Annotated in this window: 57 protein-coding genes and 1 tRNA gene (1 of these 58 only partly in view); 24 read left to right on the forward strand and 34 right to left on the reverse strand. The window is 61.1% G+C overall.

All coding sequences use genetic code 11. The features are described from left to right. A protein-coding gene (locus tag KIH45_RS03415; RefSeq protein WP_225899598.1) for a ribonuclease R family protein crosses the window boundary here: on the forward strand, positions 1–1600 show its 3' portion. It extends 701 nt beyond the left edge of the window; the window shows 1600 of its 2301 coding nt (coding positions 702–2301); its start codon lies beyond the left edge, outside the window; its stop codon occupies positions 1598–1600. A 4-nt stretch (positions 1601–1604) separates the two neighbouring features. Here KIH45_RS03415 and KIH45_RS03420 read toward each other — a convergent pair whose 3' ends face one another. Continuing rightward, complete coding sequence (locus KIH45_RS03420; protein WP_213174555.1) at positions 1605–2060, reverse strand: universal stress protein; 456 nt, start codon at positions 2058–2060, stop codon at positions 1605–1607. 162 nt (positions 2061–2222) lie between these two features. On the opposite strand from KIH45_RS03420, the gene KIH45_RS03425 reads away from it, so the two are divergent. The 5 genes from KIH45_RS03425 (at position 2223) to KIH45_RS03445 (ending at position 6415) form a co-directional block, all read left to right on the forward strand. Then, positions 2223–3620 (forward strand): 2-oxo acid dehydrogenase subunit E2, encoded by a 1398-nt coding sequence (locus tag KIH45_RS03425; RefSeq protein WP_213174556.1) that lies wholly within the window; start codon positions 2223–2225, stop codon positions 3618–3620. An 11-nt stretch (positions 3621–3631) separates the two neighbouring features. After that, positions 3632–4024, forward strand: a complete 393-nt coding sequence (locus KIH45_RS03430; RefSeq protein WP_225899599.1) for an acyl-CoA thioesterase — start codon at positions 3632–3634, stop codon at positions 4022–4024. A gap of 3 nt (positions 4025–4027) precedes the next feature. Further along, on the forward strand, positions 4028–5443 hold the full coding sequence (gene lpdA / locus KIH45_RS03435) for a dihydrolipoyl dehydrogenase (RefSeq protein WP_213174557.1): 1416 nt from the start codon (positions 4028–4030) through the stop codon (positions 5441–5443). Positions 5444–5550: 107 nt separating this feature from the next. Beyond that, positions 5551–5718 (forward strand): hypothetical protein, encoded by a 168-nt coding sequence (locus KIH45_RS03440; RefSeq protein WP_213174558.1) that lies wholly within the window; start codon positions 5551–5553, stop codon positions 5716–5718. Between the two features lie 142 nt (positions 5719–5860). After that, complete coding sequence (locus KIH45_RS03445; RefSeq protein WP_213174559.1) at positions 5861–6415, forward strand: YitT family protein; 555 nt, start codon at positions 5861–5863, stop codon at positions 6413–6415. Positions 6416–6433: 18 nt separating this feature from the next. Here KIH45_RS03445 and KIH45_RS03450 read toward each other — a convergent pair whose 3' ends face one another. Next, the gene (locus KIH45_RS03450; RefSeq protein ID WP_213174560.1) at positions 6434–7072 is read right to left on the reverse strand and encodes a hypothetical protein; all 639 of its coding nucleotides are present in this window, start codon (positions 7070–7072) and stop codon (positions 6434–6436) included. Between the two features lie 187 nt (positions 7073–7259). Here KIH45_RS03450 and KIH45_RS03455 point away from each other — a divergent pair, with 187 nt between their 5' ends. Next, positions 7260–7622 carry a PilZ domain-containing protein gene (locus tag KIH45_RS03455; protein ID WP_213174561.1) on the forward strand — a complete coding sequence of 121 codons (363 nt, stop codon included), beginning with the start codon at positions 7260–7262 and terminating at the stop codon, positions 7620–7622. A 117-nt stretch (positions 7623–7739) separates the two neighbouring features. Here KIH45_RS03455 and KIH45_RS03460 read toward each other — a convergent pair whose 3' ends face one another. The 7 genes from KIH45_RS03460 to KIH45_RS03500 all read right to left on the reverse strand — a co-directional run bounded on the left by KIH45_RS03460 (position 7740) and on the right by KIH45_RS03500 (position 13775). After that, positions 7740–8501, reverse strand: coding sequence for a phosphatase PAP2 family protein (locus KIH45_RS03460; RefSeq protein WP_225899601.1), 762 nt, complete (start codon positions 8499–8501; stop codon positions 7740–7742). Between the two features lie 166 nt (positions 8502–8667). Then, positions 8668–9525, reverse strand: a complete 858-nt coding sequence (locus tag KIH45_RS03465) for an aldo/keto reductase (protein WP_213174562.1) — start codon at positions 9523–9525, stop codon at positions 8668–8670. Between the two features lie 142 nt (positions 9526–9667). Then, entirely contained in the window at positions 9668–11059 is a 1392-nt protein-coding gene (locus tag KIH45_RS03470; RefSeq protein WP_213174563.1) for an MFS transporter, read from the reverse strand. Between the two features lie 10 nt (positions 11060–11069). Beyond that, positions 11070–11897 (reverse strand): carboxymuconolactone decarboxylase family protein, encoded by an 828-nt coding sequence (locus KIH45_RS19065; protein ID WP_337925395.1) that lies wholly within the window; start codon positions 11895–11897, stop codon positions 11070–11072. 36 nt (positions 11898–11933) lie between these two features. Then, positions 11934–12167 carry a tautomerase family protein gene (locus KIH45_RS03490; protein ID WP_213174564.1) on the reverse strand — a complete coding sequence of 78 codons (234 nt, stop codon included), beginning with the start codon at positions 12165–12167 and terminating at the stop codon, positions 11934–11936. A 166-nt stretch (positions 12168–12333) separates the two neighbouring features. Beyond that, complete coding sequence (locus tag KIH45_RS03495; protein ID WP_213174565.1) at positions 12334–13239, reverse strand: LysR family transcriptional regulator; 906 nt, start codon at positions 13237–13239, stop codon at positions 12334–12336. Between the two features lie 56 nt (positions 13240–13295). After that, the gene (locus KIH45_RS03500; protein WP_213174566.1) at positions 13296–13775 is read right to left on the reverse strand and encodes a (R)-mandelonitrile lyase; all 480 of its coding nucleotides are present in this window, start codon (positions 13773–13775) and stop codon (positions 13296–13298) included. 194 nt (positions 13776–13969) lie between these two features. Between KIH45_RS03500 and KIH45_RS03505 the strand changes: the two genes are divergently transcribed. Continuing rightward, a complete protein-coding gene (locus KIH45_RS03505) occupies positions 13970–14413 on the forward strand; it encodes a (R)-mandelonitrile lyase (RefSeq protein WP_225899603.1) in 444 nt (147 codons plus the stop codon). Positions 14414–14499: 86 nt separating this feature from the next. On the opposite strand, the gene KIH45_RS03510 is transcribed toward KIH45_RS03505, so the two are convergent. The 3 genes from KIH45_RS03510 to KIH45_RS03520 are packed head-to-tail and all read right to left on the reverse strand — an operon-like array spanning position 14500 to position 17789. Further along, on the reverse strand, positions 14500–15267 hold the full coding sequence (locus KIH45_RS03510) for a glucose 1-dehydrogenase (protein WP_213174567.1): 768 nt from the start codon (positions 15265–15267) through the stop codon (positions 14500–14502). Between the two features lie 39 nt (positions 15268–15306). Continuing rightward, the gene (locus KIH45_RS03515) at positions 15307–16983 is read right to left on the reverse strand and encodes a carboxylesterase/lipase family protein (RefSeq protein WP_213174568.1); all 1677 of its coding nucleotides are present in this window, start codon (positions 16981–16983) and stop codon (positions 15307–15309) included. Positions 16984–17021: 38 nt separating this feature from the next. Beyond that, positions 17022–17789, reverse strand: a complete 768-nt coding sequence (locus KIH45_RS03520) for an SDR family NAD(P)-dependent oxidoreductase (protein WP_213174569.1) — start codon at positions 17787–17789, stop codon at positions 17022–17024. Positions 17790–18192: 403 nt separating this feature from the next. Between KIH45_RS03520 and KIH45_RS03525 the strand changes: the two genes are divergently transcribed. Next, positions 18193–18939, forward strand: coding sequence for a hypothetical protein (locus KIH45_RS03525; RefSeq protein ID WP_213174570.1), 747 nt, complete (start codon positions 18193–18195; stop codon positions 18937–18939). Further along, entirely contained in the window at positions 18936–19448 is a 513-nt protein-coding gene (locus KIH45_RS03530) for a PIN domain-containing protein (RefSeq protein WP_213174571.1), read from the forward strand. The genes KIH45_RS03525 and KIH45_RS03530 overlap by 4 nt, the downstream gene beginning before the upstream one ends. A 110-nt stretch (positions 19449–19558) precedes the next feature. Here KIH45_RS03530 and KIH45_RS03535 read toward each other — a convergent pair whose 3' ends face one another. From KIH45_RS03535 to KIH45_RS03585, 11 genes are all read right to left on the reverse strand, one after another. Next, a complete protein-coding gene (locus KIH45_RS03535; RefSeq protein ID WP_213174572.1) occupies positions 19559–20236 on the reverse strand; it encodes a LamG-like jellyroll fold domain-containing protein in 678 nt (225 codons plus the stop codon). 128 nt (positions 20237–20364) lie between these two features. Next, positions 20365–21045: a hypothetical protein gene (locus tag KIH45_RS03540; RefSeq protein WP_213174573.1), complete on the reverse strand. Its 681-nt coding sequence runs from the start codon at positions 21043–21045 to the stop codon at positions 20365–20367. 13 nt (positions 21046–21058) lie between these two features. Next, positions 21059–21484: a hypothetical protein gene (locus KIH45_RS03545; protein WP_213174574.1), complete on the reverse strand. Its 426-nt coding sequence runs from the start codon at positions 21482–21484 to the stop codon at positions 21059–21061. Between the two features lie 15 nt (positions 21485–21499). Further along, entirely contained in the window at positions 21500–25165 is a 3666-nt protein-coding gene (locus KIH45_RS03550; RefSeq protein ID WP_213174575.1) for a hypothetical protein, read from the reverse strand. A gap of 2 nt (positions 25166–25167) precedes the next feature. Beyond that, positions 25168–26181 (reverse strand): helix-turn-helix domain-containing protein, encoded by a 1014-nt coding sequence (locus KIH45_RS03555; protein ID WP_213174576.1) that lies wholly within the window; start codon positions 26179–26181, stop codon positions 25168–25170. Further along, positions 26178–26423 carry a hypothetical protein gene (locus tag KIH45_RS03560; protein ID WP_213174577.1) on the reverse strand — a complete coding sequence of 82 codons (246 nt, stop codon included), beginning with the start codon at positions 26421–26423 and terminating at the stop codon, positions 26178–26180. Before KIH45_RS03560 ends, KIH45_RS03555 begins: the two co-directional genes overlap by 4 nt. Positions 26424–26610: 187 nt before the next feature. Beyond that, positions 26611–26790: a helix-turn-helix domain-containing protein gene (locus KIH45_RS03565; protein ID WP_213174578.1), complete on the reverse strand. Its 180-nt coding sequence runs from the start codon at positions 26788–26790 to the stop codon at positions 26611–26613. A 77-nt stretch (positions 26791–26867) separates the two neighbouring features. Next, positions 26868–27506 carry a hypothetical protein gene (locus KIH45_RS03570; protein ID WP_213174579.1) on the reverse strand — a complete coding sequence of 213 codons (639 nt, stop codon included), beginning with the start codon at positions 27504–27506 and terminating at the stop codon, positions 26868–26870. Positions 27507–27711: 205 nt separating this feature from the next. After that, the gene (locus KIH45_RS03575; RefSeq protein ID WP_213174580.1) at positions 27712–28005 is read right to left on the reverse strand and encodes a hypothetical protein; all 294 of its coding nucleotides are present in this window, start codon (positions 28003–28005) and stop codon (positions 27712–27714) included. Between the two features lie 61 nt (positions 28006–28066). Next, positions 28067–29269 (reverse strand): tyrosine-type recombinase/integrase, encoded by a 1203-nt coding sequence (locus KIH45_RS03580; RefSeq protein WP_213174581.1) that lies wholly within the window; start codon positions 29267–29269, stop codon positions 28067–28069. 166 nt (positions 29270–29435) lie between these two features. Further along, positions 29436–29525 (reverse strand) — tRNA-Ser (locus tag KIH45_RS03585). A 172-nt stretch (positions 29526–29697) separates the two neighbouring features. Between KIH45_RS03585 and KIH45_RS03590 the strand changes: the two genes are divergently transcribed. The 9 genes from KIH45_RS03590 (at position 29698) to mazG (ending at position 37729) form a co-directional block, all read left to right on the forward strand. Continuing rightward, the gene (locus KIH45_RS03590) at positions 29698–30672 is read left to right on the forward strand and encodes a lytic murein transglycosylase (protein ID WP_225899604.1); all 975 of its coding nucleotides are present in this window, start codon (positions 29698–29700) and stop codon (positions 30670–30672) included. A gap of 36 nt (positions 30673–30708) precedes the next feature. After that, positions 30709–31914, forward strand: coding sequence for a D-alanyl-D-alanine carboxypeptidase family protein (locus KIH45_RS03595; RefSeq protein WP_213174583.1), 1206 nt, complete (start codon positions 30709–30711; stop codon positions 31912–31914). A 1-nt stretch (position 31915) separates the two neighbouring features. Next, positions 31916–32548: a dTMP kinase gene (tmk, locus tag KIH45_RS03600; RefSeq protein ID WP_213174584.1), complete on the forward strand. Its 633-nt coding sequence runs from the start codon at positions 31916–31918 to the stop codon at positions 32546–32548. After that, complete coding sequence (locus tag KIH45_RS03605) at positions 32545–33507, forward strand: DNA polymerase III subunit delta' (protein ID WP_213174585.1); 963 nt, start codon at positions 32545–32547, stop codon at positions 33505–33507. The genes tmk and KIH45_RS03605 overlap by 4 nt, the downstream gene beginning before the upstream one ends. Before the next feature lie 55 nt (positions 33508–33562). Next, complete coding sequence (gene metG / locus KIH45_RS03610) at positions 33563–35125, forward strand: methionine--tRNA ligase (RefSeq protein WP_213174586.1); 1563 nt, start codon at positions 33563–33565, stop codon at positions 35123–35125. Then, positions 35125–35901: a TatD family hydrolase gene (locus tag KIH45_RS03615; protein ID WP_213174587.1), complete on the forward strand. Its 777-nt coding sequence runs from the start codon at positions 35125–35127 to the stop codon at positions 35899–35901. Before metG ends, KIH45_RS03615 begins: the two co-directional genes overlap by 1 nt. Continuing rightward, positions 35898–36665, forward strand: a complete 768-nt coding sequence (locus tag KIH45_RS03620) for an MBL fold metallo-hydrolase (RefSeq protein ID WP_213174588.1) — start codon at positions 35898–35900, stop codon at positions 36663–36665. The genes KIH45_RS03615 and KIH45_RS03620 overlap by 4 nt, the downstream gene beginning before the upstream one ends. Continuing rightward, the gene (locus KIH45_RS03625; protein WP_213174589.1) at positions 36662–36832 is read left to right on the forward strand and encodes a hypothetical protein; all 171 of its coding nucleotides are present in this window, start codon (positions 36662–36664) and stop codon (positions 36830–36832) included. The genes KIH45_RS03620 and KIH45_RS03625 overlap by 4 nt, the downstream gene beginning before the upstream one ends. 123 nt (positions 36833–36955) lie before the next feature. Then, positions 36956–37729, forward strand: a complete 774-nt coding sequence (gene mazG, locus KIH45_RS03630) for a nucleoside triphosphate pyrophosphohydrolase (protein ID WP_213174590.1) — start codon at positions 36956–36958, stop codon at positions 37727–37729. Between the two features lie 12 nt (positions 37730–37741). Here mazG and hflX read toward each other — a convergent pair whose 3' ends face one another. The 7 genes from hflX to dusB all read right to left on the reverse strand — a co-directional run bounded on the left by hflX (position 37742) and on the right by dusB (position 47100). Further along, positions 37742–39058, reverse strand: a complete 1317-nt coding sequence (hflX, locus tag KIH45_RS03635; protein WP_213174696.1) for a GTPase HflX — start codon at positions 39056–39058, stop codon at positions 37742–37744. Positions 39059–39071: 13 nt separating this feature from the next. Further along, entirely contained in the window at positions 39072–39626 is a 555-nt protein-coding gene (hfq, locus tag KIH45_RS03640; RefSeq protein WP_213174591.1) for an RNA chaperone Hfq, read from the reverse strand. Between the two features lie 140 nt (positions 39627–39766). Beyond that, positions 39767–41146, reverse strand: a complete 1380-nt coding sequence (gene ntrX, locus KIH45_RS03645) for a nitrogen assimilation response regulator NtrX (RefSeq protein ID WP_213174592.1) — start codon at positions 41144–41146, stop codon at positions 39767–39769. Positions 41147–41168: 22 nt separating this feature from the next. Further along, positions 41169–43334, reverse strand: coding sequence for a sensor histidine kinase (locus KIH45_RS03650; protein ID WP_213174697.1), 2166 nt, complete (start codon positions 43332–43334; stop codon positions 41169–41171). 177 nt (positions 43335–43511) lie between these two features. Beyond that, a complete protein-coding gene (locus tag KIH45_RS03655) occupies positions 43512–44960 on the reverse strand; it encodes a sigma 54-interacting transcriptional regulator (protein WP_213174593.1) in 1449 nt (482 codons plus the stop codon). Next, a complete protein-coding gene (locus KIH45_RS03660; protein WP_213174594.1) occupies positions 44957–46078 on the reverse strand; it encodes a two-component system sensor histidine kinase NtrB in 1122 nt (373 codons plus the stop codon). The genes KIH45_RS03655 and KIH45_RS03660 overlap by 4 nt, the downstream gene beginning before the upstream one ends. Continuing rightward, positions 46075–47100 (reverse strand): tRNA dihydrouridine synthase DusB, encoded by a 1026-nt coding sequence (dusB, locus tag KIH45_RS03665; protein ID WP_213174595.1) that lies wholly within the window; start codon positions 47098–47100, stop codon positions 46075–46077. The genes KIH45_RS03660 and dusB overlap by 4 nt, the downstream gene beginning before the upstream one ends. Positions 47101–47210: 110 nt before the next feature. Between dusB and KIH45_RS03670 the strand changes: the two genes are divergently transcribed. Further along, a complete protein-coding gene (locus KIH45_RS03670) occupies positions 47211–48380 on the forward strand; it encodes a bifunctional 2-C-methyl-D-erythritol 4-phosphate cytidylyltransferase/2-C-methyl-D-erythritol 2,4-cyclodiphosphate synthase (RefSeq protein ID WP_225899606.1) in 1170 nt (389 codons plus the stop codon). A 45-nt stretch (positions 48381–48425) separates the two neighbouring features. After that, on the forward strand, positions 48426–48950 hold the full coding sequence (locus KIH45_RS03675; RefSeq protein ID WP_213174596.1) for a CinA family protein: 525 nt from the start codon (positions 48426–48428) through the stop codon (positions 48948–48950). Here the strand turns inward: KIH45_RS03675 and KIH45_RS03680 are convergent, their stop codons facing one another. Further along, positions 48951–49394, reverse strand: coding sequence for a type II toxin-antitoxin system RatA family toxin (locus KIH45_RS03680; RefSeq protein WP_213174597.1), 444 nt, complete (start codon positions 49392–49394; stop codon positions 48951–48953). A gap of 12 nt (positions 49395–49406) precedes the next feature. Then, positions 49407–50357, reverse strand: coding sequence for a lipoyl synthase (lipA, locus tag KIH45_RS03685; protein ID WP_213174598.1), 951 nt, complete (start codon positions 50355–50357; stop codon positions 49407–49409). 58 nt (positions 50358–50415) lie between these two features. On the opposite strand from lipA, the gene KIH45_RS03690 reads away from it, so the two are divergent. The 3 genes from KIH45_RS03690 to cysK are packed head-to-tail and all read left to right on the forward strand — an operon-like array spanning position 50416 to position 53302. Then, positions 50416–51066 carry a carbonic anhydrase gene (locus KIH45_RS03690; RefSeq protein ID WP_213174599.1) on the forward strand — a complete coding sequence of 217 codons (651 nt, stop codon included), beginning with the start codon at positions 50416–50418 and terminating at the stop codon, positions 51064–51066. Between the two features lies 1 nt (position 51067). Continuing rightward, positions 51068–52351, forward strand: coding sequence for an MFS transporter (locus KIH45_RS03695; protein ID WP_420481920.1), 1284 nt, complete (start codon positions 51068–51070; stop codon positions 52349–52351). A gap of 33 nt (positions 52352–52384) precedes the next feature. Then, positions 52385–53302, forward strand: a complete 918-nt coding sequence (gene cysK, locus KIH45_RS03700; protein ID WP_213174600.1) for a cysteine synthase A — start codon at positions 52385–52387, stop codon at positions 53300–53302. A gap of 20 nt (positions 53303–53322) precedes the next feature. Here the strand turns inward: cysK and KIH45_RS03705 are convergent, their stop codons facing one another. Continuing rightward, positions 53323–55128 (reverse strand): acyl-CoA dehydrogenase C-terminal domain-containing protein, encoded by a 1806-nt coding sequence (locus KIH45_RS03705; protein WP_213174601.1) that lies wholly within the window; start codon positions 55126–55128, stop codon positions 53323–53325. Position 55129: 1 nt separating this feature from the next. After that, on the reverse strand, positions 55130–55540 hold the full coding sequence (locus tag KIH45_RS03710; protein WP_213174602.1) for a MerR family transcriptional regulator: 411 nt from the start codon (positions 55538–55540) through the stop codon (positions 55130–55132). Positions 55541–55545 lie beyond the last annotated feature (5 nt).

Here is a 55545-nt window from a genome sequence, read left to right on the forward strand (position 1 = left end):
CTTTGAATTCTCGTCCGACACGCTGGAAGAGGCGGAGATCGCGGCGAAACTGCCGCTGAGCGAGGACAAGCGTGAGGATCTGCGCGCCCTGCCGATCGTCGCGATCGATCCGGCCGACGCGCGAGACCACGATGACGCGATCTGGGCCGCGCCCGATGACGACCCGCAGAACGCCGGTGGCTGGAAGGCGCTTGTCGCGATCGCCGACGTGTCGTTCTACGTACGTCCGGGCAGTGCCATCGACCGCGAGGCGAGGAAGCGCGGCAATTCGGTCTATTTCCCTGACCGCGTCGTGCCGATGCTGCCCGAAATCCTGTCCGCCGACGTCTGTTCTCTGGGCGAGGGCGAGGCGAGGGCGGCAATGGCTTGCCATCTCGTCATCGACAAGACGGGGCGGATCAAGGACTGGCGCTTCACCCGCGCGATCGTCCAGATCAGCGAAGTCATCGCCTATGAGGATGCGCAGGCGCGCATCGACGCGGGTGAGGCTGGCGATAACCTGAAACACCTCTGGGCCTGCTGGAAGGCGCTGAATTCGGCGCGCGACGATCGCGATCCGCTCGATCTCGACCTTCCCGAACGCCGCGTCGTTCTGGACGAGCAGGGACGCATTGCCGAAGTCGCGGTTCGCGAACGGCTCGACGCGCACCGCGTGGTCGAGGATTTCATGATCGCGGCCAACGTCGCGGCGGCCAAAGCGCTGGAGGCCAAGGCCGCGCCCGTCGTCTACCGCATCCACGAGCCGCCGAGCCGCGAGAAGCTGATCGCGCTCAAGGACTATCTCGCGACGATGGATCGCAAGCTGTCGATGGGTCAGGTCATCACGCCCGGCCTTTTCAACCGCCTGCTGAAGGACGTCGCCGACGATACCGAGAAGGCGCTGGTGATGGAGCAGGTCCTGCGAACCCAGACGCAGGCTTATTACGGACCGAAGAATGCAGGCCACTTCGGCCTCGCGCTCGGATCATACGCGCACTTTACGTCGCCGATCCGCCGTTATTCCGACCTTCTGGTCCACCGTGCGCTGGTCGAAGCATATGGTCTGGAGCAGCCGCGCCCCAAAGACCACTCGATCCCACCGACATCCGGCCTGTCGGACCGCGACCGCGCCTCGCTCGACCGCGTGACCGAGGCAATCAGCCGCACCGAACGCCGCGCGATGGAGGCAGAGCGAGACACTATCGACCGCTATGTCGCGGCGTGGCTTTCGGGACGTGTCGGCGAAGTGTTCGAGACCCGCGTCACTGGCGTCCAAAAATTCGGCCTCTTCGCCACGATCATCGGTTTCGGCGGTGACGGGCTGGTCCCGGTCTCCGTCCTTGGTGACGAGCGGTTTTTCTACGACGAAAAGGCGCAGGTATTGCGTGGGGACCGGACCGGAACCGAGTACCGTTCCGGCGACCGGCTCGAGCTGCGACTTGCAGAAGCGAACCCGCTGACAGGCGCCTTGAAGTTCGAGCCGCCTGAATTCGAAGGGCGTATCGAACCGCGGGGCGGAAGGCCCGAACGGCGAGGCCCCAAGCGGCAGAACAAGACGGGCTACATGAAAGGCAAGCGCGGCAGGCCCGGCAATATCCGGCACCAGAACCGCAAACGCTGACGGCTCAACTCAGCGCGTCGACTTCCTCTTCGGTAAGGCTGCCTGGCACGATCATCAGCGGGCAGGGCAGTTGCCCTGCTCTCGATCCGGCGAAGTGGGCGACGAGCGGGCCCGGTGCCCCCTCTGCCGCTGCGCCGAGGACAAGTGCGGCGATGTTGCCGTGTTCGACAAGGTATTCCTGCACGACTTTCGCGCCGTCGCCGACCTTTACCGAAATCGTCGGCATGCGCCCGCTTTCCTGTAGCAGACTGCCGGCAGCGGCCATGACCAGAACTTCGGCCCGGCTTTTCGCCTCCGATTCGATGGTCGCCTGAACGCCGCCAAAGGCCACGAACTGCTGCTTGGGGACGAGGGCGATGATGTGCACAGTACCGCCGGTCTTCGCTGCGCGCCGAGAGGCGAAGCGAAGCGCAACGCGCGCTTCGGGTGTTTCGTCCATGATCACCAGGTAGACGCGCATCGTGATGGCGGTGGCTCCTCGATTGCCAATGCTGCAGCGATGGATGGTCGAAAGGTTCGCTTTTCGCAAGAAAAAGGCGCGCTGCCTGTCTTGACCGAAAGACCCATGGTGGCTCAGAAGACCAACAAAAGCTCCCTCGCTAAAAAGACAATAAGGAAATCGATGGCAATCCAGCTCAAGATGCCGGCTCTCTCCCCGACGATGGAGGAGGGCACCCTTGCCAAGTGGCTTGTAAAAAAGGGTGACAAGATCGAGCCGGGCGACATCATCGCCGAGATCGAGACCGACAAGGCAACGATGGAATTCGAATCCATCGATGAAGGCGTCGTGGCCGACATCGCGGTCGAGGCTGGCACCGAAGGCGTGAAGGTCGGGACCGTGATTGCCACGCTGGCCGAGGAAGGCGAGGATCCCGATAGCATCGATGCATCGGCTGCTGCACCCGCCCCGGCCCCTGCTCCCGCAGCGTCGGAAGGCTCTGAAAAGATCGCCGCTTCGCCGAGCGCGCGCAAGCTTGCGGAAGAAAAGGGCGTCGACCTTTCATCGGTCACCGGAAGCGGCCCGAACGGCCGGATCGTGAAAGCCGATGTTGAAAATGCCGAAGGTGGCTCGGCAGCACCCGCTCCGGCGGCAACGCCCGCTCCGGCCGCATCAAATGACGGTGATCGTATCGTCGCCTCGCCGTTGGCCAAGCGTATTGCCCAGTCCAAGGGTATCGACCTGTCGACCCTGAAGGGCAGTGGCCCGAACGGCCGTATCGTGAAGGCCGACGTTGAAAACGCGAAGTCCGGCGCGGCCCCTGCCGCCGCCGCACCGCAGGCATCTGCGCCGGCTCCGGCATCGGCGCCTGCTGCTGCACAGGACTTCGGCATCCCGCACACGGCGGAAAAGCTGTCGAGCATGCGCAAGACCATCGCGCGCCGCCTGACGGAATCGAAGCAGCAGGTTCCGCACATCTACCTGACGGTCGATATCCGCCTCGACGCGCTGCTCAAGCTGCGCGCGGAGTTGAACGACAGCCTCGCCAGCAGCGGCGTGAAGCTTTCGGTAAACGATCTGCTGATCAAGGCGCTGGCCAAATCGTTGATGGCGGTCCCGTCTTGCAATGTGCAGTTCGCGGGCGATCAGCTTCTCAGCTTCAGCCGCGCGGACATTTCCGTCGCCGTTTCGATCCCGGCAGGTCTTATCACTCCGATCATCGTCGATGCGGGTGACAAGACTGTCTCGAAGATTTCGACCGAGATGAAGGACCTTGCCGGTCGCGCCCGCGACGGCAAGCTGCAGCCGCACGAATTCCAGGGCGGCACGGCCAGCCTGTCGAACATGGGCATGTACGGCATCAAGCAGTTCGAGGCGGTCATCAATCCGCCGCAGGGCATGATCATGGCCATCGGCGCGGGCGAGAAGCGCCCTTATGTCGTCGACGACAGCCTGCAGATTGCCTCGGTCATGTCGGCCACCGGCAGCTTTGATCACCGCGCCATCGATGGCGCTGACGGTGCGCAGCTGATGCAGGTGTTCAAGGACCTGATCGAAAAGCCGATGGGGCTGCTGGCCTGATGAGCGGCGGGATGGGGGAACCCGTCATCCGCGTCACTGCGATGCCTGCCGACACGAACCCCTATGGCGGGGTGTTCGGAGGCTGGCTGATGAGCCAGATGGCGTTGGGGGCAGGCTCTACAGCCTCGCGCTATGCCAATGGCACGGCGGTGGTCATCGGGGCGACGGATTTTCGCTTTCCCGGCGCGATGGACGTTGGCGACGAGCTTTCGATCTACACGACCATCGCGAAGGAGGGGAATACCTCCCTTAATATCGAGGTGCGCGGCATCGCGCGCGAACGTAACACGGAAGCGACGAAGGAAGTGTGCAGCGGCACCTTCACATTCGTGGTGATTGACGAAACAGGGCGCCCGCGCGCGGTCAAGGACCGTCCGGCGCTAATGACTGGGCAGGAGCTTTGAAAGATGTCGGCAAGCTATGACGTGATCGTCCTTGGTTCGGGACCCGGCGGCTATGTCGCGGCCATCCGGGCTTCGCAACTGGGCCTCAAGACCGCGATTGTTGAGCGTGAACTGCTCGGCGGGATCTGCCTCAACTGGGGCTGCATCCCGACGAAGACACTGCTGCGTTCGGCAGAGATCAAGCATTTCGCGGAACACGCGGGCGACTACGGCCTGAAGATCGCGGGCAAGATCGAGGCAGACCTCGACGCCGTCGTGAAGCGCAGCCGCGGCGTCGCCTCGCAGCTCAACAAGGGTGTCACGCACCTGATGAAGAAGAACAAGGTCACGGTGCACATGGGTGAGGGGACGCTGAAGTCGCCCACCAGCATCGAGGTCAAGGGCAAGGACGGCACCGAGACGATCAGTGCCAAGCACGTCATCGTCGCCACCGGCGCGCGGGCCCGCGAACTTCCCTTTGCCAAGGCCGACGGGGACAAGATCTGGACTTATCGCCACGCGATGACGCCCAAGGAAATGCCGACCAAGCTGCTCGTCATGGGTTCGGGCGCGATCGGTATCGAGTTCGCCAGCTTCTACAACGACATGGGTGCGGACGTGACCGTGGTCGAAATGCTGGACCGCATCGTTCCGGTCGAGGACAAGGACGTTTCGGCCTTCCTCGAAAAGGCACTGACCAAGCAGGGCATGACGATCATGACCGGCGCGGGCGTCGAGGCGATCGACGCAGGCGCCAAGGGCGTGAAGGCCAAGATCAAGGGCAAGGACGGCAAGGTCGCCGAGCACGAGTTCAGCCATGTGATCTCCGCCGTCGGCATCGTCCCGAACACCGAGAACATCGGCCTTGAAAGCATCGGCGCGAAAATGGACCGTGGTTTCATCCAGATCGACGATCTGGGCCGCACCGGTGTCAAGGGCCTCTGGGCTATCGGCGACTGCACCCCCGGACCGTGGCTGGCCCACAAGGCAAGCCACGAGGGCGTGACCGCTGCCGAAGCCATCGCGCAGGAACTGGGCAACAAGGACGTCCACCCGCACGGTCTTGATCGCAACAACATCCCGGGCTGCACTTACTGCCACCCGCAGATCGCCAGCGTCGGCATGACCGAAGAAAAGGCCAAGGAAGCCGGTTTCGAAGTGAAGGCGGGCACGTTCCCCTTCATCGGCAACGGCAAGGCTATCGCGCTGGGTGAACCCGAAGGCTTCGTGAAGACCGTGTTCGACGCCAAGACCGGCGAACTGCTGGGCGCGCACATGATCGGCGCGGAAGTGACCGAGATGATCCAGGGCTACGTCGTTGGCAAGACGCTTGAAACGACGGAAGCGGAGCTGATGCAGACCGTCTTCCCGCACCCGACTATCAGCGAGTCGATGCACGAAAGTGTGCTCGCCGCATATGGTCGCGCGATCCATATCTGACGTGTAAAATCCGCCTGCCGCATGGCCGGATCGCTCCGGCGCGGCGGGCGGAACCCAAAGGCTCTTTCCGTGGTATAGTCCTCACAAGGGACAGATGGAGAGAGCCGATGGAATTCGAAATTCTCGATCACGAAACGCTCCCCAATCATGGCGAGCGTTCGGCTTTTTCGCAGCTTGAACGAAAGCGGACGACCAGCCAACGCACGCGCGAGGCAAAGCCCGGTCGCAAGATGGGCGTGCCTGCCACCGAGGAACATCCGGTCGCACCGTCCTGAGAGGCTTGTCCGCCCAAGCGTGAGCGGCTAGCGCCGCGCCATGGGACAAGACACGACCGCATCTGAAACCACACAGGCCGCAGCTGACAAGGCATTTCCCGAAGCGATTCCGCACAGCCTTGCGGAGGATGTCTATGGCCTCGTGACGGGTTCGACCCTGTTCGCGATTGGCCTTACGCTGATGAAGGCAAGCGGGATTGTGACGGCAGGGATGGGCGGTCTGGCTCTTTTGGCGTCGTACCTCAGCCCGCTAACCGTCGATCAGGCGTTCTGGCTTTTCAATATGCCGTTCTTTGTTTTGGCGTGGAGTGCGCTGGGAAAGAACTATTTCATCAAGTCGGTCGTTGCCGTGGGTCTCGTATCGATAATCACGGCCATCACTCGATTCTCGATGGAGATCGGTTCAATTCACCCTGCTTTCGGCGCATTGGCGGGCGGGACGGCAGCAGGTGCAGGTATCCTAGCCATTTTGCGACACAAGGCCGGCGTGGGCGGCGTGACGATCTTGTCGATCTGGCTGGAAAAGAAGTTTGGTTGGAGCGTCGGCTGGATGAGCTTCGTGCTCGACGCCATAATCATTCTTTCGGCGATTCTGATGATCCCCTCGGAATTGGCCCTTTACTCGGTGCTCAGCGTTGCGGCGGTCAGCGGCATTCTCATCGCCTATCACAAGCCAGGGCGTTACACCGGCTACTGACCGCACGCATCACGGGGTTTAGCGAACAGGTTCGATCCGCGTAGTCACGGCACCATCATCGGTCCGCACCGGACCGCGCGTGTCGTTGACGTCATCATGGGCACGGGTCGCTCCGCCGACGTCGACATCGGCCACCAGTTTGTCGAACAGCGCCTCGTAATGGATCATCGCCTGGCGCAGGTCTTCGGTAGATGCCTCGCCGCGCGACTGGCGTTCGGCGATTTCGTGGCCCGCGAGATAGTGGCGCGCTTCGTCTGCATGAGTAACAGTCAGATCTTCGTGCCGGCGATCGAAATCGGCCATAGGAAAGCCCTTGGTCTTCATAGTGCGGGCCAGAAGGCGATCGGCGTGAAGCACGGCTTCTGGCGGGCTTTCAACGAAAACAGCCTTCACGTCGTGCCATTCAGCGGCGAACTTGTCGCGCTCTTCCACGGTTAGGGGGCGGATATCGAGTGAATTGACGCGCTTCTCGCGCTCTTCCAGCGCAGCCTCGGCCTTGCCGGTGTTGCCGATGTCGTCGACCGTGCGATCGTATTCGTCGCCGAACTTGTCGCGAAGGTGGGCAGTGCGCTTGCGCGCGGCGAGGTACCAGACCAGCAGGCCTGCGATCACGAAGACCGCCAGCAAGATCCAGACTATCGGGTTTACGGATTCCACGGCATTTCTCCTCAGCAGAGCCCCCACCGCCTGTTGCAAGTTCGAACGGCTGTCCGATCAAGTCGTTCCGAAACTGTCCGATACCGGGACGCCCAACCTCCGGTTATGGTTACCGAAATTGTAACCATCTCGCAGACCCGGCATCAAAGGGGGGTATTCAGCAATCTTGTGACTTCGGGGGAATGTCATGCAGTGTCGCCAGGAACAGCGCCGTAATCTCAATGCACCGTGCCGTATTCGTACTGGCCCGGGTCTCGCTCGCAGTGCCACGATTAAGGATCTGTCTTCGGACGGGTGCTCGCTGGAACCGACGCGCATTCCGCTGCGCCGTGCTGATATCGTTGAGCTGAATATCGGCGAGGGGTCGCCGATCAGGGCCGAAGTGTGCTGGATGCGCTCTGGGGAAGGGATTGGTCTCCGCTTTCTCCGCGCGCTTCAGCCGCAGGTTCTGGACCAACTGACCCGCAAGGCTCGCGACGCCTCAATCATGGGTGTTGCACCGCGCGAACCGATCCGGTTCGAGCAGACGGCCCTTCGCCCGGTCTGTTGAGGGAGAAGGCAGTAGAGCGGCGACTTGGGGAATGCCGCTCGCTGTCTTCATCAAAACTGGGAAGCGTAAAACGGCGTCGGCACATATGTGCCAGCGCCGTTTTTCTGTCGTAGTCGCTTAACCGGGCCTGGCCGGATCAAGGTCGGCAGGTTCGCCATCAGGACCTTCAATCTTTCGGCTGCGCTGGAGCTGCTTTGCGATAAGCGAGCAAAGAGCCGCCCAGATCGCGCCTACGGACCAGCCAGCCAGAACGTCCGTAGGCCAGTGCACGCCCAGATAAACGCGCGTCGTACCGATCAGCAGGGCAAGAGCGATCGCGATCATGATTAGGTAAATCTGGATCAGGCGCTTGTCTTCGGCCCGCGCCAGCAGGACGGCAAGTGTCAGATAGACGATCGAAGAGTTCATCGCATGGCCGCTGGGAAAGCTTGCCGATGTCACATCGACAAGATGCGGCACGATTTCCGGGCGCGAACGGGAAAACAGGCTTTTGATGCCCGCACTCAGGATTGCACCTCCTGCGATCGACAGAACCACGAAACCCGCTGTCGCTCGTTTGCGCGATGCCAGAAGGTATCCCACGGCCAAAACCGTGATCAGGGTGAGGACCGCCACTCCGCCAAGCGCGGTAAAGTCGATCATGGCGGTCTTCAGCGAGGATGGTCCGATCGGCACTGCGGGATCGGCCGCCGTACGTAAGGTTTGCAAGACCTGCTTGTCGAAAGCAGATGTGTCGCCCTCAACGACCTCAGATGCCAGTTGAACGAAACCGAACAGCGCCGCGGCCACTGCCAGAAAGCCTATCAGGATGAAACTGTCCTGACGGTGTGGCTCGAAAAGGGTCGCGATCCATCGATTGTCGAGCAGCCGCTTCATCATGTGAGGGGCCTGGAGGTGCTTTGTATTAAAGGGGTCACTAGACCGGAACACGCTCGATAGCGATCGGTGCCAAGCTTTTTGCGGTTTTGTCGAACCCATCTAGTCAGCATGAAAAAAGGCCAGCCGCATGACACGGCCGGCCCTTTCCGCAGGTTTCAACACGATCTTACTTGGCGAAGACCGGGAAATCGCTCGCGTCCCCATAGTCCTTGATCTTTTCCATGGATTTGAGACTTTCCATGTCGTCCTCGGAGATATCGAAGTCGACTTCCGCGTTCGAACGGATGTGATCGATGTTCCCGGACTTGGGCAGGGGCAACAGGCCAAGCTGGAGGCAATAGCGGATGCAAAGCTGCGGCACCGAAACGCCGTACTTTTCTGCGATCGCGCTGATCTCCTCGTTGTCCAAAACCTTGCCATGGGCCACCGGCGAATAGGCTTCGACGAGAATGCCGTTGGCCTGTGCGTATTCGATCAGATCGAACGGCGTGTTACTGACATGCGCGAGTACCTGATTGACCATCGGCTTGATCTTGGCGTTTTCAATCAGGTTCTCGAGGTCGGGCTTTTCGAAGTTCGATACGCCGATTGCCTTCAGCTTACCGGCTTCGAGCGCTTCTTCCAACGCGCTCCATGCGGCGAGGTTGCCTTCGAAGTAATGCCCGCCATTGCGGAAGTCGGCCCAGGGCTGGGGGCTATGGATGATCAGCATGTCAATGTAGTCGAGGCCCATCGTTTCAAGCGACTCTTCGATCGCCGCTTTCGCGCCGTCGTGGTCCTTGATCTCGGCATGAAGCTTGGTCGTGACGAACAGTTCATCGCGCGCCACGCCAGATGTGCGCACGCCTTCGCCTACACCGCGTTCGTTGCCATAGGCCTGTGCGGTATCGATATGACGATAGCCTGCCTTTATGGCATCGCGCACAACTTCGGCAACGTCGCCGTCGTCGATCATCCAGGTGCCGAGGCCGAGCCGCGGGATCATGGTTCCGTTGGCGAGTGTGTAATTTTCTTCAAGTACCATTGTTTAAATCTCCTGTTTTGGTGTGGCCGTGCGAACTCGCACTATGGCGGCGCACGGCAGTCCACCTTCCTATGCGTTCAATATAAGTTCGAAGGGCGGTTTCGATTAGCCCGGATCTGCTGGATGCGGTGTTGAGCTTGGCTCAATCATGAGTTCGGTCGTCCGACTTGGGACTTCGCGGAAGCAGGAAGATCAGAAAGGCGCCTAAACAGGACAGGCCGGCGGTCGCGATGACGGCGGCATCCCATGCGGCAGATCGTGAAATCCAGCTGTCACCTCCGGAACCTGCCATCAGGAGTGCCGCGATGGTCAGTCCTACGGCCGAGCCGAGGTAGCGGGCGGAATTGTTGGCTCCGCTACCCATCGCCGACCTGTCGTGCGGCACGCTGGCAATCGCCTGTTGGCCAAGCGCCACGTTGAGAAGTCCATTGGCAGCGCCCGCGATCATCATGCCGATAAGGATCCTGATCATTGCCGTGTCCGCGGCAAGCAGGCCGGTCATCAACTGGCCGATCGCACAGACCACAAGACCGCCGATCATCATTGCCTGCGCAGAGGCACTGGCGAGGATGCGGTTCGCCACGAAAGGCGTAATCGCACTCGTGGCTGACCACGCCAGCAGATAAAACGCGCCGGTCACGGGTGGCACGTCGTAAAGGCGTTGCAGCATCGAGGGGGTCAACGACATCAGGGCCAGAACCCCGCAACCGGAGAAGAAAGCGCCAAGAGTGGCCCCTGTGAAATCCGGTCTTCTGAAGAGCGACAGATCCAGCATGGGCCGTTCCTGCCGATGCTCGATCCATATGAAGGCCAGTAGGAAGGCTATCGCAGCAACGAACAGCGCCACGAGAGCCGCGGACAGGCCGCTACTCCGCAAGATGGTCAGGCCAGTGAGCAGGGCCGCCATACCCGCGCCGAGTGTCACCGTTCCGCCTACGTCGATCGGGCGTGGTTGATTAGCTTTCGACTCTTTCAAAACCGCTCTGCCCGCAAAGGCTAGCGCCAGCGCCAAGATCCCCTCAATGACGTAAGCGGCATGCCAGTCGGAAAGGCGTTCGGCAAAGGCGGCAATTATCGGGCCAATCGCGACACCTGTGCCAAGGGCGATGGCCCAGATCGAAGTCGCCCTCGCGCGGCGAGGCCCCTGCGGGAAAGCCTGGGCGATAAGACCGAGCCCGCACGCCATGACGGCTGCACCGCCAAGGCCCTGTACGATGCGCAGAACGATGAGCACAGGCGCGCTGTTCGCGATCATGGAAGCGACAAGTGCAGCTCCCATCACGGCAAGGCCGGCGTTGAAAACGCGCTTGCGACCATGAGCATCAGCCAATGCGCCGCCGGGAAGCAATCCGACGGCGCACCCAAGCGGCATTGCGCTTAAAATCCACGCTTCCCCGCCGATACCGGCACCAATCGCCGCGCTGGTCGAAGCCAGCGTCGTCAGCGGGAGCGTGAAAACGGCCAGGACGAGGCCAGTCGCGATCGCGATGATCGACAGCGTTGCCGTATCATCGGCCTGATCGCGGACTGACATCGCGACTGGCTCAGTCTTCCAGATCGCCGATCGCGTTTGCGCCGGAAAATGCCTTCGGCCAACCTGCGTAGAACGCCATGTGACCCATGACTTCACCCAGCTCGTCACGCGTAAGCCCGTTCTGGATGCCGCGCTGAAGGTGGAAGCCGAGCTGGTCAGCATTGCCGTTCGCGGTCAGGGCGACAACTGTTGCAAGGCTACGGTCGCGTGCGGAAAGGTCGCCTCGGCGCCATAGATCCTGGAAAAGGACGCCATTGGTGTACTTGGCCAGTGCGGGCGAGATGGGGCCCATGCTCTGCTCGACGCCTTGCGCACGTTGATCGTCGTCACTCGGCAGCGCGACGCGCTCGGTCTCGATCGTCTGAAGTTCGGACGCATCGATGCCGCGTTCTGCGAAGACTTCGTCCGCAACCGCGATCGAACCGACCGCGTTGGGCCAGCCGGTATAGAACGCCAGATGCGTAATGATGCCCGCGATTTCTACTGGGGTGACACCATAGTCGAGGCCGCGGTTGATGTGGCTGCGAAGCGGATCGGTTTTGCCGAGAGCCACGAGCGTCGTAATCGTCACAAAGCTACGGTCGCGAAGGGAGAGTTCTTCCCGCTGCCAGACATCGCCGAACAGCGTGTTCTTCGTATAGTCCGCAAGCGCAGGGGCAGAGCGTTGCATCGATTCCGGCGGTGTCACTTCGACGACTTGCGCGCTGGCCGGCGTGGACGTCGCGGCGGCAGCAGCGGCGGCGATCGAGAGGTACTTCATAAAATTTCTCCGTTGGCTTTCATGGATCCAACGTCCGACAGCCGCGAATGGATGCGTTTGTACCGATGAATACTTCACAATGCGAAGATGCGGTCAGCTCATCCACCGGCGGCCTCAGGCAAGAGGGCCGTAACCCGGACGCTTGTAAAGTTCACTTTCGTGGGCGGTAATGTCCTGCTCGTACACATCAGTCATCCAGCGAGACGGGGCGACATCTTGGATCGCGATCGATACGCTTTCCGGGCCATAGCCGAGGACGTCCTGCATGACCTCGCCAATGCGGTCGGCCAGCTCCTGCTTTGCCGCCCGATCGCGGCCAGCATACATTTTCACGGTAACATGGGGCATTGCCTGTCTCCTGATCCATCCGGGGCGGACCTGCGACTGTGACGGACAATACGAGGGAGTCTCGCCACCATTCGCTCGCGCCAATAGCGAGAAGGTAGGCTATGCAACTGGCTGCGGTTAGTGGCTGATCACCGCATGACGTGATGAAGATCATTCACCACGCGCATCACCCCATGGGCTTCATTTCCTTGATCAGATCGATCAGCAGGCGCAGGCCCGTCGGCACCAGGCGGCGGCTTGGATAATAGATCTGGAAACCATTGCTGGTGCAGGAAAAGTCAGACAGCACCTGCTTCAACCGACCGGATTCAAGATGTTCCGCAAAGATGGGTTCGAGGCCGTAGATCAGTCCTCCGCCCAAAAGGGCCGTAGCGATCATCGGGCGGGTTTCGTCCATCGTGATCTGCCCCGGAACGGCGACGTCGAAATTCCCGTCAGGCCCACAGAATTCCCAGCGATAGATCTGGTCGTTGCCCAATCTGACGCCAAGGCAGCGATGATCCTTCAGCTCTGATGGATGATTGGGGGTGCCGAAGCGTTCGAAATAGGATGGCGCACCGGCAACGACCCAGCGCACTCTTGGAGAGAGGTTCTGGGCGATCATGTCTTCCGGCACGGTGCCGCCAAACCTGATACCTGCGTCAAAGCCGGAGGCGACGACATCGACAAGCTTGTTGCTTGAGACGATATCGATCTCGACCTCGGGATAGCGGTCCATGAATTCGGGCATGACCGGCGCGATCAGCAGCGCTGCGGCATCGCCGGCCACGTTGATCCTGATCCGCCCCATCGGACTGTCGCGAAAGCGGTTCAGGGCATCGCGAGCATCGTCAATCCTGGCAAAGGGTTCGGCAATCGCGTCGCAAAGCTCTTGTCCGGCCGCAGTCAGTGTGACGCTGCGATTGGTGCGGTTCAGAAGCCTGACGCCCAGCCGGGATTCAAGACCGCGCAACGAATGGCTTAGCGCCGAGGGGCTGACGCCAAGCTCAGTCGCTGCGCGGCGGAAACTGCCGTGACGGGTGATCGCCAGAAAATAACTGAAATCGGCGATATCTGTGCGGTTGGCGCTCATACCTTGGTAATTGGGCCATTAGCCCCGTCGCGGCAATGCTGACAAAGACCTATTTTTTAGCCGGGGTACTGATCGTCGGTTACCGGTTCGAGCCAATCGACGGCCGTGCCATTCAGCGTTTCCGTGATCGCCAGGTGCGACATCGCAGCCGTGCCGTTGGCGCCGTGCCAATGCTTGATGCCGGGCGCGGCGTAGACGACGTCGCCTGCGCAGATGCGCTGAACCGGTCCACCCTCAACCTGCGTCAGGCCGCAACCATCGGTCACGAAAAGTGTCTGACCGGCGGGATGCGTATGCCAATTGCTGCGGGCACCCGGTTCGAAAGTGACAAGAGCGGTACCTGCCTGTCCGGGCTGTGTTGCCGAAGACAGGCTGCGAACATGGCTGGTGCCGGTAAAATATTCGGCCGGGCCTGTCTTGACTTCGACTTCGGCCTGATTGGTCACCGGCTGGCTCGGACCGTCGTCGTTCGTGGTCTGCGCCGATGCCGAAGTGGCAAGGCCAGCAGCCAGGGCGATATAAAGAAGCTTTCGCATTGGAATTCCCGTTTGAGGACGCGGAGGCGATGCCGGGGGAGGCACCTTTGCGCCGGATTATCCCGATATTAATGCTCGGGATTGGATTTGGTTCGATGAGCTGCGCTCATTACTGCGTGCAGGCACTGTTGGCCTGTCTTCGCCGGGGCGCGGAGCCATATCGGAGGGGTGTAAAAGCCAGAAAGGATAGATCCATGAGTGATCAGGACATCAGCAAGCAGGACATGGTCGTGATGCGCAATGGTAGCGCCGAAGCGATCAAGGGGCCTGCCGAATACTTCACCGGCACCGTGCGCCTCGACCGCAATTTTTCTCCTCCCGAGCCGGGGAGGGCAGGTTTCGCCATCGTCAACTTCGAACCTGGCGCGCGATCGAACTGGCACACCCATCCGCTGGGTCAGATCCTTGTCGTGACGCAGGGAGTTGGCTGGACCCAGTGCGAAGGTGGCCCCAAGACTGAAATTCGCGCGGGGGATGCGGTCTGGTGCAATTGCGGCAGGCGGCATTGGCATGGCGCAACCGACACAACCTACATGCAGCATCTCGCCATTACGGAGGCGCTCGACGGTTCGGTGGTCGAGTGGATGGAGCCCGTGACGGACGAGGTATACCTGGCCGGTCCGGTCAAGAAGGACTGATCCGGAACGAAATCCGCCGCCCGCTCCGGAATGGAGGGGCGGCGGTTCCCCGGCTGGGGGGAGGACCGGGGAAGGGGGAAATCAGGTCAATTGGCGGTAAAGGCACCGTCGACAGCAAGAGCCGCGCCTGTAACGAAACTGGCTCCGTCGCTGCAAAGCCACATCACGGCCTGCGCGATCTCTTCGGGCTGTCCAAGCCGGCCGATCGCCTGCATCTGCATGAACTCGTCCATGGCTTCGGGCTGCTCGTCGAGCATCTTCTGGACCATCGGGGTCTGGATCGTGCCGGGGCAGACGGCGTTCACGCGAATGCCCTGAGCGGCATAGTCCATGGCTGCGCTCTTGGTGAGGCCGAGCACGCCGTGCTTGGTTCCGTAATAGATGCCCAGCGCCTTACCGCCGACCAGTCCGCCCACGGAAGAGCAGTTGACGATTGCGCCCGAACCCTTTTCGCGCATGACCCGCAGTTCGTGGCGCATGCAAGACCACACACCGCGCTGGTTGATGCCGGTGACCCGCTCGAATTCCTCCGGTGTCTGATCGGCCATTTCGGCTGGCACAGGCGGAACACCGGCATTGTTGTAGGCGTAGTCCAGCGTGCCGAAAGTCTGGACGGTACGGTCGATCATTTCGCCAACCGCGGCATCGTCTGCAACGTCGCATACGACAGACAGGACACGCGCGCCGTCAGCTTCCAGTTCCTTGGCGATGGCAGCCAAGCTGTCCTCGTCAACATCGGAAACGACGACAGCGGCACCGGCTTTGGCAAACGCCCTTGCGGCAGAGGCGCCCATGCCCTTGCTGGCTCCTGTCACCAGAGCGACTTTGTCCGAAAAATCATAAGTTACATTCATTCGTGAGATTCCTTCGTCAAATATCTGATATTAATGGAATCAAGCTGCATCTGCGGCTTGCCAAAGCTTGTCGTGGAAGAGCGGGATGGTCGCTTCGGGCATGTAGGAAGAGACGGTGTTGACGGCATCGAAATGCATCGCCCGTCGGTCCGCGCTCGAATAGGCTGGCCATTGCGGCAGTCCCGGGGCAGCCGGGGTGCCAGACTTGGCGAACGCCACCCACGCTTCGGAAACACTCTTGCCAAGAAGAGCCGCTTCGCTTCCGCCCCCGGTCATCACAACACCTGCCGGGGTGGAGACATTGTCGAATACGAAGGGAATCTCGATGGTGTGAGGCGAGAAGAGTTTCCCGCCTTCGATCGGCGTTTCCCATTCGAACCGATAACCATAGGTATCGGCACCGCCGGCTTGCGAATACGTGTCCAGGATCTCGGTGCTGATCGTGCCCATCATGTAATCGGACAGAATTCGGAACCAGACTTTCGATGGGGTCTCGTCTGCGTATTCCGTTCGATAGGTTGCGAGGACGAGGTCGCTATCCTGTTCGAACAGCCCAGCCACGCGCTGCTCCAGTCCGGCCGCGTCGAGGGAATAGGCGGCATCGTCCTGCAGCATGAAAAGGGACATTTCCGTCGCGTTGTGGCCGACCATCAACGGCACGCCGATACTGGTCGCAGCGGCATCCGGCTCGAACACGTGGCGCGGCAGAAAGCCGTCTTCGAGCACTGGCCAGAACCCACTGGGGAAGCCGGGTGTGCCCATCGACATGGGGGAATTGCCCATGACGGCGGCCTCGGCCTCGAGTAGCTGCTCAAAACTGATTTCGTTCAGTTTCTCGGCGTTGGCGGCAGTGATGCCCAAGGCGTCGAGCACCTTTCTTGCGACCTCGTCTGCCTGTTCGTGACTGGCAAAACGGGTCAGGGGGCCACTTTGAACGATGGCGCGATGGAACAGACCCTGCGCGGGTAGCGTGCCCAGCAGCGTGTTCACTTTCCAGCCGCCACCGGACTCTCCGAAGATGGTGACCAGATCGGGATTGCCGCCAAAGGCAGAGATGTTGTCCCGAACCCATTCCAGCGCCGCGACCATGTCGCGGATCGACAGGTTCGCGGAATCCGCGAATGCACCACCAAGGACACGCGAAAAGTCGGTCAGGCCTGAAGCGCCCAGTCGGTGATTTATGGTGACAACGACTACGTCGCCTCGCGAAGCAAGGTTTTGCCCATCGTAAATGGCGCAAGACCCGCTTCCGCTGGTCCATCCGCCACCGTGAAGCCAGACCATGACAGGAAGCGTGTCGTCGGCATTTTCCGGTGCCCAGACATTGAGGGCCAGACAGTCGTCGCCGGGCTCAACATATGCGGGCGGATCGAACGCGGGCGTGACGGGAGAGCCGCCTGTGGGATCGGCAGCCTGCTGGGGCGAGTTGTCGGCATAACGGGTCGCATCGCGGACGCCGCTCCACGCGATGACCGGTTGCGGCGGGGCAAAGCGGTTCCGGCCCGAGATGCTCTGCGCATAGGGAATGCCCAAAAACCGATGGACCCCGCCCAAGCGCTCACCACGCAGGATGCCCTTGGCGGTTGCGACCTCAGGCGAGGAAGACGAAGCGATTGCGCCACCCGTGGTGGTGCAGGCCGCAGTCAACGTTGCGGCACCTGCAGCCAAGAGGGTTCGGCGAGCCATGTCCGGTCCGCCGCTCGAAAGCTTCGCCATCGTCAAAACTCCTTCACCTGGGGTCGTGTGGGCAGCGGTTAGAAGAAAGCGCCGTTGTCGACGGTGATCACCTGGCCCTGAACGGCCTTGCCCATCTCGCTTGCGAGATAGAGCGCGGCGTAAGCCTGATCGCGCGGCTCGGTCATCGGGAGGGTCGTGTTCGTGTACTTGTCAGAGAATTCGAGCATGACGTCTCCGCCTTCCTGCTCACCATTGGCCCAAGCTGCGGCCGCGTCCGTATCCGTAACGCCCGGTGCAATCGCGTTGCAGCGGATATTCGTGCCCGAAAGGCGGATCGCGATATTGCGGGTCATGATGTTCACGCCGCCCTTGGTGGACGTATAGGCGACGCCGCAGATCGGCAGTTCGCCGTTCACCGAGGAGATGTTGATGATGCGTCCATCGCCGCGCGGCATGAAGTGGCGCACTGCTTCACGGCAGTACCGGAAGACGCCGGTGAGGTTCAGTTCCATCACCTTGGCCCAGTGATCGTCCTCGCACTCTTCAACGGCGACCATGTCGCCGGTGCCGGCATTGTTCACCATGATATCGACCTGGCCATAGGCTTCGATGGTTTCCTTGAAGACACGGGCGGGCGCTTCGGGATCGCTGGAGTCCGCGATGACGCCCAACGCCGTTCCGCCGGCGTCGACAATCGCCTTCACCGCCTCGTCCAGCTGGTCCTGGTGACGAGCGGTCAGCACGACATTTGCGCCTTCTTCCGCATAGAGTTCGGCTATGGCCCGGCCGATGCCCTTGCTGGCTCCGGTTACGATTGCGGTCTTGCCCTTGAGCATGTCCTGCATGAGATTTCTCCTCGTGATTGTCTGCGGCTGAAACTGCGCCACGTTCACGAAGAGATGTCGGCTTTCATGCGGTGATCGAAAACCACCGCGGCGCTCAATGGGATGTTGAGAGAACTTCACCCCGTTTCCGGGAACCGCGCCGATCCGGGCCGCGATCAAGCCAGCAGCTCGATTGGGAGGATGTGCGATAAAAGGGGGAGTGTTGGCGGACAGGGTGGCCATATAACCATTTCGTCATAACTGACTGTAAACACGGAATAACCGATCATTAAGACGGGGTTATATTCCTATCGGTCCCTCTCTGTGTCCACCTTTCCGTTCCGGCTTGTGACGCACTCCGGCGAACGATAGAATATTTACACTCTCTCGATGATTTGTCGTTAGAGGGGACCAGAGCGCCGCAATGCGAAAAGAACTGATCTTCAAGATCGACGGCCAATATAGGCCGGACACGATCCCGCTTGAGCGGCTGGGCGATTACCTGTCGGAACTCGGCAAGATGCTCGGCGAGAAAGCGAATGTGCATTTCGAGGCGGTGGCCGCTGGCTCGACTATCGTCCATGCGTTCGTCGACGAGGTCGCGGAACCGAAGGTTCGTAGGCGTGTCAAACTGCTGGCCGCTGGGGAGGCCCCGAGCGCCGCCCAATCGGCATATGCAAGGTTGGACGGAATGCTTCGCGACGATAATTCGACAGGTTATCTCGTCAGCGGAACCGACAACGTCATTCGGGTGGATTTTCCCGGCCGGAATCGGCCGGACGATCTTGTGTATGGCCCGATAAAGCAGATCGGTACCTTGGATGGCGTGGTTTTCCGAGTGGAAGGGCGCGACGCAACGGTGCACGTCGGGGTGATGGATGGCCAATCGACATATGCGCTTGAGGCTCCGGCTGGCCTAGGTCACGATCTCGCGATGCTATTTAGGTCGGGCCCAATTCGCTTTCGTGGCGAGGGAACATGGTACCGTTTGGCGACTGGGGAATGGGACCTGAGGAAATTCAAGATCGAGGGATTCGAGCGATTGGATGACGCGCCGGTGAGTGCGGCCATAGACCGGCTTCGAGAGATTGGCCTTGGCGGTTGGGGGAAATCTATCGATCCCATTGCCGATCTCGCCGCTGAAAGAGATGATCGGGAAAGCGAGCATTGATCGTCACCGTCGACTCGGCAGTCCTTCTGCATTTGATTGATCCTACCATTCCGGCGCGGGCTGGCCCGGATGGCATCGTTCCGGATCGATGCAGCGACCGAATCAACCACTTTATCGATCAACTCTCTAAACAGGGTGGACGTGTCATCGTGCCGACGCCTGTGTTGGCCGAATTGCTTGTCAAAGCGGATCACGCTGGGCCGGACTGGCTCAATACTTTCAAGGGCAGGAAAGCTATTCAGGTTGCAGACTTTGATGAGCGAGCAGCCATTGAATGTGCCGCTTTAGCTCGCGCTCGATCCCAGAGAAGCCGGACAGGTACTAGAGCGAAGGCGAAATTTGACGAACAGATCGTCGCAATTGCGCAAGTTCATCGCTCCGAGATCATTCTGTCCGATGATGGCGACATCGAAAAACTGGCACCGAAGAACATGAAGGTACGAGGTGTCAGCAGTCTCGAATTGCCGCCGCAAGCTGCACAATCAGAACTATTCGACGACGAAGCCTAGGAATTCACGGGTCCTACCCCCTCGATCCGTACCCCCTAAGCGGGGTGGGACCGCTTTTTTTCGGTCACTGTTGCGTCTCTTGCGTCAGGATAGTTCGAAGTATCAGTGCTTTAGACCATCCCGCCCAATACGCGGGGATGAGGCGAGGCCGTGGTTCCAGACACACCGATTAAGCCGATTGTCGTCCTACCTGCCTGATTGCGAACCAGTGGGGCGTAGAAGGTCAAATCGCTAGGCCTAACGTGGATCGGCGCGACTCGCTTGTTCAGCATATCAATTTCGCTTACGTCCAAGTGAACGCCTGACCAATAGCCGATCTCGGCCATGTCACCACGGAAACCATCAGTCCAAAACGATGCGTAGGGATCACCTAACCGGAGGTTCGTCTGCGTTGTCCAGTTTGCCGACGAATTCCCGCTTCCCGCCAAAGACCCGTCAACGTAAATGCGATTTGTTCCACCGCTGGCAACGTCAACTTGTACGACAACGCTATGCCAGTTGCCATCGTCGAAAGTTACGCCGGTGTTGAAGTCAACGCGCAGGGTCGAAGTGCCAGAGTAGGCGATCATCCGCAGCGCATCGGACGCGCCGGGATCCATCATTAGCGCCCACCCGTTGCGGCTGTTGCTGTCCCACTGCTGCGCGATCATTCCCGCCTGCGAATAGGCGTAAGCTGTTGCGCGGATTAGAAGCGCGAACGTAGCTTTCGACGGACCTCCCGATGACAAGGCCGGGAAAACGCTGGTATAGTTGAGGTAGTCGGTTGCTGCGGCAAAATTGGTGGCCATTTATTGCTCCGTCATTCGCGAGTTACGATCGACAATCGGCGCGATTTTCGTCTGAAAATGAGCGACCGAGCGCGAAGCCCGGCCGCTCAAGTGTCTGCGGGCGAAGACGACGAAGCCCGCAGGGAAACTTAGAGTTCAGCCCGCGGCGCGATCTCGAAACTGCGGATCTGACGGACTTTCACCGCCGGGCCCTTGTCGAGTAACGGCCCGAACAACCCGGAAATTTCGGACGGAACTTGCGCGCTGCGGCATTGGGGCAGAAGTGCCCGACTGCCGACGACGCCTTTTGCCGCGATCCGAAGGCATTCCTGTTCCGGCGCTGACTTTCCCAAGCCGTAACTGATGGCATCGATCGCAGCGTACGCATCGACGATCACCTGGGCCGCTTTTGCCGCTTCGGCTGTCAGCGCATTGGTAAGCGGTCCGACGTGCACGGCGAGGCGGGAGCGCGCGGCACCGCGCAGGGCATCGATCTCGGCGTTCTTGTCCTGAATCTTGTGACGCAGTGAGCGAATACCGGCCTGTAGCGCCGCCCGCTCGTCCTGCATCTCGTCGAATGACGGCATCAACCGTGCCGCTTCTGCCACCTCAACATCGGAGAGCAAGGCGTCAGCAACTGCCTGCCCGTCGTGGTGGCGTCGGCCGAATAGGGCTTGCGAAAGCTCCATGCTGCGCGCCTCTGCCTTTGCGATAGCGTCTTCGGCTTTGGCGATGTCCGCTTGCAGGGCTGCAACCTTCGCATTCTCTTCAGAGAAATCGATTTCGGCCCATGCCGCGGCGATCTCGCCGCAAGTCTTTTTCATGTCCATTCTATTCACTCCCTCAATTCATCTTGCCGATGACGCGATCCCAGATTTGCGATGCCGCTTGCTGCTTTTGCGCGGCGTATCCGGCCTGGCGCTCGGCATCCGTCGGGATTGCAGCCAGCCGCGTTGTGATGGTGGCTGCGGACTCTTCGGAGTGCGCCAGCATGTCGGCGGCCATTCGTTCGCGTCCGATCGAGGCCTTGCTCGCGAAGACGTCAGCGACCCTTGACCGCTCGGCGGCGCGTGCGGACTTGCGGGCGCCTTCGACGTCCATCGTCGTCAGTGCATACGTGTCGCTGGATTTCGCCTTGGTGGCCGGCACGGAAACCGTCGGCTTGGCCGTCCCAGCCGCGCCGCGACTATTGGGTGTCGGCGGGTTCTTTTCCTCGCGGAGTGCCGCCAAGCGGTTGCTTAGCGAGAGTCGCAATTCTTCATAGGCCATGATCTGTCCTTTCGTTCAAAAGCTGTATTGGAAATCTCGGTAGTCGAAGGTGCCGTCGCGCGCCGTCCACGCATTCGCTGCAATGTCCCGGCGTAGTCCGATGATGTTGTCGTTCACCGCGCTGAGCCAGTTCGAGAGCGCCTCGGTCTGCGTCTCAACGGCATCCTTCACCCGACCTGCGCTATCGAATGGGCTATCCCGATTGCTGGCGATCGAGGCGACGTTTGCATCACCGTCGATGCGTTCGCGGGTGAGGTTGGTTACCTCTTCGAAGCGGTCGAAATAGGCCTGCGTCGAGCCGAACATTTGCCGCTCGATGTCGAGCAATGAGCGAGCCGCTTCGGCATAAGCGTCGTAGGCCGACGTGTCACCTGCGGCCACGCGCTCGGCAAGGGGCTGGTACTCGGCCAATGCGTTCTGCTGACGCGAACGAAGCGAAAGCCCGTTGTCGCCGATGGTCAGGTCATCCAGGAGCGATTTTAGCGCATCGCTCACTCTTTCGGTGGCTTCCTCGATCGCCTTCGCCCGCTCGATGCCGTAAAGTTCTTCCAACTGCGCGAACTCTTCCGCACTCGCACCGGCCCGGTCAAACAGGTCGATGAGGTCTTCGAATTCCTTGTTCACCTGGTCAAGGGCGTAGCCGACCGGATCTTTGTATTGCTTGAGACGATCGAAGACGCTGCGGAAGTCGAGTACGTCCTGCAATGCGCTGTCGAGATCCTTGCCCTTGCGCAGCAGGCGCTGCTCAGCATCGGAAATTCCTTTGATGGCGCCGTCGGTAATTGCATCGAGAATAGCGAAGCGTGTTGCCGCTTCCTGATCGTCGCCGAAGTTGACCGCACCGTTCTTGATCTTGAGGCTGCTGTCGTCGGTGTTGACGCGATAGTCGCCGCCACGAACGCCGATGCTGGTGTAGAAACTGCCGACGTCGCCGCCGAGTTCGTCCGCGATCCGGTTGAGCGCGTCGAGCACCGTTCCGCCAAGACCCTCGGCGATACCGTATTTGCTCGTCCATGCACCTGCGATGTCCATGTCATCGCCGCCGGTGAGTAGTGCGCGCGCCGTCTTGTTGCTCTTGAACAGGCCGCCGATGAAACCGCCGGCGATAGAGCCGATGATCTGCCCGCCGGGGATGGGCAGGGCCGCCCCGATCGCCCCGCCAATCGCTGCACCGTCATTCGACATGCCGATGCCGAACATATCGGCAAGGCCTGCCAGTTGCGTGCCGAACTGCGCGCCGCCCAGCGCATCGCCGAGCGCGCCCGATACGCCGCTGCCTGCGCCGAATACCTCGTCACTGATCCCTTTCAGGCCGCCGATGACGCCGCCGACCGTACCAGCCTGAATATACCCGGAGAGGGCACCCTTGAGCACACCGGCCATCTGCTGCGTGAAAGCGGTCCCGAAAATGTCGTCCATGCCTTCCAGCAAGGGCGAGACGATCGCGTCGGCCATCTTGTCGGAAATCTGGTTGACCGAGAACTGTTCGATCTCGACCTTATCGCCACGCTCGCCAATCACGACAATTTCGCCATCCGGACCGACACCGGCGCCGTCGGGCATGGGGTTGTCATTTACGGCGGCAAGTGGGTTCGTGGCAGCAAGGATGCGCCCAGCGGCGATCTCAGCCGCCGTTGCCAGGTTGTCGGTTTGCGTCTTCGCGCCGTCGACACCTTCGGCCAGCCGCTTTGTGGCACGGCCGAGCGGCGATCGGTCACGCATCTCGTCTTCGATTGCCTGGAATGCATCGCCGAATAGGCGATCGAACAGCCTCGCGCCTTGCAGGTCCGCCAATGCCTGTTTGATGTCCCCGAAAAAGTCGACGCCCCGGCCCGAAAGCAAATCACGCAGCCCGTCTTTCGCTGTCGTGATGACCGCAAGCTGAGCGTCGAACAGTTCGCGCTGCCGGCGAAGTTCGGCCGTCCGCTGTTCCTCGAACCGGACCATTTCGAGGATTTGTGCGCGCCGGTCATCGGACACGGTGCCGATTTGCTCTTCGAGGCGCAGGACTTCCTGCAGGGCTCGCGCCTCGTCATCCCGTCCGGCCGCGATCAGTTCCTCGATGGCGAGCCTGTCGCGCGATGCCGCTTCGAGATCGCGGAAGGGCCGATCGAGCGCATCCTCGATAGTGTCTTTCGCATCCTGGGCTTGCTCGATCAGGTCTTCGAAACCTGCCGGCCGGCGCTTACCGAGTTCGGCGATGATGCGATCGAGTTCGCGCATCGACTGCGCGGCCTGGTCGATCAGGCGGGGTTGTTCATCAAACCTTTCATTGGTGCGGGCGATGGTTTCGGCCGCGCGTTCGCCGAAGTTTGCCAGCCGCTCCGCCTCACGGGCGGCGCGGTTTGCTGCGGCCGTGCGGGACCTTCCCGAATCCTTGTCCTGTTTTTCGGCTTCCTTTGCGAGGTCGATTTCCCGCTGGCGCTCAGCGTTGAGGCGGGCAAGGGCGCGAGTAAGTTCGACGCCGCTGCGCAATTCGCCGTTGCCGGCCGCATAATCATCTTCGAGCTCGCGTGCCCGTCGGTCGTAGCGGTTATTGATCGCCTTCACCGGATCATTCGCGATTTCGGCACTGCGACGTGCGAGCGGAATCTCCGCCTGTCTCACCACGATATCGGCTTCATCGATACTTTCGCGAAGACGGGCGATGTCCGCCTCGATCGCTTCCCTGCCCGCTAAGAGGTAGGGATCGCGCTGGCCCAGTTCGGGGCTGGCCGAGCGTCGGGTTTGCTCTGCAAGGGCAGCTTCCAGCGCCGCGGCGGCCTGCTGGCGAAGCGAGTTCGCCGTCGCCAATGCCGCGACCTGCCGTTCGCGTTCGGTTTGCAGCGATTCTTCCTGTTCGGCGCGCAGCGTGCGGATTGCTTTTCGCAGGTCTTCGACGGAGCCGATCTGTGCGTCGATCGCGCCGGTTGTTCCGTTCGCGGCGTCTTCGGCATCATTCATGCCAAGAGCGAGGTCGACGAGTGCGCCAGCCGCGAAACCAAGAGCGACGCCCAGTGTGCCGGACAACATCGTCGCAAGGGTGCCGATGCGTGCCGTCGTCGCATTCGAACTGGTAGCGAGACCGGAGAGGGCCCAGCCAAGTTGCGGAATCTGCTGGGCGAATGCCATCGAGGCGCGTTGTCCGGACACAAGCTGCACCGAAATGTCCGCGAACTGCTGGCCGGCCATCGCTGTTGCCTGGCTGACTTGCCGGCTGGATGCGGTCAGGCGGGTGTTGGCACCGATGACGGCGCCTGTCTCGCTTCGGCTGCGGTTTAGCTGCCGTTGGACCTGTTCAACCGCCTCAGCATGGCTGATCGCCGCTGCGGCGGCCTCGCGCTTCTCGCGGGCCAGTGCCTCGGCGGACGCAACGGATTGGCGAGCGCGCTGCGAAAAGTCGCCTTCGGCTTCGGCTGCGGCACGGGTAGCGCGGGCGACTTCCTCGGCGGCGGTGGCAATCGCTTGCTGAGCCGCGGCGGCTTCGCGCAGGTCCTTTGCGCCAAGGTCGAGCGATCCGAACTGGTTGCGCTGAACCGAGAGCGCGCGGCGCACGGTCTGATCGATCTCGCCAAAGGCGCGGTCGAACTGGCGCTGTGCATCTTCGGTTGCGGATCGGACGCCGGACTGGAGCTTGTTGAATACTCCGTTTTCGTCGTAGCGAAGCTGGACGTACGCAGGCAATTGCGTTGGGCCGGGCATGGTCAGGCCTCCCTTTCAGAGAGCTTATGAGAATATCGTTCCAGAGAAGCGGCTAAGCGTTCGACGCGGTGACGCTCAAATTCTTGGAGCCAACCATTCGCCGCCCAGCGCAGCCAGACGACAATATCGTCGCAATCATAGTTGGTGAGGCGCCCCCGCTTGGTCGCCTTCTCGACTGCTTTGAGAACCGTTTCGATCTGCCCGCTTCGGTTACGCTGATCGAACCGCTGACCGAGATAAGCCGAGAGCGCGTCGGGCAGCAGTGGCATTTGCGGGATGCGGTTGCCGGATTCGTGCGCGTCGATCAGACGCCAGCATTCGTCGGCGATATCCTGAGCACTGATTTCTGTCTGTGGCCGGCCTTGAATCGCGAACGTAACATGCTGAGGCCGAACCCCGGCACGACGGGCCAATTCTGATTGCGAGCCAATGATGCGGACGGCGCGTTTAATCAGATGGACGAGCTCGGAGGGAAGAGGCAGGTTGTTCGATGGAAACGGAATAACATTCTCGTCAGCCACGCACGCGCTCGCGTGCGACACTCCTGTGTATTCTTCTTCATTTTCTAGTTCTGTTTCTACTTCGGGGCGCTGTGGAGCGCCCACATGGAGGGGTGGAGAGCGCCCATCATGGGCGCTCACGAGTCCTCGATGCATTGCATGTTCGTCGAGAGGATCGGGCGCTGTGGAGCGCCCATTGACCGTTTCGTTATCGGGCGCTGTGGAGCGCCCATCCTCAATTATCCTGAGCACTTCGCCGCGACGGCCATCCGGTCTCGGTTCGCGGCTAACGTAACCCCATTGAACCAGCTTATCGATCGACCGCCGAATCGAACGCCGATCGGTATTCGCCGTTTCTGCAAGGGTCCTCTGGCCGGCAAAGCAGCCGTCGCGGCCACTAACTCGACTCCGACGATCGAACGAAGCAATTGCGGCCAGGCACCGCCAGTCGAGCGTGCCCAGCCGCTTATCACAGACCGCTAATGCGGGAATTGGTATGAAACTAAGCTCGCTCATTGGTCCGAGGCGTTGGGAATGGCCAAGGCCTGAGCCGCTTCGAAGGTGAGCGCCATTATGCCGCCCGTGGCAGCTTGGTGCGCCAGTGCCTCGCGCGTTGCATCCGGCCCATTCTGAAAATGCTGGATCCGTCCGGTCTGACGCCAGATGCCGGTCGGCGGCGTCAATATCTGCAGCTCGAACTGCACCGCCGGACGGGATACGAAAATCAGCGGAAGGCCGACGTATATCGGGTTAGCCATGATGCCGCCCTCCGAATTCGATCGCAGCAATTGTCGGCGCCATATTCGGGCGCACGTGATGCGACGTTTCAAGGAATTGCGCTTGGTGATTATCGGCGCTATCGAGGGGCTGCGACCGCCGACCAAGCACATCGCACGAAGCCTCGGCGATCATCCCCGCCGAGGCTTTTTTTAAGGGGCCCGTCATTTATGCCGCCTCACGGCTGGCGACGAATTCGCGGATACTGGCGGTAGTGATGAGCGTTCGACGACCGCACTTGATAGCGCGCAGTCCATCGTTCGGCTGGCTTACCAGTTCATAGAGTTTTGTACGGCCAATCCCGAGCGCGGCACATGCCTGATCGACGGTAACGGTGACAGCTTCCATTGTTCGCTCCTGCGTTGTGTTCGCAGAGAGACGTAGTTGATCGGAGTATCACTAATCGACGTCAGAAATTCGGCTGCTCATCCGGATTGTTGACGCTTTTTTCGCCCAGGCTTCGCCGCCGTATCTTTGATCGAGTGGACCGGAGGCAACTCTGGGATGGTAGCCAATGTACGGTTAGGCAGGCGTCCATACTGTTCGTCGACCATCATTACCATTTTCGCGAAACGGCGCTCGCGGCCGCGATGATTGACGGGGGCCCAGTCTTTAGGATTGAAACCCTCAATATCGGAAAAGGCTTTGACGTGGGAGTGCATGTCGTCCTGTGCTGCCCTCAACGCCTCCCGTCTGCTGCCAAGCTCTTTATCCATCTCGAAGACGAGCGATATGAAACGCTCGGCAAGGATCAATGAGACTGCCTTGGCACGCCTCTGAGCAACCTTTGGGGAACGCGGGCGCCGCGCGATCGTGTACGACGGAGAAATGGCCAATGTCGCACGGACGGCTTCAATGCCGATGATTTGTGCCAGCCGCCGCGTGGCACCAAACGGCAGCTGCTGTTGCTCACTGATAGCGCAGTCCAGCAGAAACGAAACGTCGGCAGCGAAAGCCTCGCCTCGCTGTTCCGCAGGCGTTCTAGACGCAGCCAACCGCATCAACTCTTCTTCACGCAAGGCAGAAAAATAGCTCTGCAATTCGCTTTCGGTGGGTTTTGCCATGCCGCCTCCCAAGCGGATCCCAGAAAAAGCGGGGAAGCGCGTGGGACGCGCGCTTGTCGGCTGGCCTGCCTATCCCCGCCCGTTAGCAATATCGCCGCATATCAGTGACGCAAGGCCACTAAACGGCACTTTCGACATTCGATCGAACACTAACTTTCGCACGCGATCGGGACAGTTAGGGCAAGTCTCGTGTCTTGGTCTGGCCCTATTCGGCGGCTGCCAGCAATCGCTGCATGTCGGCCATCGTTTGGTGAAGGTACTCACGGTTCCAGGCCGTTAGAAAGCCCGTACCGTCATCCTTGAAGACAATTTCCAGTTTCTTGAGCAGCGCGGCATGATCGGGGGCTGGAATGCGCAAAAGTGCAGTGCGAGCGGCAATGAGGCGATCGGTGTCGTCATCATCCCAGCTTTCCGAATCTCGCTCGAAGTTTGCCCATTCGGTCGAGAGTGCGCCCGCTGCATCATTCCATTCCGTATTTGCTACTTGGTGCTCAGCCATGATCGAATTCTCCTGATCCTGATTCGGTTAATGGTAAGGGTCGGCTGGGCGCTGCAACCGCCTAGCCGGCCCGCTCAAAGGGCTTACCGCCCGATGATCTCTTGCCCGGTGTGAGCGACACGACGTCCGCGCGTTTTCCGCCAAGATATCGCCCCCAAGCGTCCATCAATTCGCGGCGTTTGTCGAAGAAGTCTGTGCGACGATAAGCCGCCTCAACTGCATTCGGTACGACATGGGCGAGGGCGGCCTCGGCAATCTCGCCGGGAAAGCTCGTCTGCTCAGCCGCCCAATCTCGAAATGTCGACCGAAACCCGTGTGCGGTGGCGCCTTCGCCTAGATCTCGGATCGCTTTGGTAAGCGTCATGTCCGACAGTGCTTTGCCAGTGCTTCCCGGAAATAGGAGAGGCGTGCCGGCTGGCCGAATCGTCTTAAGCGTCACGATAATGGCAAGGGCTTCGTCTGAAAGCGGGACGCGATGCGGCCGCCGAGCTTTCATCCGTTCGGCAGGAATCGTCCAGACTCCGCTTTCAGCATCGATCTCATCCCATGTTGCTCCCCGTACTTCGCCCGAGCGCGTCGCAGTCAGGATGGCAAATCGGAGAGCCAGAGCGCCCATTCCAGCTTTATCGCACAGGCGAGCCATGAAGGACGGTGCATCTTGGTAGGCCATTGCCGCGAAGTTTCCGCGCCGCGGCTGGGTGGGCAGGCGGTCGCTTACTGCCTTAGCAAGTGTGCTCTCAAGCAATGCGCCATCCGGTCGACCGTATCGAAGTGTTCGAATGATCAGATGGCGGACGCGCCGCGCCGTCTCAGGTTTGCTCATCCATATCGGGCGCAGTGCATTCGCGATGGCATCTGCATCGACGCTCTGCAGTTGCAGCTTGCCGATCGATGGGAAGACGAATGTCTTGAGCCGACTGAGGGCCAATCGCCGGTTCGCCTCTGAAAACTTAGCGTCCAAGAATTCGATCGCGGTTTCCCGGAACAGTCGCGTCATGCCCGCGTCCGGCTTGGACAGAGCGAGAGGATCGCGACCCTCCTTGAGCGCCTTACGATATTCTCGAGCTCGCTCTCTAGCTTCCGCTAGCGTGACAAGATCAACGCCACCAAGGCCAAAATCTCTCCGCTTACCATCGTGCTGGATACGAGCGACCCACGAAGCCTGGCCGGGCTTTCGGACGTAAAGCATCAAGCCGCCGCCATCGCGATAGCGCCCCGGCTTGCCGAGTAGAGACTTGACCCCTGCTACCGTGAGTTTGCCCAATTTCGCCTCAGGAAGTGTGAGGTTGGATAATGTCCCTCACTTCGTCCCCCGCAAGATACGCGATTATACGCGATTGGCAACGGGCAATCGTGAACACAAAACATCGCATTTATGGGGGTTTCACGGGCGCTCCGCGATCCATGGCGGACATTCGCGAATGGGTAAATGGCGGACAGGGTGGGATTCGAACCCACGGTACGGTTGCCCGCACGGCGGTTTTCAAGACCGCTGCCTTAAACCACTCGGCCACCTGTCCGCGACGCAACGCCCGCTAGCGGCAAAGATTCGGTTTGTCACGCTCATGCGTGCATGCGTCGCATCTCGGGATTTATAATCGTGCGTCGGTGTGTCATTCTCGATGCATGAAATTTCCCAAACGATTCATTCCGATCCTTCAATCGCTTGCTCTTGTGGTCGGAGGTGTCGGCATGGCCGTCCCTGCCTCTGCACAAGTGTTCACGCAGACCGGTTTTGAAAATTATCTCGAACAGGTGCGATCACGCGCGAGGGCAGAGGGCGTTTCGGAACGTGCGATTGCATCTGGCCTTTCGGGCCTGACTCTCAACCAGCGGGTCATCGAGCTTGATCGCCCGCAGGCATATGATCCCAATTCCGTTCCGCCACCGTTCGAGCCCTATCGTTTGCGGCACGTCGATGCCGCGCGCATCGCAGGCGGTCAGCGGACCTATGCGGCCAATTCGTCGATCATCCCCGCGGTAGAAAGAGAATATGGCGTTCCCGGGCAGATCCTCGTCGCGATCTGGGGGCACGAGACGAACTATGGCTCGTTCATGGGCGGGTTTGATACGATCCGCTCGCTCGCCACGCTTGCCTACGAAGGGCGTCGCCGTGAACTCTTTGAGGACGAACTGATCGCTTCGCTCAAGATGATCGACCGCGGTGTTGCACGCTCCCAACTGGTTGGCAGCTGGGCAGGGGCCATCGGTAATCCGCAGTTCCTGCCCTCTGTCTGGCTTCGGGTCGCGCAGGACGGTGACGGCAACGGTACGCGCGACATCTGGAACAGCCGGGCCGATACGCTGGCGTCGATCGCGGCCTATTTCCGGTCTGCCGGCTGGCGCCCGGGTGAGCCGTGGGGCGTTCCGGCGTACGTACCGTCGAGCTTCAATCGCGACAGCGTGAAGACGCAGCTTTCCTCTCCCCGCTGCCCACGCGTATTCGCGCGGCACAGCCAGTGGCGCACGGTGGCAGAATGGAAAACGATGGGTATCCGCCCGCAAAAGCAGATTGCCGATGACACGATGGCAATCCTGTTCGAGCCAGATGGCGAAGGGCGCACCGCGTACCTGCTGACGGGTAATTACCGGGTGATACTCGACTACAACTGTTCCAACTATTATGCGCTTTCGGTAGGTCTGCTGGCAGATGAAATCCGGCGCTGAAGCCTGTTCGGGCTGCGCCGACACCGGGAAATGACGATGAAATTCGCCCACGGGGCCAGCGTCCGTATTGCCAGCGCGCTTTTGGCGGGGTTGGTCCTTGCCAGCCCGGTTCAGACGGTGGCGGAAGTTGCCGCCATACCTGCTGCCGAAAGCGACGTCCCGACACTGCCAGCGTCGCTCGACGGTGCGCCGATCGCGCTGATGCTCGATCTGGGGTCAGGCCGTGTGCTGTTCAGCCGCGAAGAAGATCGTCGCTTCATGCCGGCATCGCTTACCAAGCTGATGACACTCTACACCGCGTTCGAGATGCTGGACGAAGGCCTGCTTCAGCCCGAACAGCGAATGGCCGTGCGCGACGAAACTTTCCGCGAATGGAGCGGCAAGGGTTCGTCCATGTTCGTCGCCCAGGGGACGACAGTCGGCGTAGATGACTTGCTGCGTGCGATCCCGACGGTTTCGGCCAATGACGGCTGCGTCGTTCTTGCCGAAGGTGCAGCGGGCAGCGTGGCGAAGTTTACAGACATCATGAATGCCAAGGCGAAAGAGCTTGGCATGAATGACAGCCACTTCAACACGCCGAACGGCTGGCCCGATGAAGGGCGGACTTATACCAGCGCCCGCGATCTCGCGACATTGGCCAAGGCGCTGATTACGAAGCATCCGCAAAAGTATCAGCGGTATTTCGGCATTCCCAAGTTCACCTGGAACGAGATTACCCAGAACAACCGTAATCCGATCCTCGGCGTGGTCGATGGCGCGGACGGTTTGAAAACCGGCTTCACGAACGAGGCTGGTTACGGCTTCGTCGGCTCTGCAGAGCGCAACGGCCGCCGCATTGTCATGGTGATTGGTGGAACGCAAAGCGGGCGAGAGCGCAAGGCTATCGCGCGTGACTTTATCGCCTGGGGCTTCGACAGCTGGCGTGCGCACCAGCTCTATGGAATGAACCAGCCTGTTGCCGAAGTCGCACTTCAGGGCGGAGCCGAAAGGCAGGTCGAGTTAAAGGCGCAGCGCCCCGTTTTCGTCACCGTGCCGATGGGCGAGGATCCACAGGCGAAAGTGAGTGTCCGCTATCGCGGCCCTGCCGAAGCCCCGATCGCGGAAGGCGATCAAGTGGCAAGTCTCGTGATCGAAACTGCTGACGGACAGAAAAGCACCGTTCCCCTTATCGCAGCGGAAAATGTTGGCGAGGCTAACTGGTGGCAAAGGCTGCGCAATGGCCTGTTTTCGATGGTGACCTGACATGGCTCTGGGGCGATTCATCACGTTCGAGGGCGGGGAAGGGGTCGGCAAGTCGACCCAGATTGCACTGCTCGCGAAGACGCTTTCCGAACGCGGTATCGAACATGTTGTCACGCGCGAACCGGGCGGGACGGCTGGTGCCGAAGCATTGCGTGCGCTGCTTCTGGCACCTAACCATGATTGGGGCGACAGGGCGGAGGCGTTACTTTTTGCCGCTGCCCGTTCGGATCACGTCGAAAAGTTGATCCGCCCGGCGATGGATGCCGGAAAGTGGGTTCTGTGCGACCGTTACCTCGATTCAAGTCGGGCCTATCAGGGCGGGGCAGGCGGACTTGGCGATAGCGACATCCTCGAACTGCACCGGATCGGTAGCGATGGCCTTCTGCCCGATCTGACGATCCTGCTTGAGCTCGATCCCCAAGAGGCCGCAAACCGTGCCGACGCGCGCGATGCGGGCGCTGCGGACCGGATCGGAGCCAAGACCAGTGCGTATCATGCGGATGTGCGTGCATGCTTCCGGGCTTTGGCTGATGCAGACCCTAGACGCTTTACCATCGTTCTTGCGGATGGCTCTGCGGAAGACGTGCATGGCCGCGTTCTTGCTGCGGTCGATGCAATGGCGGAAACACGATGAGCGAATTTTTCGGGCACGACACCCCATGGCAGGAATGGCGCGCCGCTATGCAGAGCGGGCGGATGCATCACGCCTGGCTACTCACCGGACCGTCCGGCCTTGGCAAGGCGGGCTTTGCCATGTCGGCGGCGGCTGAACTGGTGTCGGAACCGGGTGTGCCCCAACCGCCGGCTGACATCCACCCCGACATCATCGTCCTCTCTCGCCTGCCCGCAAGTACCGACGACGAGAAAAAGCGCGAGGACGGCAAGCCCTACGCGACCAAGCGGAGCATCAGCGTCGATCAGGTCCGCGCGATGCAGCGGCGGCTGACGACCCGTCCGACACTGGGCGCCAAGCGTGCAATCATCTTCGATTCCGCCGACGATCTTGAGAAATCGGCGGTGAATGCGCTTCTGAAAAGCCTTGAAGAACCGCCGGTCGGTAGCTTCTTCCTGCTCGTTTCGCATCGGCCTGGTGGGTTGTTGCCGACAGTGCGCTCACGCTGCCGCACCTTGCGCTTTCAACCTTTGCCGGATGCCGACGTCGAACGCATCGTCGCGATACGCGAACCGCAGGCTAGCGGCGAGGCTCGAACGGCTGCGGTCCGGGCAGCGCATGGCTCCCCCGGGGCAGCGATGAAGTTCATCGAGAACGATCTCGCCGCAATCCGGCGCGAATTGGTGCGAATCGTCGAGGAAGGCGACAGCGATTTTTCCCGCCGCGGTGCGCTTGCCGCTGCGATTGGCGCCAGACCGGATCGTGAACGGCTTCTGGCGAGTGTGGAGCTTGCCCGAACGATTTGCGCGGAAAGCGCAGCGCTCGCCTCGCGCCCGTTCCAGGCCCGGTTGATCGAGGCGCATACGCAACTGACGCGCTTTGGGCGCGAAATTCCCTATGCCAACTTCGATGCCGGACTGGCCGTCGTGGAAATTGGCGGCTTGCTGGCAGCGGCAGCCGCCCCTAAGGATGGCCGCTGACCGGCGTGTTGCAGCGCCGCAAATTTCCCGCAACGCCTGACGAAAGCAGGGCCTGATGGCCGAACCCTATTACATCACGACCGCGATCCACTATCCGAACGGCAAGCCGCATATCGGCCATGCCTATGAAACCATTGCCGCTGACGTCATTGCCCGTTTTCAGACCGCAATGGGGCGCGAAGTCCGGTTCCAGACCGGTACGGACGAGCATGGCCTGAAGATGGCACAGAAGGCGCGCGAGCTCGATGTCGATGTGCGCGATCTCTGCAATGAAATGTCTCAGCATTTCCGTGACTTGTTTGATCTTCTTGATATCGAATATAGCAACTTCATCCGTACGACAGAAGATCGTCACCATTCTGCGAGCCATGCGCTGTGGAACGCGATGGAGGAATCGGGAGACCTTTACCTTGACCGGTATGAAGGTTGGTACTCGATCCGCGACGAAGCCTATTACGATGAAAGCGAGCTGACCGACGGGGAAGGGGGCGAGAAGCTCTCTCCGCAGGGCACGCCGGTAGAATGGACGGTTGAGGAATCGTGGTTCTTCCGGCTCTCGAAGTATCAGGAACCGCTGCTCGCGCTTTACCGTGACAATCCAGACTTCATCCGTCCGGCAAGCCGACGCAACGAAGTGATGCGCTTCGTTGAAGGCGGCCTGCGCGATCTGTCGGTTTCGCGGACCAGTTTCGATTGGGGCGTGAAGGTTCCGGGTGCGGAAGATCATGTGATGTACGTCTGGGTCGATGCCCTGACGAATTACCTGACCGGCCTCGGTTATCCCGAAGAGACCGAGGACATGGCAAAGTTCTGGCCCGCGGACCTGCACCTCATCGGCAAGGACATCGTGCGGTTTCACACGGTCTATTGGCCTGCTTTCCTGATGAGCGCGAAACTGCCTCTGCCGAAACAGGTGTTCGGCCACGGCTTCCTGCTCAATCGCGGGCAGAAGGAATCAAAGTCGCTCGGCAATGTTACCGATCCTGTCGATCTGACGCAGAAGTTCGGTGTTGATCCGCTGCGCTATTTCCTGATGCGCGAGATCGCTTTCGGGCAGGATGGATCCTATTCGCCGGAAGCAATTGTAACCCGTGCAAATGCCGAACTCGCCAACAGTTTCGGAAACTTGGCGCAGCGTACTTTGTCCATGATTTTCAAGAATCTGGATGGCGTTCTTTCGGCGCCGGATAAGGTAGAAGAAGCTGACGCCGGCCTCTTTGCGAGTGTGGCGGAAGGCATCGCAGGCCTGAAATCCTCGTTCGGCGAACTGGCCTTCAGTGAAGGACTCGATGCCTGGATGAAGGCTGTCTTCGCCTGCAATCAATACGTGGACGAAATGGCGCCCTGGGCTCTTCGCAAGACTGATCCCGATCGGATGCAGGACGTGCTGATGACCCTGTTCAAGGTGGTGCGGGATCTCGCCATTGCCGTGAGACCTGTCGTGCCGAGTTCGATCGACAAGCTGCTCGACCAGATGGGCATTGCCGCGGACGCGCGCGATTACGCCGCGTTGCAGGAAGCAGATTGGTTTGAGGCGCTGTGCGCAAGTGGGTTCAGGATCGAAAAACCGGTCGGCGTGTTCCCAAGGTTGGAAATGCCCGAAGAAGCCACCGCCTGATGCTGATCGATTCCCACTGTCACCTTAACTACAAAGGTATTGTCGAGCGGCAGGGCGACGTACTGGCCGCTGCGCGTGAACGGGGTGTGAGAGGGTTTCTGAACATCTCGACCCGCCGCAGCGAGTGGGATGATATCGTCGCAACGGCAGAGCGCGAGCCCGATGTCTGGGCCAGTGTGGGAATCCATCCGCACGAGGCCGATCAGCACGAAGACCTAGGGGCCGAAGCCTTGTTGGCTGCGACTGAGCATCCGAAGGTGATCGCCATCGGCGAGACGGGTCTCGATTACTATTACGAGCATTCTGACCGGGAAGTTCAGAAAGACTTGTTCCGAGTTCACATCGACGTATCGCGTCAAACAGGGTTGCCGCTTATCATCCACACGCGCGATGCCGAGGACGATACGCTGGAAATCCTTCGCGAAGAGATGGGGAAGGGGGCGTTTCCCGCCCTTATCCATTGCTTCACGGCATCGCAGGAATTCGGTGAAGCCGTTCTCGATCTCGGGCTCAGCATATCCTTGTCCGGGATCGTAACATTCAAGAATGCCAAGGACTTGCAGGAAACTGCGAGGATCGTCCCTGATGATCGTATACTGGTTGAAACCGACTCTCCGTTTCTTGCGCCGGTTCCGCATCGCGGAAAAACATGCGAACCGGCATTCGTTGCCGACACGCTGCAGTTCGTGGCGGATCTGCGCGGTGTAACGGCGGATGAGCTTGCGACGACGACTGGTCGCAATTTCGCAGCGCTGTTCAGCAAGGCCAACGCGTGAAGCTTCTTGTACTCGGCTCAGGTACGTCGACCGGCGTTCCAAGGGTTGGTAACGATTGGGGTGCGTGCGATCCGGACAATCCGAAGAACCGCCGATCCAGGGTGTCGATTATCGTCGAGGCCGATGATGGACAGCGGGTTTTGGTCGACACGTCCACCGATCTGCGGCAGCAGTTGCTGGCCAACGATATCGATGCGATCGATGCGGTGTTCTGGACCCACGATCATGCGGATCATTGCCACGGGATCGATGATCTGAGGGTTCTAAGGTACGGCCGCGGTGGGCCGATCCCCGGCTATGCCGCATCGGAAACGGTCCGCAGATTGCGGCAGCGATTCGGCTATGTTTTTGCCGGACAGCACGGGTATCCGACGATCGTAACCGTCGACACCCTGGACCGGCTCCGGCTCGTTGCCGGCATGTCGGTTGAATGGACCCAATGCCCGCACGGACCTGCGCAAAGCACGGCGTTCCGGTTTTCAAGCGGCAACCATTCCATTGGCTATGCGACAGATTTCAGCGAGATCACCACAGATCTCGTCTACATAATGGAAGATGTCGACGTCCTGGTAGTGGATTGCCTGCGGCGTGAGCCACATCCAACCCATGCGCATCTCGGAATGGCGCTCGAACTGGCTGAGCAGTGCGGTGCCCGGAGGGTCATCCTGACACACTTGGACAAGAGCATGGACTACGACGTGCTGGCATCTGAGACGCCGGATCACGTCGAGCCCGCATATGACGGGATGATTGTGGCTCTATGACGATGCTCGCCATCTTGTCCGTCGTCAGTTTGCTGGGATGGCTGGCGTTGGTGATCGCTGGTTATCGGTCGTACAATTTGCCGCGTGCCAAGATGTTTCGGCAAATCGCTATTTGGGTAACGGTTTTTGCGTTGATCGCACTGGTCTTCAAGGGCTTGGGCCTCTGAGACAGCCCAGATACGATTTAACATAATATATATTATCCAATCATTCGAATTGCTGTAACACGGCGGCGTCAACGCCCGCCTCTTCAATTGCATCCCCTTCTACAATCCAATAGCGACTGGCCTATGCAGACCACAGCAATCGGCCGTCTTGTCGCCATCATGGCGCAGCTTCGTAATCCAGACGGAGGTTGTGAATGGGATCTTGCACAAACCTTCCAGACCATCGCGCCCTATACGATCGAGGAAGCGTACGAAGTCGCCGACGCCATTGCTCGTGACGATATCGACGATCTCAAGGATGAACTGGGCGACCTCCTTTTGCAGGTGGTTTTCCATTCACGCATGGCGGAAGAATCCGGTCATTTCGATCTGAGCGACGTCGCAAATGCCATCTCGGAGAAGATGGAACGGCGGCATCCCCACATCTTCGGCGATGAAAGCGACGGCTCTGCCAGCGCGGTCCGGCAGAAATGGGAAGCGATCAAGGCGGCAGAGCGGCAGGACAAAGCGCAGACCGGCGCCCTTGATGGTGTGGCTCTTGGTCTGCCGGGCCTATTGCGAGCGGAGAAGCTCCAAAAGCGCGCGGCGCGCGTCGGTTTCGACTGGCCGGACCAAGGCGGTGCAGCGGACAAGTTGCGTGAGGAAATCGGGGAATTCGAAGAAGCGACGACCGCGGCTGATCAATTGGAAGAAGCCGGTGACATGCTTTTCGCCATGGTAAACTGGCTGCGAAAAAACGATATCTCGGCGGAGGACGCGCTCAGGGCGGCGAACGCCAAATTCGAGCGTCGCTTTGCCGGGATGGAGCGACTGGCGGCCGAAGCCGGAGATGATTTTGCGAAACTCGATCTCGCAGAACAGGACGGACTTTGGAATCAGGTCAAGTCTGAAGAATGAACGGCAAGACATTCATAGACTGAGGAATTTTCCGTATTCCCGTGGGTCGAGCCTGACTTCGATAGCTAGTTCCGGACTGCCATTTTCGCCTTCGACCGTCGCTTCGCTTAGCACCTCGCCGTGCGCATGAAGCCAGGCAATCCGCTGGCCGTCACCAATCGGCAGGTTAAACAAGTGGATGCGTGACGACGCGGTAAGAATGTCGGCAACGCGGCGCTGAAGATCCTCGACGCCGTGGCCCGTAAGTGCGGAGATCGGCACGACCGGGACGTCCGAATGTTCGGCAATGGCGAGCAGTTCTTCCTTGCGATCTTCCGCGACCGCGTCCCACTTGTTCCACGCCTCGACGATCGGAATGCGAAGAGCACCCTCCTCGTCCGTGTTGACGTCGAGGTCGGCAAGCACTTGCTCGACCTCGGTCTTCTGCAGGTCGGTCATCGGACTGGAGATATCGCGGACATGGACGATAACGTCCGCACCGGTCACTTCTTCAAGCGTCGCGCGGAAAGCTGCAACGAGCTGTGTCGGCAAGTCTGAAATGAAGCCCACCGTGTCGGACAGGATTGCCTTTTCGACACCGGGCAGAGTGATGCCGCGCATCGTTGGATCAAGCGTTGCAAAAAGCAAGTCTTCTGCCATTACGCCAGCGCCGGTTATCCGATTGAATAGCGTCGATTTTCCGGCATTAGTGTAGCCGACTAGCGCGATTACCGGCCAAGGCGCCCTTCCCCGACGCGCCCTGTGCAGGGCACGCGTACGGCGAACCTGTTCGAGTTCGCGGCGCAGGCGGGCCATGCGGTCGCGGATCATACGTCTGTCGGCCTCGATCTGCGTTTCGCCGGGACCGCCGAGGAAGCCGAAGCCGCCGCGCTGACGTTCAAGGTGGGTCCAGCTACGCACAAGGCGGCCGGCCTGGTAATCGAGGTGCGCGAGTTCAACCTGAAGCCGGCCTTCCGCCGTCGCCGCGCGTTCACCGAAGATTTCGAGGATCAGGCCAGTCCGGTCGATGACCTTTCGTCCGATCTTCTCCTCAAGATTGCGCTGCTGAATCGCCGACAGCGCGCCATCGACGATGACGAGCTCGGCCTCTTCCATGTCGCAGGCGGTCTTGATGCGGTCGATCTGGCCCGAGCCGAACAAGGTGCCCGGTCGCACGTCGCGGATGGGCACGATGAAGCTTTCCACCACCTCGATACCGATGGCAAGCGCAAGGCCGCAGCCCTCTTCAAGCCGCGCTTCGGGATCCGCGATGTTGGCGGAGCGTATGTCCGGGAGAACCACGACGGCACGTGCGCCGCGTGTGACCTCCCCGGTTATTTCCTCACCCAGAGTGACTTCTCGCTTAATCCTCGTCCCAGTCGCCCGAGAGGTCGACGTGGGTTACCGGTTGCACGGTCGAAACCGCGTGCTTGTAGGCCAACTGAACGTAGCCTTCGCGTTCCAGCAGCATGCAGAACAAATCGTAGGACGCGATGCGGCCCTGAAGCATGACGCCGTTAATCAGGAACATCGTGACCTGGACTTCTGCATCGCGAACCGACGACAGGAACACATCCTGAAGCTGGCGCTTGCCCTTCCCGTCGTCGATGATGTCGAACTGGTCGGCGTCGACAGGGGCGGTCGGCATGATCGTGCTGATCGCGTGTTTGTAGACCAGCTGCGACTGTCCGTCACGGCGCAGCAGGATCGAGAAATTGTCGAACCACGTCACGATGCCCTGCAGCTTGACGCCCTTGACGAGGAACATCGTCACCGGGGTCTTGTTACGGCGTACGTGGTTGAGGAACAGGTCCTGCAGGTTCTTACCCTTGAGCGACGCCTTGGGCGCCGGTGCGGGGGCAGATTCCGCCTTCTCCGACGGAGGGGGCGTCTTGATAGATAACGTCTTGCCAGCCAATTTTGGCCTCCTTTTTTGTTGGCGGCGGGCATTCCCGTCCGCAATCTGGCCTCTCCGACAAAAGCGGATCGACCGAAGAGCAGCGCCTAGTCTATCATTTCAGGCGGCCCTGCAAAGGCTATTTTCGCAAATGCAGCATGTCAGTCGTTATCATCTCGCCTGTCGGCTATTCCAAGCGACTTGAGCTTGCGGTGGAGCGCCGACCTTTCCATCCCGATAAAGCTGGCGGTGCGCGAAATGTTCCCCGAAAAGCGGCGGATCTGGATGCGCAGGTATTCCCGTTCAAACTGTTCGCGGGCCTCGCGCAGCGGAATCCCCATCATTGCCGTGATGCCGCTGCTTTCGCCGCTTTCTTCCTGCGTGATTTCACCGGGCAACATATCGGCCTCGATCCTGCCAAGCCTTTCACGCGGCGCCAGGATGATGGTTCGTTCGATCACATTGCGGAGCTGGCGAACATTGCCGGGCCAATCGTAGCTCTGCAGGACAGCCATGGCATCATCGGTGACTTCGGGCGCGGGAACGCCCTGCCCACTGGCGAAACGCGCGAAGAAATGGTCGACCAACGCCGGAATGTCGCCGCGTCGTTCAGACAGCGACGGGATCGACACTGGGACGACGTTGAGCCGATAGTAGAGATCTTCTCGAAAACGGCGTTCGGCGATTTCTTCTTCAAGATCGCGTGACGTTGCCGAAGCAACGCGTACGTCTACGCGGATCTGGCGATTGCCACCGACGCGCACGAATGCCTGATCGGTCAGGACACGAAGGATGCGGGCCTGCGTCGATTCCGGCATGTCGGCCACTTCGTCGAAGAATAGCGTGCCGCCATCTGCCATCTCGAGCAGTCCCGCCCGAACCAGCTTCCCGTCCTGTTCTTCGCCGAACAGCTCCTGCTCGAAGCGTTCAGGCGTAATGCGGGCCGAATTGACCGTAACGAAGGGCTTGTCCGAACGCGGGCTCCAGTGATGAAGCAGGCGCGCTGCTACTTCCTTGCCCGCACCGGCAGGGCCTGTGATCAGCACGCGGCTACCGGTCCCTGCCACGCGCTTCAGTGTTGCGCGGACCTGATTGATGGCGGTCGAGGCGCCGTTAAACTCGTCAAATGTGCTTTCGCCTTGGCGCAGTTGCTGGTTTTCGCGGCGCAGGCGCTCGGTCTCCGTCGCGCGTTCAACCATGTGGAGCAGGCGTTCGGATTCGAACGGCTTTTCGATGAAGTCCACGGCCCCGCGGCTGACTGCTGCGACGGCGGTGTCGATATTGCCGTGGCCGGAGAAGATGATGACCGGCAGGTCCGGCTCGCGCTGCTTGATCGCGTCCAGCACTTCCAGGCCGTCCATCGGCGACCCGTGTAGCCATACGTCTAGCAGGACGAGGCTTGGCCGCGTTTCGTCGATCGCGGCGAGTGCGGCGACGCTATCGCCTGCCGTGCGGCAGTCGTAGCCCTCGTCCGACAAGACGCCGGCGACCAGTTCGCGAATGTCGCGTTCGTCGTCGACGATCAGGATATCGAGTGCCATGGGGCGCCTTCCGTTGCTGTGATCATTGTGCGGCCTCTGTTTCGGGGGCCAGTTCGCTCAGCGGATCGCGAGCGAAACGCAGGCGGACGATCGTGCCGCCCTCCTCCGCCGGTTCGAACGAGATATTGCCGCCGTGTTCGCCCAGGATCTTCTGGACGATGGCGAGGCCGAGGCCCGTGCCCTTCTCCCGCGTGGTCATGTAAGGTTCGACGATCCGGTCGCCTTCCTTGGGCAGTCCGATGCCGTTATCCGTGACGGTAACGGTCACACCTTCACGGTCAGGCACGAGGCGGACCTTGATCGTGCCGCGATAATCGGAGCCATCCTGCGATTTGCGCGTTTCGATCGCCTCTGACGCATTCTTCAGCACGTTGGTCATGGCCTGACCGACCTGGTGGCGATCGCAGGCGATCATCGTGTCACCGTCGATTGCCTCAAAGCGGTAGCCGATTTCGGGATTGCCGACTTCTTGCAGGAACATGGCCTGCCTCACGAGGTCCGAGATGTCCTCGCTGCGGAAGCTGGGCTTGGGCATGCGGGCGAAGCTGGAGAACTCGTCCACCATCTTTCTGAGGTCACCGACCTGCCGGATGATCGTCTGCGTCAGTTCATCGAACAGTTCTGTGTCTGTCTCGATCTGGCGGCGATAGCGGCGTCCCAAGCGCTCGGTCGCAAGCTGGATCGGGGTCAGAGGGTTCTTGATCTCGTGCGCGATGCGGCGGGCAACATCGGACCATGCGGCGCGGCGCTGATCGAGAAGCTGGCGCGTGATGTCCTCGAACGTCAGAACCGTACCGTGACGCGTACGGGCGACCTTGACGGCCAGAGTGCGCGTATCACCGCCACGGGCGTGCTGAACGACACCGCTGCTGCGCCCGCTTTCGAGATGATCGGCGAGCGAGGGGGCAATCTCGCCAAGGGGACGACCGATGGCCTCCCCTTCCCCGTTCTCGAACAGCATCGCGACAGCGGAGCCATTGATCAGTAGGATCGAGCCATCGTCATCGACCGACACGATGCCAGACGTCGCTGAATCGAGAACCGCCTCTGTAAAGGCGCGACGTTCGACAAGCAGCTCGTTCGCCTCGACCAAGGCGCGGGTCTGGCCGGAGATCTGCTCTGTCATCCGGTTGAAAGCGCGGTTCAGCAGGCCGATTTCATCGCTTCCCGTTCGTCCTTCGACACGTTTACTGAAATCGCCGGCGCCAACATGTCGCGCCGCCGTGACCAGCGCCGCCAGCGGTTCGACCTGCCTGTCGGCAAAGCGCAAGGCGAACCAGACCGCCAAGGCGACAAGAGCGAGCGAGATGCCGATCAGCGCGATATTGAATTGAAGCTGGAGCGAGCGCGCATTGCGCGTCAGGCTGTCGTAATTGGCCAAAACGCTTTGCGCGCGCTGCCACTGGTCCTGCGCTTCGCGATCGGACTTTCGCGCGGTGTAAAGGTAGATGCTACGGTCGCGGTCGAGCGGCGTGACCGCTTCGATCCTTTCAGCCGTAGCGGTGACCACGACGGACTCGCCCTGTATCAAACGGTCGAACGTATTCGCCTCGATCCGTTGAGGGCCTGCTTCCTGATCAGGATCGACAATAGCCGCTGTGCGGACAGTGCCGTCCTCCCCGCGTTCGATAATCGCCGACTCATTGAGCTTTCGAATCACCACCTGCCGCGTGAAAGCCTCGGCAAATTCGGGCGATGCGATTGAAACCTGGCTAAGGTAAAAACGCACGTCGCCTGCCATGGCGACGGTCTCATCACCGATGTCGCGCTGGCTCTGTTCGTAATACCCGCGCGCAAGCTGGTTCGCATCTTCCAGCAGGCCGCGCGAACGTTCCGAAAACCAGAATTCGACGCCCGACTGAAATAGGTACGAAGCGAATGCCACGACCAGCAGGGTCGGCACTGCAGCGATGAGCGAGAAGAAGAACACGAGCCGGACGTGAAGCTGCCCGGTGCTACCGATGCGCTTTCGTGCGCGTCTGAGCGCAAGGCGTCGTCCCGCCAGCATGAGCAGCGCCATTGCCGGCACCAGCGTGCCGACCAGGAGCGAAGTCGTGGTTGCAAGGGGAAGAAGCTGCCCGCGCGTATCGCCCTTGCCCAGCGTCAGCCAGCCGCCAAACAGGACCAGCAGCAGCGTCAGGACCAGCAGAACCTCAAGGATGAGGTACCCGTTGGCCTTGTGCCACATGATCCCGAGCCTGCGCGTCAAGCGAGACCAATCCACACCTTCAGAGCCGAAATTCGGCTTGCGCTCAGGCGCATCGAGGGTCTGTCCGGGGGTGTCCGCCGTCATCGTTGCGAAGATACAACAGCCCTGTTGCGCGATTGCAAGGGCATTCTCGCACTTGTCAGACGCTTCGCCGCATCAGCTGACCCGGTTGGCGTAGACCTCGGGGTCGATTTCCAGCTCGACCAATCGCTTGCGCAAGGTGTTGCGATTGATGCCGAGCATCTGGGCGGCGCGAAGCTGGTTTCCGTTGGTTGCGAACAGCATATGTTCGAACAGCGGACGTTCGAACGCAGCGATTGCCTTGGCGTAGATCTCGCCCTGCTCGGGTGCATTGGCGGTCAGCCAGCGGCCAAGCGCGGTCGCAAGATCGTCCTTTCCAGCCGGCCCCGCCTCGACATCGGGCGCAGCCTGCCCGCTGGCGACGGGCGTCGTATCGTTCATCGCGGCGTGGATCGCCTGTTCGTCGATCACGTCTTCCCGCGCCAGGAGCGCGAGGCGGTAGATGAAGTTCTTCAGTTCACGGACGTTCCCGCGCCACGGCTGCTTGCAAAGCAGGTCGGCGGCACCATCGCCAAGAGCGTGTGCCGGTAGACCATCTTTCGCGGCCTGCGACAGGAAATGACGGGCCAGCGCCTTGATGTCGTCGCCGCGTTCGCGCAGCGGCGGAAGCTGGATCGGCACGACGTTGAGTCGGTAGAACAGGTCCTCGCGGAAGCGGCCTTCCTCGATCATCGGGGCAAGGTCCTTGTTCGTCGCGGCGATGATACGCGCATCGAACGGCACTTCCTCGCGCCCGCCGACGCGCAGGATCATGCCGGACTGGAGCGCGCGCAACAGGCGGGTCTGGGCCTGCATCGGCATGTCGCCGATTTCATCGAGGAACAGCGTTCCGCCTTGTGCTTGCTCGAACTTGCCGATGTGACGGCTGACCGCGCCAGTGAACGCGCCCTTTTCGTGACCGAACAACTCGGATTCGATCAATTCGGCAGGGATCGCGGCGGTGTTTACGGCGACAAACGGCCCGCGGTTGCGATCGCCAAGCTGGTGGATCGCCTCAGCAACCAGTTCCTTGCCGGTTCCGGATTCGCCAAGGATCAGCACCGTCAGGTCATTGCGGATGACGCGCGTGATCATGCGATAGACCGCCTGCATCGCAGGCGAACGCCCGACGAGCGGTAGGCCAATGGTGTCTTCGCTGACGTTGGCGACCTGCGGCGATGCACCGCTGCCGATGGCCTGTTTTACCGCGCGGACCAGTTCGTCGAGGTCGAAGGGCTTGGGAAAGTATTCGAAGGCCCCGCTCTCGGTTGCGCGGATCGCGGTGTCGAGCGTGTTCTGCGCGGACAGAATGATGATCGGCATCTGCGGGTGCGCTTCGGTGACCGTTCCGATGGTCTCGATCCCGTCGCCGTCCTTCAGCACCACGTCGGTCAGCATCGCGGCGTAGCCCTGCTCTTGCAGCAGGCGATCGCGATCCTTGATGGACTCGCAGCGCACAACCTCCAGGCCCTCGTCCTCAAGGGCGGCAGTGATTACGATGGCGATGGAAGCGTCGTCTTCGACGAGGAGAACCGGCTGGCTCATATCTCAATCTCTTCGGTTGTAATGGCAGTAGGTACGGAAACTTCGGCAACCGGAAGATGGATCCGGAAGTTCGTGATTCCCGCAGCTTCGTCACGATCGTGGCTGATGCGTCCGTCCATGTCGCGGACGAGCTTGCGAACCAGCGCGAGGCCGAGGCCCTGACCGGTTTTCTTCGATGTGACGAAAGGTTCGAAAATATGTTCGCGCACCGCAGGATCGATGCCGGGCCCGTTGTCGGACACGGTAATCTCGATCGGCAGGCGCAGGGGCGCCAGGCGGCTGTGCGAATGCAGCGCGATACCGCTGGCAAAGCGAGTGCGAACCGTGACGATCGGTTTGTCGGCAGCGGAGCAAGCCTCGCTCGCGTTGGTTAGCAGGTTGATCAGCACCTGCATCAGCGCATCATTGTTCGCCATGACTTCGGGCAGCGAGGGGTCAAATTCCTCGACGATGCGGATGCCATCAGGCGCACTGGCCTGAACGACCTGCAATGCCCGGCGGACGGCAACGTGGAGGTTGAGCGAACGCGAAGGTTCACGCGTACGGCGGCTCAACGACTGCATCTGGTCGATCAGTTGCGCGATGCGATCAACCTCGTCCGCGATCAGCTCGGCGAGCGACCGGTCCTTGGCGCGAAGCTTCCGCGCTAGCAGCTGCGCAGCACCACGAATGCCGGCAAGCGGGTTCTTGATCTCGTGCGCAAGGATCTCGGGCGCGCGCAGGGTGTTGTTGTCCTGCTCGCCTTCTGCGCCGTCCAGGCCTTCCAGTTCGGTCGGCGCCATGAGGGTCATGATCTGCCAGCCGGGGTGTCCGATGATCGGTGCAATGGCGAGATTAACGCGGGCAGCGTCTGTTTTGCCGATCTTGGCGGCTATGTCGCGCGCGCTGATCTGTACGTCGCTATCGGCCATCATGTCGATCAGGCGGCTTTCGCCAAACTCGATCACGGCGGACAACGGCTTGCCCGAAAGGCGGCGCGCACCCTGCCCCAGCATCTGCTCTGCCGCAGCATTGACCGAGGCGATGCGCAAACCGGGCCGCAAAAGGATTACCGCTTGCGGAAGGCTGGCGATCTGGCGGGCAGCGTCAGGAAGGTCGTTGCCTCCTGAAAGGATCAAGCGGCCCTCCGTTCCGGCTCGCCTTCGATCAAGGGGGCATAGAAATCGCGCAGCATGGCAACGACTTCGCCCGCGTCGTCCACGAAGTTCACCTTGTTGCGGAACTCGGCCGAGCCGGGGAGACCCTTCGTGTACCAGCCCAGATGCTTGCGGGCCATGCGCACACCAGTCATCTCGCCGTAGTGGTCGAGCATCATGCGGTAGTGCTCGACAATCAGGTCGTATTGTTCGGCCAAAGTCGGATCGGGCCTTACGTCGGCGCCGTCCAACCAGTCCATCACCTGGCCCAGGAGCCACGGCTTGCCATAGGCGCCGCGTCCGATCATCACGCCATCCGCGCCGCTCTGTTCAAGCGCCTTCGAAGTATCGTCGATGCCGCAGATGTCGCCGTTGACGATGACCGGAAGCGAGACCGCGTCCTTCACGCTGCGCACGAAAGCCCAATCCGCGCTGCCCTTGTACATTTGGTTGCGCGTGCGGCCATGCACGGTGATCAGCTTTGCGCCCAAATCCTCGGCGATATGCGCGAGTTCGGGGGCGTTGAGGCTGGCATGGTCCCAGCCCATGCGCATCTTCACGGTAACGGGCACCGTTACAGCCTTCACGGTCGCCTCGATCAGGCTGGCGGCCAGCGGCAGGTCGCGCATCAGGGCGCTGCCAGCGTCGCCGTTGACGACCTTCTTCACGGGGCAGCCCATGTTGATGTCGATGATCGCCGCACCGCGATCTTCGTTGAGCTTGGCTGCCTCGGCCATCTCGGTCGGGTTGCAACCGGCGAGCTGAAGCGAGACCGGTTCCTCGCACGGGTCCCAGTCTGCCTTCTGCATCGACTGGCGCGTCTCGCGGATCATCGCGGGGCTCGCGATCATCTCGGTGACGTTGAGGCCCGAGCCGAAGCGCCGCACGAGCGTGCGGAACGGCCGATCGGTCACGCCGGTCATGGGCGCGAGGATAACGGGAGAATCAATTTTGACCGGACCGATGTTGATCGCATCCAGCTTGGGGGGCTTTGAATGTTGCATCTGCGAATGTGCCTAAATTTTGGGCACCCATTACAGAAATGCTTGGGACAGGACAACCCCCTCGCACGGTCGGTAAGCACGCCCACTGGATTGGTGCTGCACCTGCCGCTATGGCCGCGCCGATGCATTCGGAAAGCCAGACAGTAGCGGTCATCGTCGCAGCCGGTCGCGGAGAGCGTGCCGGCGGTTCGACGCCCAAGCAGTATCGAAAAGTAGCGGGCAGAAGCCTCGTTGCCCATGCCTTGCAAGCCTTTGCAACGCATGACGCGATCGACCACGTGATCGTTGTGATTGGCGCGGGGCAGGAACAGGCGCTGGCAGAAGCAGTCGCTCCCCTCCCCTTACCGCAAACCGTCATCGGTGGGGCAAGCCGCCGAGAGTCAGTTCTCAATGCGCTTTCGGCCATTGGGAGCAAGGGCGGCGCGGTCCGCGTGCTGATTCACGATGCCGCGAGGCCGTTTCTGCCGGCACGGGTGATCGATGATTTGCTGTCCTCGCTCGATACCGATCCCGGCGCGATCCCGGTCCTTCCAGTGGTCGATACGCTTGCGCGGGGCGACGGCGCCCTTGGCGATACGGTATCACGGGATGGACTGTGGCGCGTGCAGACCCCGCAGGCCTTCCGCTTCAAGGATATTCTTGCGGCGCACAGGGCATGGCCAGCCGACCGCGAAGCGACCGATGATGCGCAGATGCTGCGCCATGCCGGCGGCAGTGTCGCGCTCGTCGATGGAGATACTATGCTCGAGAAGGTGACCCATCCGGCCGACTTTGCACTGGCAGAGGCGCGGCATGGCAAGCCCGCATTCCGCATCGGCAGCGGCTATGACGTTCATCGCCTGGTCGATGGCGACGGTGTCTGGCTTTGCGGCGTACACATACCGCACAACCAGACGCTATCGGGACACAGTGACGCAGACGTGGCACTCCATGCTCTCACCGATGCCATTCTTGGTGCAGCGGCGATGGGCGATATCGGCCAGCATTTCCCGCCGTCGGACCCTCAGTGGAAGGGCGCTGAATCCCACATTTTCCTGAGCCACGCGGTGAATCTGGTTGCCGAAGCGGGCTATTCCATCGCCAATGCGGACATCACGATCATTTGCGAAAAACCCAAGGTCGGCCCCCATCGTCAGGCCATGCAGGTGCGGGTCGCGGAACTTATGGGCGTTGACATTGGTTCCGTATCGGTGAAGGCCACGACCACTGAACGACTTGGCTTTACCGGCCGCGGCGAAGGCATCGCGGCCCAGGCGCAAGTCCTGCTACAATCGGCGTGACGTAATGGCGCACGCGTTCTGCCAACCCGCAGACTGACGGATTTCATGAACGGACTACTCCCTCCCGATATTATCGAACTGGCGCAGACTGTCGTCGATGCTCACCGCGAAATGGGAACGACCATCGCAGTCGCAGAAAGCTGCACCGGCGGTCTCGTCGCCGCCGCGCTCACCGAGATTCCTGGTTCCTCGGCTGTGCTCGACCGCGCTTTCATCTCCTATTCGAACGACGCGAAGATGGAGATGCTCGACGTCCCGTCCGACCTGATCGAAACGTTCGGCGCGGTTTCCGTCGCCGTCGCGTGGTCGATGGCGCAGGGCGCGATCGCGAACTCCAGCGCTGATCTTGCCGTGGCGATTACCGGTATTGCCGGACCCGATGGTGGTTCGGACCTGAAGCCTGTTGGCACCGTCGTCTTCGCGCGTGCGCGCAAGAAGGACGCGGAAGATACCGAGCCGCATGCAGAGCTGAAAAAGTTCGAATGCACGACGCGCCCCGAAGTGCGGCACCAGGCCGCGATCTGCGCGCTCGAACTTCTGCTGCCGCGTAGCTACACGCAGCAGGCCTGATCAGGCGGCGGGCGGGCCGTAAAGCTCGCGCGCCCGTTCCTCGAACGCGCCGACCATCTTGCGGAAGGCGCGGTCGAGATATTGGCCGGCCAGCGCCTCGAACACCGAATTGCGGAACGTGAAGTCGACGCAAAAGTCGATGCGGCAGCTCGTCTCGGTCAGCGGTTCGAAATGCCACGAATTCTCGAGATGGTTGAGCGGACCGTCGACGTACTCGACGACGATCCTTGTCGGCCGTTCCTTGTGAACCTTCGATGTGAACTTCTCGCGCAGCGCCTTGAAGCCGACCATCATGTCGGCGACCATCTCGGTATCGCTGTCTGACCGAACGCGGGTCGCCACGACCCAAGGCAGGAACTCGGCATAGCGACCGACATCCGCCACGAGGGCGAACATCTGTTCGGCACTATAGGGTAGCTCGCGGCTCTCGCGAATGGACGGCATTGCTTGGGGTTCTCAGCTGCGAGCGGCGGCCTTGGCGAGCTTCGCCTCACGCGCGGCGCGCATCTCGGCGAAATCGTCGCCCGCGTGATAGCTGGAACGCGTCAGCGGGCTGGAGGCGACCTGCAGGAAGCCCTTGGCGCGGGCGATGGAGCCCAGCGCGTCGAACTGCTGCGGGGTCACGAAGTCGATGACCTTGTGATGCTTGGGCGTGGGCTGCAGGTACTGGCCCATCGTCAGGAAGTCGATGTCGGCGCTGCGCATGTCGTCCATCACCTGGTGGATTTCGAGACGCTGTTCGCCAAGGCCGAGCATGATGCCGCTCTTCGTGAAGATCGAAGGATCGATGTTCTTCACTTCTTCGAGCAGGCGCAGCGACGCATAGTAACGCGCACCCGGGCGCACCGTCGGGTAGAGGCGCGGCACCGTTTCGAGGTTGTGGTTGAAGACATCGGGACGCGCCTCGACGATGGCGGCGATCGCCTTCTTCATCTTGCCGCGGAAGTCGGGCGTCAGGATCTCGATCGTCGTGTTCGGAGTGCGCGCGCGCAGCTCCTGGATCACTTTGACGAAGTGGCCTGCGCCGCCATCGGGAAGATCGTCACGGTCGACCGACGTGATGACGATGTGTTCCAGACCCATTTCGGCAGCCGCGGTCGCGACGTTCACCGGCTCCATCGGATCGACCATGCGCGGCATGCCGGTCTTCACGTTACAGAAGCGGCAGGCACGGGTGCAGACATCGCCAAGGATCATCACGGTGGCGTGCTTCTTGGTCCAGCATTCCCCGATGTTCGGGCAAGCGGCCTCTTCACACACGGTGTTGAGCTTGAGGTCGCGCATCAGGCGGCGCGTCTCTGCGTAACCCTTGCTGGTCGGCGCTTTCACACGGATCCAGTCGGGCTTGCGACGGCGTTCTGCCTGCTGTTCGGCCTTGAGGTCGGCTGCTGCGGGTATCTCGTTCATGGGCCCCACATAGGCCCGTCGCTTGCAAGCCGCAATGCTTGGCGGCAAAGGGTAGGCTATGACCGATTCTCCTTCTGCCTTCGAGGCCCTCAACGCCGGCTACATGCGCTTTCGCGAAAAGCTGTGGCATCCCCAGCATGAGCGCTGGACGCGCCTCAAAGAAGGGCAGTCGCCCAAGGTGATGGTGATTTCCTGCTCCGACAGCCGCGTCGATCCGGCGCAGGTGTTCGACGTGGACCCGGGCGAGATTTTCGTGGTGCGCAACGTTGCCGCCATGGTCCCCCCGTTTGAAACCACGCCCGGCCATCACGGCGTGTCTGCCGCGCTCGAATTCGCGGTGCAGGTGCTTGAGGTCGAGGAAATCGTGGTGCTGGGCCACGGCATGTGCGGCGGCTGCCAGGCGGCACTGTCGCAGAAGATGCTGGGTGCGGAACCCGGCAAGGGCGGCTTCATTGCCGACTGGATCGACCTTCTGGACGAAGCACGCGTGTCGGTAGCTGCCGAACACGGCACCGAAGGCCGGAAGGCAGAACGTGCGATGGAACAGGCTGCGGTCAAGGTCTCGATCGACAACTTGCGCTCTTTCCCATGCATCCAGGTCAAGGAAGGCAAGGGCAAGTTGAGGCTGCGCGGCGCGTTCTTCGCGATTTCAGACGGCGTGCTGCACTGGCTCGACGAGGACAGCGGAAACTTCCAGCCGGTCACCTGACTTGGAAGAAACAACCGAATCCGCGATCGGCGTGCCGATGCCGCGGCACCCGCTACAGATCCGCGACTACCGGATATTCTGGCTGACCCGCTTCGCGGGCGTCATCGCGACGCTCTCGATGGTCGTCGTGCTGGGCTGGCAGGTCTATGACGTGGCGCGCTCAGACTACGGGATGAGCAGGAGCGCGGCTGCGTTTCAGCTCGGTATCCTGGGGCTGGTCCAGTTCATCCCGCTCTTCGTGCTGACCCCGATCTCGGGCGTCGTTGCCGACCGGTATGACCGGCGCAAGGTCGCGGCGCTGTCGATGGGCATCGACTCGTTCGTGGCTGCTGCGCTGGGGTATGCGACGTGGAGCGACAATCTCAGCCTGCCGCTGCTTTTCTCGCTTGCGGCACTGCACGGCGTGGCGCGTATCTTTTTCGGGCCTGCGATGAATTCGCTCGCTCCCAACCTCGTGCCAGCGCCGATGATCCCGCGCGCGATCGCAACCAATGCCATCGCGTGGCAGTTCGCCAGCGTACTTGGTCCGGCGGCGGGCGGGATGCTCTATGCCGTGTTCCCGACGCTGCCCTACATCGTGTCTGTGGTGCTGCTCGGCCTTGGCGCGGTGATGGTCTTGCTGATCAAGCCGCTTAGAAAGCCAGAGGTCGATCGCAAGAAACATCCGGTCAAACAGATTACCGAAGGCTTCCGCTTCGTCTGGCATGATCGCTTCTTGCTTGGGGCGATCTCGCTCGACCTGTTCGCGGTGCTGCTTGGCGGTGTGACCGCGCTGCTGCCGGTCTTTGCGCGCGACATCCTCGAGGTTGGGCCGGAGGGTCTCGGCTGGATGCGCGCGGCGCCTGCCGCCGGTGCGGGCCTTGTCGCGCTGTGGCTTGCGGTCAAACCGATGGAGCATAACGTCGGTGTGAAGATGTTATGGGCCGTGGGCATCTATGGGCTTGCGACGGCGGTCTTCGGGTTCAGCTACGACCTCATCTTCAGCCTCTTCCTGCTGCTCATCCTTGGCGCGGCGGACATGATCTCGGTCTTCGTGCGCGGGTCGCTGGTGCAGCTCAACACGCCAGACGAAATGCGCGGACGCGTGTCCTCACTATCGGGCCTTGCCATCTCCGCCTCGAACGAGCTTGGCGAGCTTCAGTCCGGCATTGCCGCGGCCTTGCTCGGCGCAACAGGGGCGGTTGTATTTGGCGGCGCGGGCGCGATATTGGTAACGATTATCTGGGCTTTCGCCTTTCCGGAGATCAGGAACGCTCGCACGTTCGCTCCGGTCTATCGCGAATGACCTCGATTTTGGCACGGGGATAGGAGCCGAACCATGAAAGCAGACAGTGTCCTGGCAACGATCGGCAATACGCCGCACATCCGGCTGTCGCGGCTGTTTCCCAATCACGAAGTCTGGGTGAAGTCCGAACGGACCAATCCGGGCGGTTCGATCAAAGACCGCATCGCGCTTGCCATGGTCGAAGCGGCAGAGGCCGCGGGCGATCTGGCGCCGGGCGGCACGATCATCGAGCCGACTTCGGGCAACACCGGTATCGGCCTTGCCATGGTCGCGGCGGTGAAGGGCTACAAGCTCATCCTCGTCATGCCCGACTCCATGTCGATCGAGCGTCGCCGCCTGATGCTGGCCTATGGCGCGACTTTCGATCTCACGCCTCGCGAACTGGGCATGAAGGGCGCCCTCGCCCGCGCGCACGAACTTCTGAACGAGGTTTCGGGAAGCTGGATGCCACAGCAGTTCGAGAATGCGGCCAACCCGAAGGTCCACGCCGAAACGACGGCCAAGGAAATCCTCGCCGATTTCGCCGATACGCCGATCGACGTGATGATTACCGGCGTTGGCACCGGCGGTCACCTGACGGGCTGTGCGGAAGAGCTGAAGAAGAGCTGGCCCGACATGAAGGCCTATGCCGTCGAACCCGACTTGTCGCCGGTGATCTCGGGCGGCCAGCCCGGCCCTCACCCGATTCAGGGCATCGGCGCGGGCTTCATTCCTGAAAACCTGCACACCCGCTCAATCGACGGAGCCATTCCGGTCGACGCCGCAGACGCCAAGGAAATGGCGCGCCGCTGCGCCACCACGGAAGGCCTGCTGGTCGGCATCAGTTCGGGCGCAACGCTCGCCGCGATCGCCAAGAAGCTGGAAAGCATACCTGCCGGTGCGCGTATCCTCGGCTTCAACTACGACACGGGCGAGCGTTACCTTTCGGTACCCGACTTTCTTCCCGAGTAAGCGGCCCTTGGGCCGAGGCGTCAGCCCATGCGGGCGAAGGCCTCGGCCGGCATGGCCATGATCGTTTCCGCGCCAGCCTGAAGCTTGCGGCGCAGCGCGCCTGCTTCGGGGAGGTGGGATTCGGCGAAATGGCGACCGGTGAGGATTTTGGCTTCCATGAAGCCTGCATCGTCCGCACCGACATCCAGCGCTTTCGACGCAGCCACGGCAGATCGCAGCCACATCCAGCCCATCGAAACGAGGCCGAGGATCTCCATGTAGTGATAGGCCGCAGACCCCGCGTTGTTCGGGTCCGCTGGCGCATTCTGCATCAGCCACATTGAAGCAGCCTTCAACTCGCCGTTCGCCTTTTCGAGCGACCCCGCAAGCGCTGCAACTTTTTCGTTCCCGGCAGCCGCAGCGACATCCTCGTCGACCATCGCGAAGAACGACTGGACCGCACGGCCGCCGTGCATCGGCAGTTTGCGCCCGACGAGGTCCATCGCCTGCACACCGTTTGCGCCTTCGTAGATTTGCGTGATGCGGGCATCGCGGACGAACTGCTCCATGCCATTTTCGGCGATGTAGCCGTGACCGCCCCAGACCTGCTGCATGTCCTGAGCCACGCGCATGCCGATATCGGTGCCGATCGCCTTCACGATCGGGGTCAGTAGCTGGACCATGTCGTCGGCGGCCTGACGCTCCGCTTCATCGGCAGCGTGCTTTGCAATGTCACCTTGCAGCGCGACCCACAGGCCCAGAGCGCGCATACCCTCGGTCCGCGCGCGGGCATCCATGAGAAGGCGGCGCACGTCGGGATGGACGACAAGCATGTCGGCGGCCTCGGATGGCTCCTTCGGTCCCGTCAGCGCCCTGCCCTGACGACGGTCGAGCGCATAGGCCGCGCCGTTCTGATAGGCGTTCTCCGCCTGCGAAAAACCCTGGAGCCCGACCCAAAGGCGCGCGGCGTTCATCATGATGAACATGGCGGCAAGGCCTTTGTTCTCCTCACCGATCAACCAGCCGGTCGCACCGTCGTAGTTCATCACGCAAGTCGGATTGGCGTGGATACCCATCTTCTCTTCGATGGAGCCGCACGACAGCGAATTGCGCTCACCCGGATTGCCATCGGCGTCTGGGATGAACTTGGGGACGATGAACATCGAGATGCCCTTCGTGCCCTTGGGCGCATCAGGTGTGCGGGCCAGCACGAGATGGACGATGTTGTCGGCAAGCTCATGCTCGCCGCAGGAGATGAAGATCTTGGTGCCGGTAACGGAAAAGGACCCGTCGCCGTTCGGCTCTGCGCGTGTACGCAGAAGGCCAAGGTCCGTGCCGCAGTGCGGCTCGGTAAGGTTCATGGTCCCAGTCCATTCGCCGCTGACCATCTTGGGAAGATAAAGATTGCGCTGCTCTTCCGACCCGCGAAGCAAAAGCGCCTCTACGGCACCGGAAGTCAGGCCGAAGAACATCGCAAAGGGCATGTTCGCCGAGGTGAAGTATTCCTCCACCGCAAACCCCAGGATACCCGGCATCCCCTGCCCGCCATACTCGGCTGGCATCGACAGCGTCGTCCAGCCGGCCTCGCGCACCTTCGCATAAAGCTCCTTGAACCCGTCGGGCGTCGTTACCGAACCATCGTCATTGCGCGTGCAGCCCTGCCTGTCGGCGGGAAGGTTCGTCGGCGCGACCACTTCGGCGAAGAAACGGCCCGCTTCCTCGAGGATCGGCGCGATCATGTCGGCGTCGAAATCCTCGAAGCCGGGTTTTCCGGCCATCGCAGGCAGGTCGATCACGTTTTCCAGCACAAAGCGCGTGTCGCGCACGGGGGCGGTGTAGGTCGGCATCTCAGTCCTCTCGCTTGGCCGGGTCCAGGTCGCTCTTCACCTTGTCGATAAATTCGGAGAGCACGCCCATGGCCCAGTCTATGTCCTGTCTTTGACGCTCGAGCTTGGCGAGCTGTTCCCGGCAGCGTTCAAGGGTCACCTTGCGCTGCGTGGTCTGCCCGTCGTCGAGATCGTAGAGATCGAGCATCTCGCGCACTTCCTTGAGCGAGAAACCAACGCTCTTGGCACGTTCGATCCAGCGCAGACGCGCGCGGTCGCCCTCGGAATAGATCCGCTGGGTGCCGCTACGCTGCGGGAAGATCAGACCCTGCTCTTCATAAAAGCGCAAGGCGCGCGCCGTGACGTCGTATTCCGTCGAGAGTTCGGCGATGGTCCAGGTTTTTTCGTCAGGTGCGGCGGCTCGATCGGTCATGCTGC

It is taken from the genome of Croceicoccus gelatinilyticus (assembly GCF_018398395.1).
In the GTDB taxonomy this organism is placed as follows: domain Bacteria; phylum Pseudomonadota; class Alphaproteobacteria; order Sphingomonadales; family Sphingomonadaceae; genus Croceicoccus; species Croceicoccus gelatinilyticus.

Excerpts from the sequence above, each read along its gene's own strand:
- KIH45_RS03420 (WP_213174555.1), bottom strand. The coding sequence starts at position 2,060 with ATGCGCGTCTACCTGGTGATCATGGACGAAACACCCGAAGCGCGCGTT.
- KIH45_RS03425 (WP_213174556.1), top strand. The coding sequence starts at position 2,223 with ATGGCAATCCAGCTCAAGATGCCGGCTCTCTCCCCGACGATGGAGGAG.
- KIH45_RS03430 (WP_225899599.1), top strand. The coding sequence starts at position 3,632 with ATGGGGGAACCCGTCATCCGCGTCACTGCGATGCCTGCCGACACGAAC.
- lpdA (WP_213174557.1), top strand. The coding sequence starts at position 4,028 with ATGTCGGCAAGCTATGACGTGATCGTCCTTGGTTCGGGACCCGGCGGC.
- KIH45_RS03440 (WP_213174558.1), top strand. The coding sequence starts at position 5,551 with ATGGAATTCGAAATTCTCGATCACGAAACGCTCCCCAATCATGGCGAG.
- KIH45_RS03455 (WP_213174561.1), top strand. The coding sequence starts at position 7,260 with ATGCAGTGTCGCCAGGAACAGCGCCGTAATCTCAATGCACCGTGCCGT.
- KIH45_RS03460 (WP_225899601.1), bottom strand. The coding sequence starts at position 8,501 with ATGATGAAGCGGCTGCTCGACAATCGATGGATCGCGACCCTTTTCGAG.
- KIH45_RS03465 (WP_213174562.1), bottom strand. The coding sequence starts at position 9,525 with ATGGTACTTGAAGAAAATTACACACTCGCCAACGGAACCATGATCCCG.
- KIH45_RS03470 (WP_213174563.1), bottom strand. The coding sequence starts at position 11,059 with ATGTCAGTCCGCGATCAGGCCGATGATACGGCAACGCTGTCGATCATC.
- KIH45_RS03490 (WP_213174564.1), bottom strand. The coding sequence starts at position 12,167 with ATGCCCCATGTTACCGTGAAAATGTATGCTGGCCGCGATCGGGCGGCA.
- KIH45_RS03495 (WP_213174565.1), bottom strand. The coding sequence starts at position 13,239 with ATGAGCGCCAACCGCACAGATATCGCCGATTTCAGTTATTTTCTGGCG.
- KIH45_RS03500 (WP_213174566.1), bottom strand. The coding sequence starts at position 13,775 with ATGCGAAAGCTTCTTTATATCGCCCTGGCTGCTGGCCTTGCCACTTCG.
- KIH45_RS03505 (WP_225899603.1), top strand. The coding sequence starts at position 13,970 with ATGAGTGATCAGGACATCAGCAAGCAGGACATGGTCGTGATGCGCAAT.
- KIH45_RS03510 (WP_213174567.1), bottom strand. The coding sequence starts at position 15,267 with ATGAATGTAACTTATGATTTTTCGGACAAAGTCGCTCTGGTGACAGGA.
- KIH45_RS03515 (WP_213174568.1), bottom strand. The coding sequence starts at position 16,983 with ATGGCGAAGCTTTCGAGCGGCGGACCGGACATGGCTCGCCGAACCCTC.
- KIH45_RS03520 (WP_213174569.1), bottom strand. The coding sequence starts at position 17,789 with ATGCAGGACATGCTCAAGGGCAAGACCGCAATCGTAACCGGAGCCAGC.
- KIH45_RS03525 (WP_213174570.1), top strand. The coding sequence starts at position 18,193 with ATGCGAAAAGAACTGATCTTCAAGATCGACGGCCAATATAGGCCGGAC.
- KIH45_RS03535 (WP_213174572.1), bottom strand. The coding sequence starts at position 20,236 with ATGGCCACCAATTTTGCCGCAGCAACCGACTACCTCAACTATACCAGC.
- KIH45_RS03540 (WP_213174573.1), bottom strand. The coding sequence starts at position 21,045 with ATGGACATGAAAAAGACTTGCGGCGAGATCGCCGCGGCATGGGCCGAA.
- KIH45_RS03545 (WP_213174574.1), bottom strand. The coding sequence starts at position 21,484 with ATGGCCTATGAAGAATTGCGACTCTCGCTAAGCAACCGCTTGGCGGCA.
- KIH45_RS03550 (WP_213174575.1), bottom strand. The coding sequence starts at position 25,165 with ATGCCCGGCCCAACGCAATTGCCTGCGTACGTCCAGCTTCGCTACGAC.
- KIH45_RS03555 (WP_213174576.1), bottom strand. The coding sequence starts at position 26,181 with ATGAGCGAGCTTAGTTTCATACCAATTCCCGCATTAGCGGTCTGTGAT.
- KIH45_RS03560 (WP_213174577.1), bottom strand. The coding sequence starts at position 26,423 with ATGGCTAACCCGATATACGTCGGCCTTCCGCTGATTTTCGTATCCCGT.
- KIH45_RS03565 (WP_213174578.1), bottom strand. The coding sequence starts at position 26,790 with ATGGAAGCTGTCACCGTTACCGTCGATCAGGCATGTGCCGCGCTCGGG.
- KIH45_RS03570 (WP_213174579.1), bottom strand. The coding sequence starts at position 27,506 with ATGGCAAAACCCACCGAAAGCGAATTGCAGAGCTATTTTTCTGCCTTG.
- KIH45_RS03575 (WP_213174580.1), bottom strand. The coding sequence starts at position 28,005 with ATGGCTGAGCACCAAGTAGCAAATACGGAATGGAATGATGCAGCGGGC.
- KIH45_RS03590 (WP_225899604.1), top strand. The coding sequence starts at position 29,698 with ATGGCCGTCCCTGCCTCTGCACAAGTGTTCACGCAGACCGGTTTTGAA.
- KIH45_RS03595 (WP_213174583.1), top strand. The coding sequence starts at position 30,709 with ATGAAATTCGCCCACGGGGCCAGCGTCCGTATTGCCAGCGCGCTTTTG.
- tmk (WP_213174584.1), top strand. The coding sequence starts at position 31,916 with ATGGCTCTGGGGCGATTCATCACGTTCGAGGGCGGGGAAGGGGTCGGC.
- KIH45_RS03605 (WP_213174585.1), top strand. The coding sequence starts at position 32,545 with ATGAGCGAATTTTTCGGGCACGACACCCCATGGCAGGAATGGCGCGCC.
- metG (WP_213174586.1), top strand. The coding sequence starts at position 33,563 with ATGGCCGAACCCTATTACATCACGACCGCGATCCACTATCCGAACGGC.
- KIH45_RS03615 (WP_213174587.1), top strand. The coding sequence starts at position 35,125 with ATGCTGATCGATTCCCACTGTCACCTTAACTACAAAGGTATTGTCGAG.
- KIH45_RS03625 (WP_213174589.1), top strand. The coding sequence starts at position 36,662 with ATGACGATGCTCGCCATCTTGTCCGTCGTCAGTTTGCTGGGATGGCTG.
- mazG (WP_213174590.1), top strand. The coding sequence starts at position 36,956 with ATGCAGACCACAGCAATCGGCCGTCTTGTCGCCATCATGGCGCAGCTT.
- ntrX (WP_213174592.1), bottom strand. The coding sequence starts at position 41,146 with ATGGCACTCGATATCCTGATCGTCGACGACGAACGCGACATTCGCGAA.
- KIH45_RS03650 (WP_213174697.1), bottom strand. The coding sequence starts at position 43,334 with ATGTGGCACAAGGCCAACGGGTACCTCATCCTTGAGGTTCTGCTGGTC.
- KIH45_RS03655 (WP_213174593.1), bottom strand. The coding sequence starts at position 44,960 with ATGAGCCAGCCGGTTCTCCTCGTCGAAGACGACGCTTCCATCGCCATC.
- dusB (WP_213174595.1), bottom strand. The coding sequence starts at position 47,100 with ATGCAACATTCAAAGCCCCCCAAGCTGGATGCGATCAACATCGGTCCG.
- KIH45_RS03670 (WP_225899606.1), top strand. The coding sequence starts at position 47,211 with ATGGCCGCGCCGATGCATTCGGAAAGCCAGACAGTAGCGGTCATCGTC.
- KIH45_RS03675 (WP_213174596.1), top strand. The coding sequence starts at position 48,426 with ATGAACGGACTACTCCCTCCCGATATTATCGAACTGGCGCAGACTGTC.
- KIH45_RS03680 (WP_213174597.1), bottom strand. The coding sequence starts at position 49,394 with ATGCCGTCCATTCGCGAGAGCCGCGAGCTACCCTATAGTGCCGAACAG.
- lipA (WP_213174598.1), bottom strand. The coding sequence starts at position 50,357 with ATGAACGAGATACCCGCAGCAGCCGACCTCAAGGCCGAACAGCAGGCA.
- KIH45_RS03690 (WP_213174599.1), top strand. The coding sequence starts at position 50,416 with ATGACCGATTCTCCTTCTGCCTTCGAGGCCCTCAACGCCGGCTACATG.
- cysK (WP_213174600.1), top strand. The coding sequence starts at position 52,385 with ATGAAAGCAGACAGTGTCCTGGCAACGATCGGCAATACGCCGCACATC.
- KIH45_RS03705 (WP_213174601.1), bottom strand. The coding sequence starts at position 55,128 with ATGCCGACCTACACCGCCCCCGTGCGCGACACGCGCTTTGTGCTGGAA.
- KIH45_RS03710 (WP_213174602.1), bottom strand. The coding sequence starts at position 55,540 with ATGACCGATCGAGCCGCCGCACCTGACGAAAAAACCTGGACCATCGCC.